A 57,671-nucleotide genomic window follows, 5' to 3' on the forward strand; every position below is an offset into this window, starting at 1 on the left:
ACGATGAGGTGATTACACAGGCTCCTAAAATTACAGACCTAGAGATTGGAAGTAACAATAACAAAACCGCTTATCCTGGCAATGACCTGCATGTGGAAGCTACTATTGAGGCCCCAGGAAATATTGCTGAGGTAAAACTGGAAATTAATCCTGTAAACGGTAACGGATGGAAACTAAGCACCACCTATACCGATGGTTTAAAAGGTTTAAAAAATGCAGCATTCCATAAACATATTGATGTGCCGGCTACAGCAGCCGTTGGGAATTACAAAGTAACCCTTACCGTTACAGACCAAGTAGGTAAAATCACTAAAATAGAATCAGATTTAAAAGTTGTAGTTGACCCTACTCTACCTTCAGTAGCTAACTTAGAAGTGGAATACGAAGGCAATGATGAAATTCATTTAGATGCTACCGTAAATGCTCCTGGCAAAATTGCCAAAGTAGTGGTTGAAGTACATGGAGGCACTTACCACAAAGAGTTTGAATTCACCGATGTAGCCATGGTTGGACAAACTACCTATAAATTCCACAAACACGTGCACATTACCGGAGCTCCAAATGGCCATTACCACATTCATGTAAAGGTTATTGATCAAGCTGGCAAATCTATTGAGGTGGAGGACCATTTTGATAAGAAATAAAACAGTTATCAGTTGGCAGTTAACAATTGGTTAAGCAACTTACCAATTCCCTCTCTTTTTCAAGGAGAGGGCTAGGGAGAGGTTTTTAATGAACCCTCTCTGCCCTTTGGGCATCTCTCCCTTTTAGGGAGAGAAAAGTACTTAGGAAAGACTGTGCAAATAAGCAATTAACCGATTAAACAAATCGACAGTTAACCAAACTGTTTAAAGATCCTTCGCTTCGCTCTGGATGACAGGGATGGGATGCTGCTTCCCAGAGAATAGGCACAGGCAGGATGACAAGTAGGCCTAACACTAACTACTAACATCAAAATACTAAATACTAAATACTAAATACTAACTACTAACTACTAATATCTAAATACTAATCAATAATGAACAAATTGAAACTAAGCGGCCTTTCTGTACTGGTATTATTAACAGTTATAAGTGGTTGTAAAAAAGACAAAGAGGAAGTAGATACCATTTATCCAACAATCTCCATTGATGCGGCTAATGCTTTCCCAAAGCAGTGTAGTGTCATTAAAAGAGGTGAAAAATTCACTTTCAGGGCTGACCTGTCAGATAATTTGGCATTAGGTTCAGTGAGTGTAGATATACATCATAATTTTGATCATCACAGCCACAGCACCGAGGTATTGGCCTGTAATATGGATGCCAAAAAAACACCCGTCAATCCCCTACTGTACATCAAAGATTTCCCAATCCCTAGCGGACAGAAAACCTATCAAATTGTACAGGAAATAGACGTGCCCGCTAACATTGACCCGGGCGATTACCATTTCTTGATCAGGTTAACCGACCAATCGGGATGGCAAACCATTAAAGGTTTAAGCATTAAAATACAATAAGACATATGAAACCAATTAAGACCTTATTCATCATCCTCTCCGTAACCTTTATGAGCAGTGGATGTAAGAAAGACCACTCTCATGAAGAGAATGAACCGGAAAAACCCTTTGTAATCACCGAACATTATATTGCGGGGACCCTCGCCCAAAAAACAGGAAGCAAGTACAGCAGCGTATTTTTTATCCAATTGTTAAAAGACAACCAAGCTTTATTTATCAATTCATCTGCTAACAATTTATCAGGTACCTATACCCTTACCGATACGGAACTGATTTTTGAAGTAACTGGCGGCAATGCCCGTATCGCTAAGTTTACGCTAGATAAGAATAAGAAAGTTACTTCTGCCTATTACAAAGCACTTACTATGGAGTATGAAGCCACAGGTGAACTTTTGCCAATTAAAACAACGAATGAATTGTCGAGAAAAACCTTTAAAGGTGATGAATACAAAATGGGTGAAACGGTTAACAGAACTGGATTAAGCTACAGTTTTGGAGCTACTGCCTATGGTTCAGGTACTGACCTTGCCAGTATCGATAAAAACACGAATACTTATACCCTCATTGGTGGTAGTGGATTTAAATACATTAATGGCAGCAATGTAGAACTTGGCTTTCTTTCCAATAAGAAACTAACTGTTTTTAGGGTAAGTGGCCTCTATTACTACGGCAAGTATGATCAACAGTAAATTGAAAGATAGTTTTGTTTAGGTTAGTGACAAATGCTCCAGTGGATGCTGGGGCTTTGTTCTACATTATTACTATTTAAAAAACCTCGCAGGTTTTAGAAACCTGCGAGGTTTAGCATTTATAGATATATTGGGCAAGATGTAACTGACTGATAGTTGTTTAAATATTTTTATTGCATAGCTGACCCTGAAATAAATTCAGGGTGACGCTAAATCAATGCTCCTTCATGCTGACCACGGAGTAGCTGCGAAGCAAATTTAGTTCAGCATCAGTTTTATAGATTAATTACTGGTCGAATTCAGGTTCGTAGGTTTTAGAAACCTACGAGGTTTAATTACTCAAGCTAATATTTTGCCAATGCTATGAATGTATCAATTTACTACTGTCTAAATCTAGAAATAGCACTGCTTGCGGATGGTTTCTTAATATCGTAGCGGGGTTTTCTGTACTTATTGGCCTGTTTAAAGTATTTGCTACAGCATTAGCCTTTGTTGGCCCCGGTACAACGCAATTAATGTAACGAGCACTCAGCAAGGCAGGGATAGTTAATGTAAGTGCTTGTTTGGGCACTTGGTTTAAATTGGCAAAGCAACCGTCGTTTACCTGTTGTTGCCTGCAAACTTCATCTAATATTACCACTTTAACCGTGTGTTTATCTTCAAAATCAGCTACTGGCGGGTCGTTAAAAGCCAAATGACCATTTTCGCCAATACCCATGCAAACAATGTCTACTGGGTGCTGTTGCAATAATGCAGTATATCGTGCACATTCAGCTGCAATATCTTCGGCATTGCCATTAAGGTAATTTACCGACTTAAAGTTGAATTTATCAAACAAACGCTCTTTCAAGAAGTTCCCAAAACCTTGCGGTGCATCAGCAGCTAGACCAATATATTCGTCCATATGAAAAGCATTAATACGTTGCCAATCTAAATTTTCATATCGTAGGGCTTCTAAAAATTCGTTTTGTGAAGGTGCGGCGGCAAATACCACGTTAACTTCATCTTTTGTGCTCAACAGTTTGTTCAATTCCTTGGCAAATTTTTCTGCGGCGGCGGCTCCCATTTCTCTACGGGTATTGTATATCCTTATGTCTAGCTTATTTTCTTTATCGATGTTCATGGTTGTTTGTATTGAATTATAAATGCAACGGTCAGTTAACTGAAGGCAAGTTCTCCAAAAAAGTCTTTCCTATGGAAATCTGGCTGTTCGGCCTCAATCATATTCCATGTTAGGAAGTGCGGTTGTGGCAAACCATCACCACATTTATAAAAATTACCTTTTGCTTTGAGGTGGCTAAATGACCTCAGTTGGTGCTCCAAAAATATTTCCCTAGGGATTACCAACATGATTTCCCAATCGAAACCACCATCGCTATTTAACGTGCTATTGGCATTGATCTTTGAAGAAAAACTAAGCTGCTTAATGACTTCTATGGGGAACAACTTTCTATCGTTGCGACCACTGCCATAACCTATTTTGGTAAAACCCAAACAATTGAACTCTAGGTTGTAATAGCCTTGCTCATCAAAAGCAATAAAGAGCTCCACGCAACTGTCGTTATGGATATTTCCATTGTTAACTTCGTTGGCAGCAAGGTATTTTTCGGCAACTATGTATTTCAATAAAATGGCTTGTCCGTTGTGTGCCATGGCAAATTTGGCCTGTACATTGGCCTGATAGACTGGCCAAGGATTACAATCTATAGGCACGGCAGGCAAACGGTCCATCAACTGGTTAAGTTTGTCTACTTTTTGGGTGTCTTTTGTTTCTAAAAAAGGGATCTCTAATCTTCTCACTCTAATTTCCTTTGTATCGGCTTTAATTTTTTACTTCCTCTTTGGTATACACCACATTTCCTTTTACAATAGTGGTTTGGATATTAATATCTTCATCGAAAATGACGATATCGGCATCTTTTCCTTTTACCAACTCTCCTTTTCTATCTTGTATATTTAAGATTTTTGCTGGGGTTGCACTGGCCATTTTTACGGCATCAAGTAAAGGAACTTCGGCCAGTTGAACCATGTTCCTTACTAAACGATCTGCGGTGGCCACACTGCCCGCAAATGCCGTACGATCTGGCAACTTGGCTACGCCATCTTCAATAATGACTTCGAGGCCATCTTTTAAACTGCCTAATATGCTTTTACCTTCTGGCATACCGGCTCCCCGCATGGCATCGGTAATGAGTGCGGTATGGTTGGTGCCCTTAATTTTATAAATCAGTTTTAACAGCGGTGCTGGTAGATGCACACCATCAACAATGATTTCTACAGTCATATCGTCCAGTAAATAGGCACTTTCTATAGCTCCCGCATAGCGGAAGGCATTACGCCTTGATACACCCGACATACAGGAGTAGAAATGTGTAGCATGTGTAAAACCTACTTCATAAGCTTTCACCACCTCTTCATAAACGGCGTCGGTATGGGCAATGGCAGCTAAAACGTCGTTTTGCTGCAGGGTCCGACCAAACTCCAAAGTACCGGGCAGTTCAGGTGCGGCACTCCAACGTTTAATATGTTTAGAGGCGGCCAGTATTTCCTGATACTCGGTAGGATCAGGGTTTCTGATGTAGCGCGGATCTTGAGCACCTTTTTGCGACATGGCGAAATAAGGCCCCTCGATATGGATACCTACAAAATCTGCTCCTTTGGTATTTACGGCCAACGCTTGCTCATAAATGTGGAGTGTGGCAAGCAAGTCTTCTTTTTCGCAGCTCAGCGTAGTAGGCATTAAAGCAGTAGTGCCGTATTTAGCGTGCGTGCTGGCAATAGTTAAAAAGGCATCTAATGTATTGTCCATAAAATCATGGCCGCCACCACCATGTACATGCATATCGATAAAGCCGGGAGCAACGTAATTGCCCTTGGCATTGATTTCCAATGCCCCCTCCACTGCTATATTTTGAGCACTGATCTCCGCTATCTTTCCGTTGGCAATAATCATTGTTCCCTCCTTCAGTAAACCAAAGGGGGTAATGATATTGGCATTGTATATTTTGATGTAATTGTTCATGAAAACTTATTATTTGTGGTCCAGTTTTTAATTTTGTGACCATAGAAAGCATAAAAAATGAGGTACACATAACACGGTATCAATACCCAGTAAGCTTCTCTTAGTCCATGCTGATCTGCCCAATAGCCATAAAGAAGCGGCATAATTGCATTGCCGCAAAGGCCCATGATGAGCAAGGAAGCTCCAGTTTTGATGAATCGACCAAGGTTATCGAGCGCTAACGGCCAAACACCCGCCCATATCATGGAATTAGCGAAACCTAACAATACAATGAACCAAACAGAAATATCAGTTTGATGACCAAATAAGGTGATTTGCTTAGAAAACAGCAGAATACAACAACTTAAGGTAAGCCCTAGCAGCGTACAAATTTTAAGAGCATTTAACTGAGTTAATATTTTGGGAATAAATGTAATGCCCAACAAGTAACCTATAATGGTTGCCGTTAAAGTGTAGGATGGAAAGGTTTTGGCCTCCATAAAATCCATTCCGTGATGGGTGGCATAGTTCACAATACTATCAACCGCAATTACTTGTGAACCTACATGGAAAAAGATGGCAAATGCCCCTAATACCAAATAAGGGAAATCTAGTATGCTGTTCTTACCTACATTGGTATTTGAAACTTCTTCTGATTCGCTGTCGGTATCTATTTCGGGCAATGGCGAGAAACGCACGAAAAACCCCAAGAGCAATAGCAACCCGGCTACCACGCCATAAGGCATCACTACCCTTTGGATGAGTGCGTCCAAAGCCTCGGCTTTTTCCAGGCCCTGCATTTGTTCAATTTGCTTGAACAGCGCACTGTCGGTTGGACGTAACACTACCGCTGAGAACAGCAAAGGCGCAATGATGCCCGCTAACTTATTGCAAATGCCCATGATGCTGAAACGTTGGGCGGCCCTTTCTTTCGCTCCCAAAATAGTAATGTACGGATTGGCTGCGGTTTGCAAAATGGCTAATCCTATACCTAAAGTAAATAAGCCTGTAAGAAAAATGCCGTAGGTTCTGGTTAAGCCCGCAGGTACAAATAATAAGGCACCGATACACATGGCCCAAAAACCAAACATCATCCCCTTTTTGAAGCCTACTTTTTTAAGTAAGTAGCCTGCCGGTAGCGACATGACCAAATAGGCAATGTAAAAGGCAAAGGCTACTAAATAAGATTGGAAATGGTTAAGCTCACAGGCTATTTTAAAGAATGGGATGAGGATGGCATTGATCCACGTTACAAAACCAAAGATAAAGAACAATAGTCCTATAATGGCGATAGATACGGCACTATCCCTTTTGGATAAACTGCTTACCTGTACTGCTTTATTTTGCTCCATCGTTGTTTACTTTATCTATTTTTGAAATTGCACTACCCCTACCTGCCTGATTAAATGTTCTAAAAATGAGCTGATTGTTTGCATTTACAGGCATCGTATACAGTGGGCTATTGAGGGTAGGTATAGAGCCATCTGTCGTGTATCTGATGGTAAAACCTGGCAATTGTACATTGGCCGACACCTTACCACCTTCTACTTTTAAACCTGGTGCAGGAATACGGTAACTAAAGCCGCCTGCATAATGGTTCAAGCGCTTTAATTCTCTTTTGCCTAATTGGTTGTAAAAGCTGTAAAGTGATTGTTCATATTGTGTTTTGGCTTTGCTTTCGTCGGTTTCTTCTGCCCAATCTGGACTTTTTGACCAAGCTCTCTCCGCCAAAGCCAATAATCTTGGTAGGAGCAAGTATTCTAAATGGTCTTTGTTTTTGATGGTTTCAGACCATATTTGTCCTTGTAAACCAACAGTGTTATTTTTACCAACAGCGGTAAGCTTTTGCGCTTCGTTCAGCACCTTTTCACTCAGTTGCCTACCCAAGTAGTTTTTCTGTTGGTTTTTGAGATAGTTATAAGGAATAAAGCTAAAAGGTTTGTCGAGTTCGGTAAAACCACCCCAATAAAAACCTGGCTCTTCAAATTTCTTATAGTAAGCCATGTCAAAATAGAAAGTACTTACAAAAGAAATCACAACTTTATAATTGCCATTGGCCAAGCGATAAGCCAAATCCTCATTGCCTAGCAAGTTGTTCCATACGTTTACATGTACATTTTGATTGGCAAATTTATCGTTCACCAACCATTTGGATTTCCCGTTTTCTACGGCTTTCTTCAAGCCTACTTCTTCCCATCCAGACAGGTACAAACCTTTCTTTTTCAACATGGCATTTACCTTGCCGAAGTAGTAATCCCAAAGGTCTGCAGTGGTTTTAATATTATGATCGCTTTGCCTTAGGGCATTAAACGCAGGTGATTTCTCCCAAACGCCTTTAGGTACTTCATCGCCACCAAAATGGATGGTTTCTAAAGGGGCATTGGCCTCTTTATACATGGTGATGATGTCGTCGGTTACGGCTTCTAAAAAGTTATACACTGATGGCATGGCCACATCTATCACATTATCGTTCCATTTTTGTACAGAGCGATATACAGATTGATCTTCAAGATGATGGAGCAGATACTGTTCTGCCGCGGCCTTATTTCCTTTTTTCAACAAGTTTCTGTAGCGATAATCCATAGCTTTAATGGCGGCTCTGGCATGACCCGGTGTTTCTATTTCAGGAATTACCCGAATGTGCCTAGCTGTAGCATAACGCAAAATTTCCTTAAAGTCTTCTTTGCTATAGTAGCCGCTTCCTGGCAACTTGTCTCTATAAGGTCCAGATCCATAGGCGGGTTGCAAGTGGCTTCCTTCAGCATCGAGATGCGCACGTTTAGCCCCCACGCCAGTGAGTTCAGGCAACGATGGTATCTCTAAGCGCCAACCTTCATCATCATTAAGGTGAAAGTGCAGGGTGTTGATTTTGTATAGTGCAAATACATCCAAAAGCTTTAATATTTGCGCCTTTGGCTGAAAGTTTCTGGCTACGTCTAGCATAAATCCACGATAGCCAAAACGAGGGTTATCCTTCACCTCTACCCCAGCTAAAACAATTGTTTTAATCTTGTCGGTTGCAAATGCGGCTGGATCAATCATCGTTTTTAGGGACTGGATACCATAAAAAACACCCGAATTACTTCCTGCTTTGATGATCGCCCCTTTTTCATTAATGCTTAACGAATAAGCTTCATTTGGCAAAGCATCTTTTAATAAACTGATAGTTGGTTTAATGGCTGATGATAATTTACTTGCATTTATTTTCTTTCCAAACAACTTAGAGAGGTCATTTGCTAATAAATTGGCTTCGTTTTCAAAACCTACTTCATAGCCAATGGTTAGGTTCGAGCTTAAAGTTAATGACTCGTTATTTTCTATATAGCTTACCGGTGTAGGAAATACTTTAGTTAGTTTATTTTCATTGATATCAACAATGTGTTGATTAGCCTGAAAAATCATTTCAGGTGTTGTTTCCTTGTCGCCACCAACTCTATAAAACTTTTTTTGATCGGGGGGAGCTACGAAAGCTACTGGTTTAAAGGGTACAATCTCCTTATTGTTATCCCAAACCAGATAGAAGCCCTGAGGCGAATCAGAAGTATTCACCATCCAGGAGTTGGAAAGCATTTCATATGTTAAGCTTTCTCCTGGTTTAAGCCCTTCAAAGTCCTTTCCAGGAGTAAAACAAGATAAGTCGCCGTTGAGATGGGTAACATCAAACGGCTGATTAGCAGTTTTTGGCGTGATTACCCTAATAAAATTGAAATATAACTTCCATCCTGCTTTTGGCAAAGCCGTTTTACCTACGTTCTTGATTTCTAATACAGATAGACCCTGTTCATCTTTCAGGTAGTTATTCTCTAGCGGCTGCCAAGTAATAGCCAAATCTAAATCTTGCGCTTTTTTTACTTGTCCAAACACAATGGTACTAGCCAAGCTAAGCAATATGGTATATAGGAACTTCATCTTAATTATTCGTTTTACTTCTAGACAATCGTTGGATCAGGAGCTTAATTTTTGCATTTCTCAATTGGTTTTCTTGATCTAGCTCTGCATCGTACAAAGCATATTTATTCAGAGCGATAAATCTTTTATCGAGCTGGGCAGTGTCTAATTGTTTTAGTTGTTTAATGATTTCGGGCACCCTACTTTCCTTAAAGTCTACGCTATTCACTTCAATCTCTAAAGCCATGTAAGTAAGGTATTGCACTCTTATATCAGCCATTAAGCGATAGTGCTCAAATTCTTCTTTATTCTTTAAAGGTTTTAGCTCATCAAATTGCTTTGCTGCAAGTTTAGCACTGTCGAGTAGTTGATTGATACTTACATTTTTATTGCTTACCACCCCTTGGTTAACTTCATAGGGAGCTTTGGTTAGCGCCTCCCAAAAGGTCTTGCTTTGTGCTTCATTAAATCCGTAAGTTTTAAGGCTGTAATTTTTGGCAAATTGGGCAATGTTTAACGGTTCCTTAGTCTTTAAAGCTTCGAAATAAGCATCGATGAGCATGTTAAAGCCAGTAATTGGATATACTCGTCTAATGGCATAAAGATCAACGATATCTCTTGTCGTTTCAAACACAGGCGAATATAATCCTGAGGTAGACCACGAGGTCATCACCATTCCTTTGTAGCCAAAGTTTCTGGCTGTTGGGATAAAATCTTTAATGTTTTTAAAGTGCTTTTCCCATTGCGTTAGGAAATAATTATCTGGATGGCTTCTGATGGATGGCGAACCCCATATCTCAAAACCGCTTTCTAATAACTTGCTATGGTCTCCGAACATATTGGTATCCCAGCCATAATTCCAATCAATAAAAATGGTTTGCTTAGGTAAAAGCTTTAATGCATCTGGATATTTAATGGCAATATCAGCCCATAGCACGGGTCTTTTACCCAAACTTACCACTAAATCACAAAGCAATTTGATATAGTCGCCATATAAACGGCCTTTGCCTAATTCCTGGGCTTTCTTTTTTGACTTCTCTGAATGTCCAAGCAAATAAGTTTCATCACCCCCAATGTGGATGTAATTTGAGCTGTGCGTAGAAATCAAATCGGTGTACAAATCTTTAAACAGCGCCTTGTTTAAATCTTCCTGTAGGGGATCTACCTGCGAATAGTCTTTTTGGTCTTCTCTTTGATTTTTGTATCGGTAATTGCGTAGGATATATTCTACGTGGCCAAAACTCTGTTGTAATGGGATCACATCAATATGGATGGTTTTGCAGTAATTCACAAAATCAATCACTTCTTCTCTGGTATAGGCAAACCTATTGGCAATCATCGGATGATTTTTGAATGGGTAAGTAGCTTCCCACTCCATTACCAGGGTATTAACGCCATTTTCGCTCAACTTCTTGGCAAAAGCTTTTAAAGCGGGCATTTTCATCACCTGTATCCTAAGGTCTAAATGAAAACCTTTCACCGAAAAGTCATTGTTTTTAGGATTAGCTTGTGCTAAAACCAAACTTGCGAAGAGCATGAGAATGATACTGAGAATATGTCCTTTTTTCACCTGAATACTATTTAATAAATTTGAAACTTTTGGTTTGACTTCCCATCACAATACGGGCAACGTACAGTCCTGTAGGAATATTGGCTAGGTTATAATTGTAATTGTTAAGCTGCTTTTGATAACGGATTTTTTGGTTCAATACTTTCTTTCCCGAAAGGTCGGTAATGAGCACATTTCCATCTCCTTCAACATTGGCTATAGCGGAAATATGAATGGCATCACCTGTTTTAGAGAATTGGATGTCACTGTTTAAATCAAATTTAAGCAAAGCAACTTTTTCAAATACCCTACTTTCGCCATTTTTATCTACTTGTTTAATTTGGTAATAGTTGTCGCCTACTGCTGGATTAAAATCTGTGTAGGTGTAATCATTTAGTGCCGCAGATGTTGCTGTGCCTGCAACTTTAGCAATGGTTTCAAAACCGTTAGTACTGGCCGTTTTCCTCAATACTTCGAAATAATCGTTGTCTTGCTCTGAGGAAGTTTGCCATTTGAGGAAAGCACTATTGGTCTTTTTGGTAGCTGTAAAATCTACAAAATTGACAGGCAATGTACTTGTAGGAATAAACTTCATATCGAAATTGCCAAATCTGGCAGTAGCCAGGGCTCCACTTGTACTTCTCACTCCTTGCATCAATATACTATTTAATTCTTGGCCTAGAGCTAACTCGCCAGTGCGTGGAAAGTTGATTAACGATGAAGCACCTGTAATTCTTGAACCGTTTACCCAAATATTAAAAGTACCCGATGGTAATGTATAGGTAGTAGCCCCTCTTACATATTCTCGTGCATTAGTATGGTTGTTGACGTACACTTCAATATCGTAATCGCCGCCGTTTTTACTAAACGTAGAAGAATTGATAGTTATGGCTGAACCATCAGTGCCACGGTAAGAGAAAGTAATGGTTGTTGCCGTCATATCCCATCTCAAATAGTTGAAAATACCAGGAAAACTTCCTCCCTGTAAAATGGCCCCATTATTAAAGATATTATTTCCTTCAGTAGCGCCAGCGCTATTGCCAAAAGCATAAGTAATGGCGCCGGTGGTTGCAGTGGTATTGTCAAAAGACATTTTGAAGAATGTACTGGTGACCTCACTCAGCCCTTGAATATTATATAATGATAATTTGTTGGGAGCAGATGTAGAATTACTCGCAGTTAACGTTACAGATGCCGGTGAACTATTAACGGTAAAACCACCTGAGGAGCTTGCCCCAGTATACACCCTAGCGTAACCACTTGTTGGATAAGCTAAAAATCCCGGAGTGGTGCTTGTAGCAACCGACGATTTTGCGGTTCCCGTTGCATTGTAAGTACTGCCACTATTTCCAGTACCGCTGCCAAAGTCATAGTTAAATGGCGGGTTGCCTTCGCCTTGCCATACGCCCTGTGCATCAACTTTAAAAAGTTGCGCTAGTAGTAAAATGACAATAAATGAAAATCTCTTTTTCATAACTGTAACCCTATTTAGCAGCGCTCATTTGAATATTACCTAAACTGAGCGTAAGCGCATTAGGCACCGAACCTTTGCTATGATAGCCTTGAAACAAGAAACTATTTAAAGGTGCTTCTGGTGCCAATTCGCCACTTGCAGGAATACCTGCACCACTTTCGGTAGTGATCAACTTACCGTCAACCCAAATGTTTAAAGTGGCCGGCGCCAAGTCATAAGCTTTACCTAGTTTGGTATATTTCTGCGCTGTTGCGCCATTGTTGATGTACAATTCTACTTGGTGCTCACCAGTTTTGGTGAAACTATTGGCATTGATTAGTTTATATCCATAAGCACCATTGTTTAAGGTACGATAGGAAAAGAAAACAGCTTTATTAGTACTAAATTCCCAACGTAACCCTGCAAATACACCCGTTGCATCTGCTCCAGTAAGAGAGGACGTATTCTTAAAAATATTATTGCCCCTTGCATTACCTACACCAAAAACCACGGCACCATTAGTTGGGTCATTGTCACTTTTAAAGGAAATATTAAAAAACAGGCTGGATACGGGACTGGCTTTGGAAATATCGTATACTGCAAACTTATTCGCACTGGCATTATTTGAGGCTTCCAATACTAATTTAGCAGCTGCATCTTTGCCTTCTATTTTAACGGCGCCACCAGCATTGGCACCTGTAGTTACAGCAGCAAATCCAGAAGATGGATAGGCTAAAAATCCGGGGGTTGCAGTAGACGAAACAGAGGTTTTAGGCGATTCTCCGCTACTAAATTTTTCTTCTGCGCTGCCTGTACCTTTTCCTAAATTGTAGCTCCAAATAGTGCCTTTATTGTCAAAAGCACCTGCTTCGCCCCAAGTTTTATTTTGTGCGTGGGCCATTCCTATAAGCATGGCCAATGCTGTGGTAATGTGTAGTCTTTTCTTCATTGTTGATTAGTTTTTGGTTGGTTGTTTATTTTTGTTGATAAGCGCCTGGCGTGAACTTGCTTAAGTTTAGTGTGGTACCAAAAAAGTCCTTTGCACCTAAATCTGGCAACCAGTAATTGCCTTCCATTTCGCTTTTAGCGATTGCTTTATTCAAAATTGGGCTAGTTGTTTTCAGTTTAAAACCAGTGGTTGCCGCAAAGCCTTTACCATAGCTTAACGGATTTACCAATTGTGGGTCAGTAAAAATTCCTTTGTCATCTTTTACATAAAATTTCTCGTAACCGAAGTACACATTATTATTGAAAACAGCGGTTTGACCACTTGATTTAACTACCAGTTCTCCTTGTCCTTCGTGATAGAAGATATTATTGTAGAATTTGGAAGTAGTTAAAGCTTCATCGGCAATTACTACAGCTTCGTGCGCTTTGTTGAGCACTACGGTATTGTTATGGGCGATGGCGGTTCCTCTCACATGGTTTGCCCAAACCGGAAAATCGAATACGTGTAGACCTTTAATACCGTCGTTTACACTCACGTTGTGCCTAATAATGGCATCTTCGGAAGTACTGGTAATAAGCACAAAACCGCCTTCGTTATCATGGGAATAATTATATTGGATCACAGTACGGTAGGCATCTTCATCGGCATCAAATGCCTGTCCATCTTTACCGCCTCTCGTGTTATACACTTCGTTGTACTGGAAAATGGTTTCATCTGTACTACGGCACCATAAGGCCACTCCATACCTTACTAGTTCTTCGTCGGCGTTGTGTGTTTCCCAAACTTCGTTATGTTCAACTAAAGCTTTGTAAGTATATCTCACAATTACCCCATCACCTGCACAATGATGGATTTTGTTTCTTCTGATGACCAAATTAGTGATAGGTCTTTTGCCTTTAACAGCTTTTTTGCCATCCGTTAAATTGGTGAAGATACCTAAGCGCACTACGTTAGCAATTTCGCAATCTTCAATCAGGAGGTCATCGAACTTACTTTCGGCAGTACCAATAATGCCAATTCCACCTGTATTCTTTCCTTTCATTTCGAAAGAATAATCGCCCATCACATCATGAATATAAAGGTTTTTAAGGTGGATATGCTTTCTCGAAGCACCATTATCTTTCACCAATATGCCCAATCTGCTTCCTATGGTGGTGGCATTGTTGGTAATTTCCAAATGGTTAACTTCCCAATAGTCTACATCTTCCAACTTTAATACTTCCGATACTTTTCCTTCACCTTCTAACAATGCTTTTTTTGTGCCGCTATAAATGGAAACTACAATTGGATTGGCAGCATCGCCAGAACCCTTAGGCGTCAACTGTCCTGCCCAACGGTCACCGGCTTTAAAAAGCAACGAATCGCCGGCCATAAATTGATAGCCATTTACTTTTTGTAGCGATTTCCATGCTTTAGCTGGTGTTTTTCCATTATTGCTATCGTCACCATTTTTAGCATCTACATAAAAAGTACTTCCCTTTCTAGGATTTGCTACTTCCGACACGTTTGCTTTCTTACATGCAAACGCAGAAAACTGTATACCAAGAAATAAGAGCGTAAATGTTTTGACCTTCATTTTATTGGATGTTTACAGTGATTTTAAGTGGTGTATTATAGAAACCACCATTGTTATCTTTAGCTTCTACGATGATTTCATCAGCATTTCCGGTACCTGAATACAAATACTTGATGGAGCCGTTTACTAAATCAGTTTGTGAAAAGCTTGCATTTACTGGCAACGGAATACCGTACTTCACTAAATAACCATTGGCAGGTATTTTATTGATGATGTAGCTGATGTTCTTATCATCGGCCCCGTTCATTTTTAACTGCGTGGTGGTCAGTTTGGCAAAGCCGTCTTTTGCAGATACATTAAGTGGTGCTGCATTGCCAAATGTTAAAATGGTTGCCGGTGGACTAGAAATACTTAAATAGGCTTTATATTTCCCTGAATCGAATTCTCTAGGATAAACTTTCACAAAGTTATCGTTGTTGTGGTTCATCAAAATGTTGAGGAAAGTTTTGTTGCTACCATAAAGTTGACTTACCAAAGAGGTTACATCCATAGTGACCCATCCTGTTTGCCCAGCAGCTAACGACACATTGGCTAAACTCACGCGGTCGTAGGTAGGTGCAGTTGTCCAAGTTACGGTCGTTTCGTCAAAATTGGTATCAGCGCCAGCGTAGGCCGTTAATGAAGACGCTAAGCCAGTGAAATATACATAGAAATTGATTTTAGCTAATCCAATCTTGTTCCCAAAACTAGGCGTAGTCAAAGGGAATTGAAACAACCCCATTCTATCCACAGAAACATCTTTACCGTTCGAATTTTTCATATCAATGCTGGTAGCATTATTGAAGTTTTTATTTCTGTTGGCCGTACCGTTCTGGATAAAAAGATCCTTGGTTACATTAATAATGTCGGTTTGCGCACCCACTGAGCCCGAAGGAGCATCAGGCACAGCATCTCTCAATTTGTAAAAGGTAAACTGATCGGTCACATGTGCAATTCCATTCTTAAATTCCAGGTTCTGGCTTCTAATGGTTGCCGGAGGAGAGGTTAAGTCAGTAGAATTATTAGCGGTCAATACATATTCGTTTGAACTAGTGGCACTTCTGGTATAATAGATAGAGCTTCCGTTAATGGTTTCAAACTTTTTGGTTTCGCCAATGGCCAAATCAAACGAACGCAACTTTCCTTTAAAAATCTGATCAGAAAGAATGTTTCGCAATACGATGCTTGGCACGTCGTTAAGGTTCGTATAACCTAAACTGCTCACCATATTGTTCACTGCCTGGTTGGTTAAAAACAATACGGTATAGTTTTCTGGCTGGTTTAAAAACTCCGCTAGTCCAGCTTTCTTTACCGCTTCAGCATAAAGGTTTAAATTAGTAAGGTCTGAGCTATGATCTATATTAAGAAAATCAGCAAAGGTCATTCCCTTTAAGTTGGTGCCTGCATCTACCGCTTCCGGCTGTTCGTTTTTAAGGAACTCAAACTTGCCACAACTTAAACTAGTGCAAGCTAAAGCAATAGCTAAAGATTTAATGATGATTAATTTTTTATTCATAACAAGTTGATTATTTATTGATAGTATGAATTTTGTTTCAACAATGGGTTTAATCTGATTTCGTTCAAGAAAATTGGCCATACATAGTTGTCTACGTTATTTAAACCATTAATAGGCTGCATTACGCTGATGGCCTTACCGGTTCTCACTAAGTCGAACCAGCGCTTACCTTCAAAACAAAGTTCTTTTGAACGTTCGTTTAAAATGATATCCTCTACTTGGCTTTTGTTCAAGTTGTTATAATCGCTAGGTTGCAAAGCGGTTTCTCCTGCCCTCACCTTCATTTGGTTGACAATGGCAATAGCATCTGCAGGTCTGTTTAGCTGGTTTAAAGCCTCTGCACGTAGCAATAGGATGTCAGAAAGACGGTACATGATGATGTTCTTATCATCCATAGTGCTTCTCACAAAGTTGGTTTTATCAAAAAACTTGGTGATATCCCTACGTTCGTTATAGCTGATGGTAGCTCTTTTATCGCTAGGTGAAAACTTAGTCATTAAAGGCACGCTGACCTGAAATGCTGGTTGGAAACCTATATCGCCATATACCTGGATGTAGAAAGACCTGGCGCCACGTTCTGCAAAATTGAAATCAATTTCAAAAATACTTTCTGTAGAAAAACCATGGGTGAACTGTCGGGCATAGGTTGTATTTTCCAATGCCGTAGCATCTGTTAACGATGTCAACGAGTAATTGGAAGTATTGCTAATGATCCGTTGAGACGCAGTTAATGCTTTCTCGTATTGATGACGCCACATGTATAAATCTGTATAAATTGCATTCACGGCACCAGCGGTCAACAGAGCTTTTGTAGTTTGCGACGGCGAATAACTGGTAGGCAATAAAGCTGCCGCGCTATCCAAATCCAATTCTATACGGTTATAAACTTTAGCAGTATCTGATCTTTCTACGTAGTAATTTTCGGTCGCATCTTTTAATGGCTGGGTCACAACAGGCAGTTCACCCCAAATTCTGGTCATGTTAAAATAACAAAGTGCCCTTAGTGCGTAGGCTTGGCCTAAAGCTTGGTTATAGTCGGTTGTTTTATTTGCGTAAAGGCCTTTTTGACTCATTAACCTCACATTTTTAATAATAAGGTTGGTTTGGTTCACCACCGCATACAACTGGCTCCAGTTGGTGATCCTTAAACTCGGGTTTACATTATTGGTAAGTAAGTTTAACGACTCGGTATTTAATGAGGTTAAGTTTTGAGCTACATTATCTGCCCTAGCTTCGCCATAAAAAACTCCTTCTGGCCCCATGGCAGCCTGCAATAAGGTGTAAGCACCATTTAATGCGGCAGTGGCCTGTGATGTTTCTTTCCAAAAATTTGCGTCTGCATATTCTGTAATGGGATTAAGCTCCAAAGCCTTTTTACAAGCGCTAAGTCCCAAAATCAGCAATAGCATATATGTAAATAGTGTTTTTTGATTCTTCATAGCACTATAAATTAATGTTTAGAGAAAAGTTATAAGATCTTGTTCTTGGGAATGCGCCGCGATCTACTCCACCAGCAAGTGAGTTGGTAGACGAGCTCACCTCAGGATCATAACCAGAGTATGAACCCAATGTAAACAGGTTGGAAATGCTAAAACCGACACTTGCACCCGACACTCTCACTTTTGATAATAAGTTTTTAGGCAATTTGTAGCTCAAAGCAATATTTTGCAATCTGATAAACGAAGCATCTTCTACAAAATGATCTGAAACGGCATAATTTAACATTGGATCGGTTTTTACCAATCGAGGAATATCGGTCACATCTCCTTGCGTTCTCCATCTTCTCAACTGGTCTGTTGAAAAATTCTGATCTATTGGCGAAGAATCAAGACTTCTTTTTAGTTCGTTAAAAACATCTGCACCAAAGCTGTAAGTAAATAAGAAGCTAAGACTGAAATTCTTATAGCTGAATTCGTTGAACAAACCACCTGTAAAATCAGGATTAGGATCGCCAATGATCTGTAAGTCGTCGTCGTTGATAATGCCATCGCCATTAAGGTCTTGCCAAATCATATCGCCACCTTTATACACCTTGCCATTTGCAGATCCTTGTCGGTAAGGAATCACAACGCCTGTATTTTCATCTCTTTTGTAAACATTATCCTCGTCCCTCGCATACACACCTAATTTTTTCAATCCGTAGAAAACGCCCACTGGTTGGCCTACCCTAGCCATATTAAATAAATTTGGTCGATAATCTTGTCCATCTGGCAATGAAAGGATTTTGTTGCGATTGTATGCGAAAGTAAAAGTAGAAGACCATTTAAATGGTGCTACAATGTTCACACTGGTCAACGTAGCTTCGAATCCTTTGTTCTGTAACGAACCAAAATTACCTGGTACGGTAGTTACGCCCGTAGTTCCTGGAACAGTTACATCAAACAATAGGTCTTTCGTTTTTTTCAAATAAACATCGCCCACAAAATTCAATCTGTTTTTAAAGAAAGAGAGTTCCAAACCTAAATTGCTATGTTGTGTTGATTCCCATTTTAAAGATGGATTTGGAATACCTGATAAAATCACTGCATTTTGACCTAAGTAAGAACCATTATTGATATAGCCACCTTGCCCTGCGTAGTTACCAATAGATTGATTTCCGGTAACCCCAAAACTGGCACGTAACTTACCTTCGTCCAAGAACTGGAATTTCTTGAAATAAGGCTCTTCACTAAATCTCCAACCTGCCGAGACTGCTGGAAAGTAACCAAACCTGTTATCAGAACCAAAACGCGATGAACCATCTCTTCTAATTAACGCAGAAAACAAGTATTTGCCTTTATAATCGTAATTGGCTCTTGCAAAGAAAGAAAGTAGCGCATTTTGCGAGATATTCTGCACATAGGTAGATAATACCGAAGCTGCACCCACGTTGGTCAATTGTGCATCGGGTAATCCTCTACCTACTAAGTCAAGGTTATCTCTGTTAAACTTCTGATAGGATTGTCCTAATAAGAAGTTAAAAGTATGGTCGTTTTTTAAGGTTAATTTATAGGTTAAGGTATTCTCATTAATGAAGGAAGATGCCTTAGTAGTCTGTAAATAAGAACTACTTAGTTGACCTTGTGGAAGCAAACTTGTTGGAGTGAAATTAGATAGATCGCTATTTTCATAATCAAAACCCAGATTGGTGCTAAATCTTAGATTTTTAGCTATCCAAACCTTAAACTCTTGGTTACCGAACATTCTGAAACGCTTGATCCTGTTGGCTGCCAATTGCGCAATAGCCAAAGGGTTTGGTTTACTGCCTTCAAATAGTGGAATCAATTGTCCAGAAATTGGATCGTAAGGGTTGTAAACAGGCATGGTACTCAGTGCCTGAAACACCACACTTTGTCCACTTAAACCAGTTAAAATTCTGGTATAATCTGTATTGGATAGGTTAAAAGATGAGCTTCCCGAAATGGTTTTGTTAAAGGTATAGTAAACCTTTGCAGTTGCTGTAGCTTGCTCGTAATCAGTTTCTTTAACAATTGGATTGAGGTTCTTGTAACCAGCACTTAAATAATAATTGATGGAGTTATCTGACGAACCACCGCTTACACTTACATCATACTTTTGTTGAAGTGCTTGTCTGTACATGATTTCATGCCAATCTATCGACTTAGAATAATAAGGGTGCAACGAGTCGATTACCGACGGCTTGGTGGTCATTTGACCCGTACTGTTATAAATGGCATCGATATAAGCACTACGCCATTGGGGAGCATTTAATACCCCTACCGTTCTGGTTAATTCTGCTAAACTGGTATTGGCCGAAAATCTCAAAGTAGGTTTCCTGGAGTTCTTACCAGACTTTGTAGTAATTAAAATTACCCCGTTTGAGGCCCTGGAACCGTAAATAGAAGCCGTACCATCTTTTAGGAAATCGATGGATTCGATGTCGGCCGGATTAATATCCGCCAAAGGACTGAAGGTAGAACCATCGTCATTTAAGCCGCCGGCGTAAGTTTCGGTGTTGATCGGCACACCGTCAACAATATATAAAGGTTGACTGCTACCGTTTACCGATGAAGCACCTCTAATTCTAACTGTAGCACCTGCGCCTGGTTCTCCGGAATTTGAAGTGATCTGCAAACCTGCAATTTTACCCTGCAAACTGGTGTTGATATCTCCTAAGGGATGGGTTTCTAACTGATCGGCAGATACAGAGCCTACCGCACCAGTTACCTCTTTCTTTTTCTGGGTACCGTAACCTACGGTAATATTTACCTCGTTAAGGCTCACTGTTTCGGGCTGTAAGGCTATTTGTAAGTTATCACGGCCTTTTACCGCTACTGATTGGGCCTTGAAACCAATTGACTTGACTAAAAGTATTGGATTATTGCCACTTACAGGTATTTTAAATTTACCTTCCTTGTCGGTAATCACCGTTTTACCAGTACTCACAGATGAGATGGTGATTCCTGGTAAGGCATCGCCAGTGGTTTCGTGCTTTACAGTACCAGAGATGGTCTTGGTACCGTTTACCTGAGCAAACGCAACATTTTGCATTGCGAAAATCAGGAACACGGCAAAGAGCAACTGTTGATAGAATTTTATTCGCATATTCTTTTTAAATAGTTTTATAATAGACATTAGGTTGTTAGGGTTAAAGGTAAACTAAACGGACTAGGGCACATTGTAGTTATAGACTGAAAACGTCGAAAAAGCTTCAACAGCCAAAGAAATTTTTTCGTTAACGTACACGAAAAATGAAAATAAAATATTTGAACGGTTTTTAACATCATCAATTCATTAAAAAAGCTTTGAAGATGGCATGCCCCGGCATCTACTGGTATCTTCTTACAGAAATCTAGACTTTTATCTTTCATCAGTTCAGCTTCGCATTGCAGATCAATCATAGAAAAGCACTCATCATTACCCCTATCGGGAACGATTATTACAAATCCAAGAATATCATCAATCGGCGGTTAATATTCATCTTTAAATTATACAATTAGGCACTGCCTGTTGTACATACAAAATTGGGAGTACAGTTATATCTGGTTAACGGTAACGTACACGAAAATAGTAATTATTATTCTACTTCCAAATTTTTGCTAATTTTTTTGATTCAAATAAGGTAGGAAAATGGTGAATATTAGTTGCTGTAGTATTGAAAATTCTCTCTGGTAATGATATCTATTGGCATAAATTGCTCTTTTTCGATATTGGCATTTAGCACTAGGTGATCATACAAGCTCATTACCCCTTTGTAGCCTTGTTCCTGTGGTTTTTGACAAATTAAAAAGTCGATGGTTTTGTTTTTGAGATAGTGAATGTTGTCTTCAAGGAAATCGTAACCAATCAATTTAATGCCCTCTATCTTATTTTCATCGAAATATCTGGCTACGGTGGCCACCCTTGAATTGGTTACAAAAACAACGTCGTAACGATCTTTCTTTAACTGATCTGCAAGCTTCTGTTTGATATGTGGATAATCGGTTTGCTGGATATCTATTTTTGTAAGCTCATTGCTATGGCCATTTTGCTCAAAGTAATTCCTAAAACCTTCCTCTTTTCGTAACAAGTGGTGATGTAAATCTATTTCTTTAGAAATATTTACAATCAATGTTTTTTTAGTACTAGGTGAAAGGTAATTCACAATATGTGCCGACAAATAACCGCTCTGATATAGATTCGGTCCAATGTAACACAAGTTGTTAAACCCAGGAATATCAGAGTTGATGAACACCAAAGGGATTTTTTGATGATTACATTGCTCAATAAAAGCAGTACTTTCTTCCTCGAACATTGGCGCCATTAATACGCCGTCAAATTCTCCACTAGCTATTTTAGAAGCACTGGTTTTAAAACTTTCCTTATTGTTTTGGTCGAAAAAAAAAGTGATCACTTCAATTCCAAAATCCTTAATTTCATTGGCGGCTTGTTTAATCCCCTGCAAAGGCGCTTCCCAATAAGTAGTTTCTTCCGATACTTGAGGAATTAGGGTGGCAAATCTCAGTTTTTTCTTAGAGGCAAGTCGTCTAGCAAAGATATTGGGCTGGTAATTCAGTTCTTCAATGATCTTCAGGATTTTGGCTTTGGTTTTTTCGGAAACACCTACCCTATTGTTCAATACTCTATCTACGGTTCCAATAGAAACATTGGCCAATCGGGCAATTTCTTTAACGCCTACAGTTCCTGAATTCTTCTTTTCCATTGTAACAAAACTAATAAAAGTTTATTTGAAGTATCTAGAATCTATCAAATTTCAGGAAAGTACTTAAATGTAAAGAGGAAGGGCTTACGAAGTTTTGAGCGCCTCGTAAGCCTTATTCACCATACTCTAATGATAGATGGGCTTTAAAATCCTCTTACTATTATTTAACCACTATTGATTGCCCAACGTAAGGTAACGCTGATACAATTTCTCATAAACTGACGCCTTCTCTGCCTGTGGCAAATACTCGGCATCGTAACCGGAGCTCATGGCTTGTTGTGCTTCGGCAATATTTTGGTGTACGCCACCTATTACGGCTGCAAACATGGCCGAACCTAAGGCACAAGCCTGCTCACTGGTTGCTACTTTAATGGGTACATTTAAGATGTTGGCGAGGGTTTGCATTACATAAGCTGATTTCTTAGAGATACCTCCCAAAGCAATGACTTGGTTAATGGCAACGCCCTGTGCTATGAAACGGTCCATAATGGCCTTAGAACCAAAAGCTGTGGCTTCAACCAATGCTTTAAAGATGTGTGGTGCACTGGTTCCAAGCGTAATGCCAGCAATTACTCCTTTTTTGGTCAAGTCAACATCGGGCGTTCTACGACCGTTGATCCAATCCAGTGCAATCAAGTCATTTTCTGTGACTGGAATTTGTGCTGCCTTTTCGGCTAGTTTAGGCAAAATAGCATCGCTTGCAGCCTTTAGTTGGTCTTTGCTAAGGGTATCAGCTAAAATTTCCTTCATTGGAAATTCTAATATTTGCCTAAACCAGCTATATACATCGCCAAAAGCAGATTGCCCGGCTTCCATTCCCAACATATCAGGGAGGATAGAACCATCTACCTGTCCGCAAATTCCGTTCACTAATCCGGTAAACTCCTGGTTAGGAACCACTACCATATCGCAGGTAGAAGTACCCATTACCTTAACCAAACTATAAGCTTCAATTCCTGTTCCTACAGCACCTAAATGTGCATCGATAGCGCCTACACCTACCTTTACACTTTGGGGCAAACCTAATTTGAGTGCCCATTCAGCAGATAAATGACCTATCACTTCGTCGGTAGTATAGGTATCACTATACAGCCTATCTCTAAGTGCAGCCAGATCCGGATGTAAGGTTCCTAAAAACTCTTTACTGGGCAAACCGTTAAATTCTTTATGCCACATGGCTTTATGTCCGGCGGCACAACGGCTACGTTTTACGGTGAGCACATTGTTATTGCCAGTTAAAAAAGCAGGCATCCAATCGCAATGCTCCATCCACGAAAAGGCTTTTTGAGCCACTTTGCCACCTTTTTTGGTGATATGTAATATTTTAGACCAAAACCATTCGGAAGAATACAGTCCACCGGAATATTTAGTATAATCAATGTTCCACTTTTTAGCTAGCTCATTAATATCATCCGCTTCTTTTAGAGCCGTATGGTCTTTCCAAAGCACAAACATGGCATCTGGGTCTTCTTCAAAACCGGGCAATAAGGCTAAAGGCGTACCCCTTTCATCTACTGCCCCGGGTGTTGAACCCGTGGTGTCAATGGTAATGGCCACAACATTGGCGGCTATCAAGGGCCCTACTTGTACTACAACATCCTTAATACTTTCTTCCATCCCTTCAATATAATCAAGGGGATGCTGCCTAAATTGCGATTGTTCCGGATTGCAATACTTGCCTTCTGCCCATCTTTTGTATAGGCTTACGGAACAAGCTATCTCGGCGCCATTTTCGGCATCAACCAATAAAGCTCGCACCGAGTCCGTTCCGTAATCTAAGCCAATGACATATTTTTTGTCCATCCTTAATTAAATTTGGTGCCGTTTACGTCTACCTTTCCACAGAAATGCGTTTTAATACCCAGTTCTTCTAAAGCCGCAGCTTTAATTCTGCATGCTTTGTGTGCCGCAGCCTCATTTGTAGCATAAACCACTTGGATATGGTTGGCTTTGTGACGGGCCATCATTTGGTCGCGGGTTACTCCATCCAAAGTGGCATGCATCATTGGCCACTGGTAGTTGGTTTCATTCCATCTTCTTTCTGTCTCTTGTTTTGGTAATTCAACCGCTTTTCCAACGCCTAAATCACAATGTAATTCGTTATTGATGACATAAATACGACTCCAAACCAAATTACCTGGTTTGGCCACTCCTCTTAATGAACCACCACCAAATTTAAAGAACATAGCGGGCTGACGGATACTGTCTGATCCTGCATAACCTCCAATATGGTGTGCTGGTGGCGCAGCACCCGAAATTTCAAATACCCAAACAAATTCATCCACCTTGTCGCTTTTAAAATCTTCACCCCAGCGTAGGTCATGCAGGGTATTTTCTCCTGGCATACCTAGTTTTTGCCATAATCTATAGGTTAGCAAACCATCTATTCCGGCACATTCGTCAACCTCATTAAAATGTGGTAACGCTTCGCCGGCGTATAATTCTTTTCCATTTTCATCAAAAACCGGCGGACGGTCTTGGTTGTTCAATAAGCCTTCTACCAAATCGCTAGCAGGAACCAGGTCCTTTAAACCTTGTTGGTATTGGATACCGATGGTGTCGCAACCAAATTCATCTGCCAAACGTAAGGCGGCAATGTACATTTTGCATTGAGTAAGGGTTTGGGCTTTGGTCAATTCAGTAGCATCATCAGTTCCCCAGTCAAATTTCATCCCCTTATTTAGTAACCAGCTCAATACATTTTCTGCATCGCTATCACTTACTGTAAGCATTTTCGCGTAAAGGGTCGATTGGCTTAATCGTTCTTTGAAAATTCCAGTAGCATGCAAAAGATCATCAGGTACAATGGCATTGAACATACCCATACAGCCTTCATCAAAAACGCCCATAATGGCTTTGTCTTCTTTTAATTTTGCAGCAAAGTCACGTCCAAGCTTTTCGTCTTCGGCAGGAATTTTAACTGAAGCAAATGATTTCACATGTGTTTCTGGATGTTGAATCTCGCCATTTGTCAGCCAGCTTTTAATTCCATTTAGAAAAAACTCATCATCAAAATTAACGCTCCATAAACTGCTATACTTTACATTCGCCTTGGTTAAAGAACCGTTTAAATTAAGCAGACCTACCAAACCTGGCCATTGTCCACTAAAGTTGGCCAAAGTTAAAATTGGCCCTCGATGCGTGGTTAACCCTGCTAATACGTGATGACTATACTGCCAAACACTTTCGGCTACAATTAGCGGTGCATCCTTATCAATGTTTTTGAATACCTCAATGCCCATACGTTGCGAATCGATAAAACCATGTTTTTTTTCAGGATCGTAGGCATGTGCCCTTTTAATGCTATAACCAAATTTCTCAAGAACGGCGGCTAGCGCCTTTTCCATTTGGTCTTGTGTTGCCCAGCAATTTTGATTAGCTGCAATTCTTAAATCGCCACTGGCTACTAAAAATATCTCTTTATTCATTTGCTAATAATGTTTTGGTTGCTATTTAAAAAGGCCAGATAGTGTGATTGTGGCTTTGGTTTATTTAATGCCGACAATGGGATACCCCTTTCAACTCTATATTTGGCCGTAACAATGTTACTTTACAAAGATGCCCTTTGGGGCAAAGTATTTCTTGCGGATTATTAGCTATTTATTGTAGGATATTATCATAATAACTATTCAATTTGGCAATATTCGAAATTATTTAGCTATAATTAAGGAATAATTACAACCAGATATAAGCGAGTACCATGAAACCACACTTTCATAAAGTGCCTGTTAGCCTTCAAAATTCTTTTAGCATTAGGCACGATATTCAGGAAAATTTTGGCAAGATATGGCATTACCATCCAGAGCTGGAACTACATTATGTGATCAGAGGTGAAGGAGTAAGATTTATCGGCAATAACATCAGCAACTTTTCCTCAGGAGAGATTATTCTTTTGGGCGATAATTTGCCACATACCTGGCGTTGTAGTGATGAATATTTCCAAAGTAATCCCAGTCACGAGGTAGAGGCCATTGTTATTCATTTTCTGCCCGATTGCCTTGGAAAGGATATTCTGAACCTACCAGAAGCCTATCTGATTCCTAAGCTTTTTGAAAAAGCTAAAAAGGGTATGCTACTGAAAGGCGAGCATAGAGATAAACTAGCACAATTGATGTTGCAAGCAAAGGATGCGCAAAATTTAGACAGATTGATTGTACTCTTATCTATTTTGAAAACCCTAGCCGAGGCTGATGACTATACTGTGCTTAATCCAGGCAATGTACAATACCAATCTGACGAATCGGATGTGATCAGGTTGAATAAGGTTTATAATTATACACTCACCAACTTTAAAAAAGAAATTAGCTTGCAGGAGGTGGCTTCGATCAGTAATTTAAGCGTCACTTCTTTTTGCCGCTATTTTAAGCAGATGACTAAAAAGACCTATTATGATTTTTTAATTGAAATTAGGGTAAGTCACGCCTGCAGGTTGCTTATTGAAGATAAGCATCCCACCAATATGATCTGCTACCAATGTGGATTCAACAACGTGTCCAATTTTTATCGGCATTTTAAGAAGGTTGCGGGTATAACACCGTTGGAATACAAGAGAAAGTATTTGGCCGAATAAGTTATATATATAGTCAGCTAATCAATCGGCGAATTTTTCTTACAAATTCATTGATATCAAATGGCTTTGCAATGAAATCGTCGGCTCTATAGTAACCATTCATATCAGACATGGCTTTATTGGCCGACATCATCAATACAGGCACATGTTTTAGCTCGCCTCTGGTTTTCACATCATGGCATAAATCAATCCCATTTCCATCGGGCAGCATAATGTCCATCACCATTACATCTGCATCGGCATTTGGCAATTGTTGTTTAAATGAGGTTGCGTTGGGAAATAAGGATACGTCATATCCCTCATCATTAAGCAAGAAAGAAATCACATCTCCAATATCAGGGTCATCTTCAATTACCCAAACTTTCTTTTTCATTAAGTTTCATTTTGTGTTGTGTAAGCAACAAAAGTAACAGCCAATTGTTCATTCAAAAGCAGTATTTTTCAAATCAAAAATGTACTTTTTGTTATTAACCAGGTGTTTAATTTCCAAAACAGGTATTGTTTCCGATAAGCCTTCGAGTAATTGAGATAATCAGCTACAATCTCAAACCTTTACCCGAAGCAATTTGTTGTAGAATTACTGTAGATTTAATTGCTTTATTTGAGGCGAAAAATTCTCAATCACTTGCAATAATCCCCTTAAAGCCTGTGGATAAAAAAAAGCGTTTGATTAGCCCTAAAGGCAGTAATTTAGTAACCCTATGAGCAACCTCACTCACAACTTATTCGAATATCTGTACGTTCTTGAAAGCGATGACCTGTATTTGGCCGAAATTAAAAGGAACGATCTAGGCGAGTATGCGGCCATTGGCGAAAAGTTTCAATGGCTAAGGGTAGAAAAGAATAGTTGGGAAATTTCAAAACTTACTTTCCGTTCTATGGACTCATCTGAAGAAATAGAAGAAAGGTATTTTGAAGAAGGTTTCTTAAAATTCAATCTAGAAAACGGCACTTATATCGAAAAATACAATTCGGCTCAACACACACTCCTTAATATTAGCGGACAAGAAGTACCCGTTGAACTAGACGAGCATATCAAAACGCTACTTTTGGGAAATGTACTTAGCGCTTAACTTTTAGCTGATCAATTTTATGTTTTGTGGATAGCGTTGTGCAAAGGTCATTACCAACTGCATCATATAATGATTTCCTTTAACACGGGTTAAACAATCTTTAATCCCAGCCATATCAAACAACTGTTCTCCTGGTGATAAATAGCCCATACCATAAAATTCACCATTTTCTATCCAAATACAACTTCGCTCATTAGGCTCCCTACCGGTATCCAACAACATAAAACTAGGCTGCTGCTCGCCAATGCTATCTAACAATTTCTCTATGGCAGCATTATGGGTTTCTAAATCAGGTAGGGCTTGCTGGCTTTTAAAAATACTTCCTTTACCATATCTGCAAAAACGTTGGTCAATATCGAAAGCCTTGCTTTGCGAGGCTAAAAAATTAAGCCCATCTACTTCTCTATCAAAAACCTTAGCACATTTTAGTTGTTTGGGTAATCGACCAACTGCTAAATGACTATAACCACTCACGGATATATAATGGTACAAACCAAATTTAGGTTCGGCGCTCTTCAATGCGCTATTATATATTGGCCATAAACGCTGTATTTCTGAACATTCTAACAATAAAGCCATGAGTTCGGAACCACAGCGCTCAAAAGAAATCCCATGAATTTCCTTTAAGAAATGTTGTCGCCTTGCACTTTCATTATGACCTACAAAATGTGAAGCCACTCTTTTTTTAAGGTTAACGGCTTTTCCAACGTAAATGACCTTACCTTCTTGATTGTGGAAATAATAAACGCCAGGTTGCTGAGGTAGTGCCTGAAAATCGCCTAAAGGCACATGCGCTGGCAAACGCTGCTCTGGTGATGCACGTCGCAACATCCCCTTTATCAATTGCTGTTCATCTTTAGCCAATAGCAGTGAAAATAACTGGGCAGTTGCTTCGGCATCACCAAGAGCTCTATGACGGTCGGTAATGGCAATACCTATATTAGCACATAGCTTACCCAAGCTATAGGAACTAAAGCCGGGCAACAATTTTCGGGAAAGCCTAACGGTACAAAGCTTGGGTACGTCCCACACAAATCCATAATTTGCCAATTGTGTTTTTATGAATGAATAATCGAAATTTACATTATGTGCAATAAATACCTTCGCATTAAGCCATTCAAATATTTGAGGAGCTAGTTCTTCAAAAGTAGGCGCCTGTTCCACCATCTCGTTACTAATTCCCGTTAATGCCGTAATGTGTAAGGGAATATCCATTTCTGGATTAACCAAACTGCTCCAACGGTCGGTTACCTTTGTACCATCATGACATATAATGGCAATTTCAGTAATTCTACTGTTGGATACGCTTCCACCCGTAGTTTCAATATCTACAATGGTATAAGTAGGTTGATTTAACGATGCAGCACTTTTAGTTCCTTTTGGCATACTGCAAATTTTACTAATTTTATTAGCAAACACAAATTATATGTTGCAGAAATCATTACTTATGCTTTTTTTCCATAGATAAGGATACGTTTAAATGCATAGATTGCAGGTAGTTTAGTAAATTTTGCAGCTATTCTTATTTTAAACTCGTTAATTAATGCCTGTTTTTCTTCACCTTGTAAACGATCTAGATATGGAATTAGAGAAGTGCCCGAAATAAATTGATAAAGCGCTTCATGGTCTTCAGCAATAATGGGATATACTTTTTGAAAAATCTGGATATTAGATAGCCCATGATCAAAGAGGATTTGGGCATAATGGTCCATAGTTAATACTGGAGAGTCTCTATTCCAGTTTTTCAAATAGGAAACATAAGGCTCTTCCCTTACCAAATCAGACAAAATCTGGTTTAGGATATTTTCCTTTTGCACCGGCATTTGTATAGCCAATTGTCCACCTGAATTGAGCAAGCCTATCAATTGTGGGAATAAAGCTTCATGGTCATCTACCCATTGCAAGGCTGCATTGCTAAAAACAAGGTCCCATCGTTTAGCCAATTTCGCTTCGTCCTCAATACTACCTAGCTTAAAATGTAAGTCTTCATTTTCGAACCTTTTTGACTTTTCCAACATTTCTGTAGAAGCATCAACACCTACAAAGCTTGAACCTTCAAACTTTTGGCTTAATATAGCCGTTTGCTCTCCTGTGCCACAGCCTAAGTCGATGGCTTTTAAGTTTTGTGCGGGCGCTATCAGGTTGGCTAAATCATAAAATGGTTGATATCGAACATCTTTAAAGCTATCGTAAAGTTCAGGGTTCCAGGCCATAGTTTTCAATATTGAGTTTTTAACGATACAAATTTGCTAAATTTAATATATAATGGTCATCATCAAAACCCTCTTAATCGTGGCAAGGTTGCACCATTTTAAGACAAATTTTATTTCCGCCGTTGGCTTCTATGCTCATTTTGTGTAAAAAAGTAGATAATTTTCACCATTATAAATAGGAATATAGTGATAATTTAAAATATTCGATTTAATTTAACAGTCAATTAATCAGACACATACTTATTTTTTTAGGTTTTTTGCACAACATTTGCCCTACATCAATGGATTAAGGGGAGACAACATGGACATCAACTATCTAATCGAAAGCGGCCTATTGGAACAATATGCCAAACACCAATTGGACTGCAAACAAACAGTTGAAATTGAGGAACTATTACAAACTAGCCTTGAACTTGGAGAGGCTTTGGAAAAAATCTATATCCGATTGGAAGATAATAATGCTGGAAAAGCGGAAGACAATTAAGTGCAAAACCCAATTCTTTGTCGAACAGATAATGCTTTTATAAAAGTTCTTTTAAAAGTACTGATAGAGAAAATGCGCTAGCCAGTTCGTTTTTTATTGGTATTTCCCTAACACTTTTGAGCATTTAAACTAATTTCCGCTCACATCTTTCACACATCTGAAACCCAAATTGTTAGAAGCACTTGAGGTTTCGCCCTTGCCCCTGCTACCGGCTTTGTAACGGTTACAATATTCATCGCTGCATAAAAATGAACCGCCACGTTGTACGTGTTTTTCCAATCCAGGCTCATAGGGATCATAACTATCTGTAGGACCTTTAGGATTATCCTTGGGACTATTTTGGTAATAATCTGGGCGGTAATAATCACTACACCATTCCCAAACATTGCCTTCCATATCGTATAATCCAAAAGCATTGGCCGGATAGGATTTTACAGGTGCCAGGCCTATAAATCCATCGTCCTTACTATCCGCATCGGGAAACCTCCCCTGAAAGATATTAGCAACCCATTTACCTTCAGGCTTCAATTCACCGCCCCAATAATAAGGCTGTGCTTCTGCACCTGCTCTCGCAGCATATTCCCATTCTGCTTCTGTTGGCAATCTTTTACCCGCCCATTTGGCATATGCTTGGGCATCGTTATAGCTTATGTGTACTGCTGGTTTATTCGGTTCAATTCTTCGCCCATCACCAAATGGATTTTTCCAACTGGCGCCAGCAATGTATTTCCACCAATTAAGGGGATTGTCCAATGGAACTTTATGGTCTGGCGGACTAAAAACGGACGAGCCAGAAACCAGTTTCTCAAGGGGAACATTGGGATAATCTTTTGGATCGAGTTTTTTTTCGGCATCGGTAATATATCCTGTAGCTTTTACAAATGCCTCAAATTGCTCATTGGTCACTTCGTGTTCATCCATCCAAAAGCTGTTCACCTTAACCTGATGTACAGGCAATGCGTCCCCAAAGCTCTCATCTATAGCTCCCATGGCAAACTCATTGCCCTCGATCAAGACCATTCCATCTGCCGAACGTTGGATGGAATGGTGTGTTTTTTTCTTTTCAGCACTTTTATCTTTTGCTTCAAAATTACATGCCGACATTAAGACAATAGCACTGACCAGTAATCCATATTTGTAAGACATACTTTTCATATTTATGAGTTTAAAAATAGCCGAAAAATCTTGTAAAGATGATAATCCATTCCAAAAAGGCCATGCCTAAGGCTGCAGGTTTCCCCCGAATTTACCTCAACCCTATTGGCATGGTCAGTGTCTTCATCATTTAAATCACTTATTTTTTATAATAGTGTTTAATTTCCGCATATCGTTTAAGCGCTTCCAAATAATAGTAATCGGCATAAGCAAGCGGCGTATCTATTTCAGAGTTGAAAAGAAACGCTCCAACACTATGCTTCAATATAAAAAAGTTGTTTTCTCCTGGTTTAGCTAAATATTGGTCTCCTGAAAGTGATTTCAATATATCTTCTGCGTAATCCAAGTACTTTTTACCATCTTTTACCTGAGTGCTAAGTTCGATTAGAGCAGAAGCTATCACAGCAGCGGCCGAGGCATCACGGGGTGCTCGTTCACTTTTTACGTTGTGCACATCATAGTCCCAAACAGGTACCTTGTCTGCTGGAGTATTTGGATGGTTCATTATGTAGGCAGCAATTTTCTCAGCCTGAGCTAAAAATTTTTGATTTTTAGTGTTTTGATAACACATAGTGTACCCATACAATCCCCAAGCTTGACCACGTGCCCAAGCAGATTCATTAGTCAACCCTTGATGCGTTCCTTTTTGGAGAACAGCTCCTGTTTTTGGATCATAGTCTACCACATGATAAGAGCTATTATCCGCTCTAAAATGATTTTTGATGGTGGTAAGGGCATGGGTACTGGCTATATTTGTGTATTTAGGCTGGCGAAATTGTTGTGCAGCCCAGTACAAATACTCTAGGTTCATCATGTTATCGATAATTACCGGATACTTCCACTCTCCAAAATCCCAAGAACGGATAACACCAGTTACGGGACTAAAACGAGCACTTAAGTTTACAGCTCCTTGTTCAAGAACAGGCAGGTAGCCCTTATCTTTTGTAATACGATAGGCGTTACCATAAGAGCAATAGATCATAAAGCCCAAATCGTGAGTGTGGGTAAGATAACGAAGAGAATCGAGACCCAAAGTAAAACGTTTAGCGTCTTTGGCCAGCTTATCCTCACCAGTAAGTTCATAGCCGTACCATAAAGATCCTGGAAAAAAACCAGTGATCCAATCTTTATAATCTGCTAAGCGTGTAGATCCATCCGTATTTGTAGATCTAGGATTGAACCCCGGTTGATAGGCATCAGCCGCTGCCTTCAATTGTTGAGAAGCAACCTTTACTGATTTTTCCAGCCATTGAGGAGCTCCGGTAATGGGTTTGGGTTGCGCTTGCATTACAACGCTTGGAAAAAGAAAAGCGAATAAACAGATTGAAAATCGTAAAGTCATAATAGAAATATTAGGGCTTGTATATTTTTTGTTTTTGATGAATATTATATCACAAAAGTAGCCCTACACCAAATCTGACTGTTTAGGTTTTCGCTATAAATGTTTTGATTTTTGAAAATTCCATCTCACTGTCTACATCGATAATTAAATCCAATACTTTTAATGACTAGCAGTAAAAATATTGTTTTAAACTAGCTAGAGCGCTTGAGCAGCCCTATTCCGACGAACACCTTTTAGCATTCCAGAGAATTTCACAATTATCAAAAATCAATATTTTATTAGCAATAATTGAAAGTCATTGCTACACCCGTCAGCTAAATTTGACCTAAACTAACAACCTATATAAACTTTCTTTAACGAACGAGGTATGAAAAAACTATTACTACTATTGTTGATCACTGTAGGATGTACGGTCTTGTTAAAGGCCCAAAATCCAAACCTTATTAAAGGTACAGTTGTAGATGACACTTCCTTACCCATGGTAGGTGTAACCATTACCGTAAAGGGCACTAATAAAACTACAGTTAGCGACAACAACGGTCACTTTACCATTAATGCCAATCGCAACGGCGTATTGGTGTTTCAATTTATGGGCTTCCGTAAACTTGAACTTGCTTTAGATGGCAAAACAGAAATTAAAGCCACTATGCAAACGGATGATAAAATCCTTAACGAAATCGTGGTTGTAGGTTATGGTACCCAAAAGCGTAAAGACCTTACTGGCGCTATAGCATCTGTAAGCGGAGCCGAAATAGCAAAGGTTCCTGTTCAAAACGTTGCCCAGGCCTTACAAGGACGTCTTGCTGGCGTTCAGGTGACCATGTCTGACGGGTCTCCAGGAGCTAACCCATCTATTAAAATCCGCGGTGGAACTTCAATTACCCAAAGCAACGAACCGCTATACGTAGTTGATGGTGTACCGCAAACAGACGGCCTTGCTTTTCTAGATCCAATGGACATAGAAAGTATAGATATTCTAAAAGATGCTTCTTCAACTGCAATTTATGGTGCGAGAGGTGCCAATGGTGTGGTATTGGTTACCACAAAACAAATCAAAAGCGGAAAAGTAGCCATTAACTATGAAGGTTATGTTGGTGCAAAAAAGATAACGAATGAAATTCCAGTGATGAATGCCTACCAATATTTGCTGTTAGACTATGAGCGCTCACTTGGGAATGCCGCTTTAGAAACAAGTTTTGCAAACAGATACGGAGCTTTTGATCAGCTACAAGCCAATTATGGCAATAGACCAGGCAAAAATTGGCAAAAGGAAGTTTTTGGAAGCACCGTATATAATCAATACCACAAAGTTAGCTTAAACGGCGGCGGTGCAGAGACTAAATTCAACCTATTTTTCGCCAATAATAGCGATGAAGGAATCATGATCAATAGCGCCTCAAAAAAGAATATTGGAAAACTAACCTTAAACCAAAAAGTTGGTCAAAACCTTACGGTTAACACCATTGTCAATGTATCAAATCAAAAAATAACCGGGCTTCCCCCTACCGAAGGTGGTAATGCAAGACTTGCCGTATTGCAAACCTTACTGCAATATAGACCAGTAAACTCGCTCAATGCCGATGACGACCAGCTTTTGGACCTACAAACAGACCCATTTGAGGATTCAGGCTCACCAGCTTTCCAAAGTCCTATTGTGAGTGCACAAACCAGGTTGAGAAACCGTATCATCAATACGCTAAATGCGAATACAAGCGTACAATATAAATTGAGCAAAAGATTAACTTATCGTGGCTTAGTTAATTATACACTTAAAGACAATAAATATAAGGAGTTTAATGAAGCCAGGTCTATTGTAGCCATACGTAGTGGAGGACCATTCGGCAGCATCAGCGATGCCAAAGATATCCGATTTAACTACAACAACACCCTTACTTACAGTCAAAACTTTGCTAAAGAACACAAATTAGATTTAACGGCTGGGCAAGAATACATCTACAATTACAGTGAAAATTTCCGTGCCAGTGCATCTAATTTCCCTGCAGTAAATAACGGATGGGATAATCTTTCATTAGGTACCGTAGTAGGTGTGCCAAGCTCTTATGCCGAAGACGATAAGTTGCTTTCATTCTTCGGAAGATTAAATTATTCTTATGGAGATAAATATTTATTAACCGCTACCCTACGTGCCGATGGATCCTCAAAATTTGGCATAAACAATCAGTGGGGCTATTTCCCATCAGTGGCCTTGGCTTGGCGTTTAATCAATGAAGATTTCATGAAAAAAGCGCCTGTATTTTCCGACCTTAAATTACGTGTAAGTTATGGACAATCAGGAAATAATCGTATTCCAAACTACACCGCATTAGGTAACTATACTACTGGATTGTATCCAATCAACAATACCAATGTACTGTCTGCCTTCCAGAATAACCTTCCAAATCCATTTCTGCAATGGGAAGCTAACGAATCGGTCAACGTGGGCTTAGATATGGGTTTCCTAAAACAACGTATCACCCTAACTACCGAATGGTATGATAATCGTTCAAAAAACCTATTATTTGATGTTCGCATACCCGGTAGCACAGGATTTTCAAGTCAGTTTCAAAACATTGGAAAAACATCTAGTAAAGGTTTAGAATTCACATTAAATACGGTTAACATTACCGGTAATGGATTTAACTGGAGCACTAACTTTAATATTGCCTTTAATAAAACCAAGGTTTTGGAGCTCAGCGAAGGCGAAACTTTTAAAATTGTACCTAGTTACACCACCATCAACGATTTTATATTACAGGTTGGAAAGCCAGTGGGCACCATGTATGGATACCTCACTGACGGCTTATATCAGGTAGGCGATTTTGATTTCAATTCAACAACCAATACCTATACCTTGAAAAGCGGTGTGTTAAGAGATAATCGTACCGTACAACCTGGTTACCAAAAATTCAAAGACATTAGCGGCCCTAATGGCGTTCCAGATGGGGTAATTAGCGATGCCGACCGTACCATCATTGGAAATGCAAACCCTAAATATACAGGTGGTATTGGCAACTCTTTCAGCTATAAAGGAATTGATTTGAGCGTGTTTTTGAACTTCTCCGTAGGTGGAGATATTTATAATGCCAATGTACTTAATAATTCGGCTTTAAGCAACCAATATAAAAATAGCTTACAGCGTTTTGCCAATAGATGGACAACCATTAACGCGGCAGGTGCACGTGTAACCGACCCAACAGAATTGGCGGCCTTAAACGAAGGGAAAACGGTACCATCATATGTAGGAATTGTCTCTGACAGACCATATAACACCCTTATCGAGGATGGTTCCTTTCTACGTATCAACAATGTAAGTTTGGGCTATACTTTTCCAAAAGAACTGATACAAAAAATAAAGCTTAGCAATGCCCGCATTTACTTTACAGCTTACAATCTTCATGTTTTCACGAAGTACTCTGGTTACGACCCAGAAGTAAGTACAGTAAATAATGCCATTACACCAGGTGTAGATTTCAGTGCCTATCCAAGAGCAAAATCTTTTGTCTTTGGACTTAATTTAACATTGTAGCCTTAAACGATTCACAACCCAAATTGGATAAAAACCATAAAAAACTATTTTTATGAAACAGAAAATATTTACACACCGAGTTTTAATATTTTTATCGGTGATCTCTTTTTCCATTTGTTCTTGCAAAAAAGCATTGGAAACAACCCCTTATTCTTTTTTTGGCAGCGAGAATTTTTATTCGAGTACCGCAGAAGCAGAAATGGCCACACTAGGCGTTTATTCTTCTGCATCTACGTGGGCTGCTTACGGTTGGTACATTCCGCAAGTATTAGATAATGATAGTGATATCAGCCAAATTTCTGGCAACTCGGCCGATAGCTGGCGAGTAATCCCACATTATACCGGCATCCCAGAAACCGATATCTATTCATCAACATGGAACGTGTTATACCAAGGTATTGACCGTGCAAATGTGGTGATTGAGAGGATCCCTAAAATGACTTTGTATACCAATGGTACTGCCCAAGAAAAAGCAAAGTTAGACCAGTATTTAGGCGAAGCCAAATTTCTGCGTGGCTTCTATTATTCGGAATTGGTTCGTATGTGGGGCGATGTACCATTTAAAACAAAGAGTTCGGCCGTAGGTGATGATATCAAAAACCCATTGGTAGACCGATATAAGATATACGAACAAATTACCAAAGATATGTTGGAAGCAGCCGAAGCATTGCCCCCTACCTCGCCAACAAGCGAACGTGCTACTAAATGGGCAGCCAAAGCATTATTGGCCAGAATATCGCTATTTGCAGGCGGTTATTCTTTACGTGCCGATGGTCAAATGAAACGTCCCGACAACTATAAAGAATATTATGCAGTAGCCCGCCAGCAGATCAACGACATTATGGCTACCAACCCTTACAAACTGAACGCCAGCTATCCTCAAGTATTTATTAATCAATGTAAACATCTACTTGAGCCTACTGAAAGCATTTTTGAAATCGCATTTTTCTCGCTCACTGGTGGCGGAGGCGAGACACCAAACAGCTCTCGTATAGGTTTTTGGAATGCCCCTACTACTGCAGCGGGCGTTTATGCCTCAACAAATTTAAGGCAAGCTACTATAAGACCTTTTTATGAGCTATTTCAAGATGGAGATTTTAGAAAAGATTTTGCAGTAGCAAGGTACAGCATCAATGCGACAGGCAGCCGTCAATACCTAACTACCGGTACCGGAGACCAAAATTGGGCACCTGGAAAATGGAGTAGAGAATACCAAACAAATAGCCCAACAGAAAACGTAAATACCAACATCAACTATGTTGTAATGCGCTACTCCGACTTGCTGTTAATGCGTGCAGAGGTAGAAAATGAATTAAATGAAGGTCCGAATAGCACGGCACTAGATGCCATTAACCAGGTAAGAAGACGTGCTTATGGATTAAATATGACAGGTAATAGCATTGCCTTAACTGTTACCAACGGTGGAGCGGGCTACACAGCCAATCCAACTATAGAAATTACAGGTGGTGGTGGAAATTATGCCTCAGCGGTAGTAGCCACCAGAACCTCAAATAGAATTGCTACACTTACTTTAAACAATGGTGGTTATGGCTATACTTCGGCCCCAACTGTAACCATAACAGGCGGTAATGGCTCTGGAGCAGTAATTACAGCAAGTTTGGTGACCAAGCCAAGCACCAGTGCGGTAGATATACCTACGGGATTAAACAAACAGCAATTTTTCGACATTCTGGTAGATGAACGTGCAAAAGAACTTTGCTTTGAAGGCATGCGTAGGGCCGATCTAATTCGCTGGAATCTATTGGGAACAAAGATTGCCGAGACGCTGGTTAAAGTAAGAGCCATCAGAGCAACTTACCCATACCTTGCCGGAACCAATTTCGTAGTTGGAAAGCACGAACTTTTTCCATTCCCACAAAATGAAATGGATGTAAATACGGCCATAAAAAGACAAAATCCAGGATGGCGTTGATATAAGTAAAGTAAATCTAGGAGGTTATTTACCAAATAGTGTTAACTCTGGTACTAAACGATGATACAAAATGACAAGATATATCTATAAAACATTTACATGTATATTTATAGCCACAGGCCTATTTGCTCAAAAGCCAAATACCGCTGTAACAACACTACCAAATGCGGTGATTGAAGAGTGGCGAATAACAGCGCAACCCAACAATGTAACGGTAAAAACAAATCCTCCTAGTTTACTTTGGGCATCGGAAAAAAAGAATAGCGGCAGAAACGTACGATACAAAATTTATCTGAGCCAAGACGCTGCTTTCCCTAAAAACAAAACCATAGAAAGTAAGCCACAGCAATACTGCTTTTTCAACCCGCACCAAAAAATGGCTGTAGGTAAATGGTATTGGAAATATGAGATCATTGCAAGTACAAAAATAGAAACAAGGGGCGTTTACTCCTTTTTAATCGACCCCTCGGCAAACAACTTTGAAACGCCTAGCTTTGACCAGTTTCTGAGCAATATTACCAAGCAGCACCCAAGGGTGATGAACCAAGGAAGGGATATGGAGCAAATTAGAAAAGATGCACCTTCGCATCCTTTGTATAAAAGCATCATCGCATCAGGAGAAAAAGCGCTAAAAATGTCTGTATATACTGGTAGTGTAATAGGCAAAACGCCAGCAGAGGAAAGAGCCTTGAATATCAAAGCAGGAAAAGAACTTGATATTTATCAAAATCTGCTCGAAGCCTATGTTTTATCGGGTAACAAAGAGATGTTGGAGAAAATAAGGGAAAGGATGAACATATTGCTCACCTGGCCTACCGACGATCTTTTAGGTTCTAAGGTAATGATTGCACTGGCAAAAGGATACGATGTACTTTACGCCAATCTTTCTAAAAAAGAGAAAGATGACCTATTAAAAGTAATAGCCAAACAGCTACAGCATGGCCTTAATGATTGGCCTGGCCTAATTGAAGCCAGACATGTAGAAAATCACTTTTGGCAAATGGAACTTGCCGGAAATTTTATTGCGGCGCTTGCCACCGCACATGAGTTGCCCGAAAGCCATGCCATGCTTGAATATACCTACGAACTCTTTTTGGGTCGTTTTCCTAACCTAGCTACACAAGAAGGCGGCTGGTCTGAAGGTATTGGCTATTTTGGCGTGAACAAATTGGCCATGGTAGATATGGCCATATTAATGAAAAAAATAGGCAAAGTCAATGTATTTAACATGCCTTGGTATAAAAATCTGGCCGACTATTTTCTTTATTTCGCTCCAGTTGATGGCAGGATTTCTGGCTTCGGCGATATGCACGACCGCGTGTACTACGGCAATGTAGGTCATGAAATGATGTTGACCGTTGGAGAAGAAAACCGTGATGCCAAAGCCCTATATCGTTTATCGGCCCTACTACAATCGAAAAAACAAGGACAAGAAAGAGAAGAAGAACAACCCCCCAGTAAGTCTTTACAAAAGGTAGAACCATGGTATCAAATTGTAAATAATATACGCTTTGATGCAAGTAAAGTAGCTGCGCCTCAAAATGTACCTCAAGCTAGACTATTTGAGGGTGTAGGCGAAACCGCCATGCATACCAACGTGCTCAACAGCGCTGATAATACAGCGGTATATTTTAGATCCTCTCCTTTTGGCGCCAAAGGCCATATGCACGCCAACCAAAACAGCTTCAATATTTCCCGCAAAGGCGAGCCGGTGTTTTATTCTACAGGTTACTATACTTCTTTTGCCGATCCACATTCCTTAAGTTCCTACCGACATACCAGAGCGCACAATGGCATTTTGGTAAATGGTATGGGACAAGCTTTTGGACATGAAGGCTATGGCTGGATCAAACGTTTCATTAATGGCGAAAACATCAGTTATGTATGTGGTGATGCCACCATAGCCTACAAACCAATTTTAGATAAACAGTTTATAGATCTTTTGTCACAAAACAACATCAAACCAACACCCGAAAATGGCTATGGAGATGCCAAGCTAAAGTTATTCGAAAGGCATTTAGTGTTTTTAAGGCCAGGTACCATTATTATTTACGATGTATTAGAATCTGAACAGCCCTCGGAATGGACATTTTTACTACATACCATGGATAAGCCCGAGCTCAACAATCAAAAGCTGCTTACCTTAACTAGTGGCTCCAATTATGCCGAAGCTTTTGTAACGGGATCCACTAAACTAACGGCAACACTCACCGATCAGTTTTTTTCGCCAGCTATTGACTTTAAAAAGAAATATAAATCTGTTAAAAATCAATATCACCTATCCTATCAAACAGAAACGAAATCAAAAAACATGCGCTTTATGGCTGTACTACAATTAAACGACGCTGGTAAGCTCGTAGAAAAAGTAGTTAAAGTAAACGATGGCATATACCAAATAGGCGATATCAAAATAGAAGCGCAACTAGATGCAACAAAGCCTCCTATGCTTTTAGTGAAAAAAGGAGATGAAACACTGAATATCAAAGCTAACAACACTGTACTTGAAGAAACAATTAAAGGGAAAAAACGAGTAGTGTCCGCTGCTAATATTCCTTTATCCGAGGTATTACAGTAGTCTCAGACAAAACAACCTTCAAGAATATTTTTTAACGAAAACAGAATAAATATGAAAAAATCCGCAAAGTTCCTCTTGCCCCTATACCTCATGTTAGTAAGTTTAATGGCTTGCAACGGGGAAAAGAAGGAAACAGCTAAACGTCCCAATATCCTGATGATCATGTCGGATAACCAATCATGGAATCATGTAGGGGCTTATGGCGATAGCATTGTACGCACCCCAAATATGGACAAACTAGCTAAAGAAGGCGTACAATTTGAAAATGCTTTTTGCAGCTCACCATCTTGTACCCCAGCTCGTGCGGCCATGTTGGCGGGACAGGACACGTGGAGATTGAGAGAAGGTTCGAACCTATGGAGCATCATGCCCACGCAATATAAAATTTATACCGACCTTTTAGAATCAGATGGTTATCAAGTGGGTTTTCAAGGCAAAGGTTGGGGCCCCGGAAGCTTCGAAGCTAATGGGCGCAAACATAATCCCGCAGGTCATCCTTTCAACAGTTTCAGTGATTTCTTACAAGTAAAGAAAAACAATCAACCTTGGTGTTATTGGATCAGTAGCCACGAGCCTCATCGCCCTTACAGCGTAGGTTCTGGTACTAAGGCTGGTATCGACTCAAATCGTGTAAAGGTACCAGGTTATTTGCCAAACGTACCAGCTGTAAGAGGTGATATTGCCGATTATTATGCAGCCATAGAACAGTTTGATAGGGAACTAGGACAAGCATTAGCTGAGTTGAAAAAAAGCGGCGAGCTCGAAAACACCGTGATTGTGGTATGTAGCGATAACGGATGGCAAATGCCACGTGGATTGGCTAATCTTTACGATTTCGGCACACACGTACCGCTAATCATTTCATGGCCTGGCAAATTTAAACAAGGTTTGATCACCGACCATTTAGTTACCTTAAATGACCTTGCTCCTACTTTTCTGGAACTGGGAAAGGTAGCTATACCTAAAGAAATGACCGGCAAAAGCTTGTTGCCAATTGTGCAAAAAGATACAGAAGCACCAAATCAACGTGAATTTGTGGTTTTGGGACGCGAAAGACATGCTTTTGTTCGCCAGTATGGTTTAGGTTACCCAGGCAGAGCCATACGAACCAAAGACTTCTTATTGATAAAAAACTATGAATCCAACAGATGGCCGGCTGGAGACCCTCCTTTTTATGGCGATATAGACCCTTACATGCTTAATTGGCCTGGCGAGACCAAATATTATATCATGGAGCATAAAGATGACCCTAAGGTTAAACGTTTTTTTGATTTGGGAATGGGGAAACGTCCAGAAATAGAATTGTTTGACATCAAAAATGACCCCGATGAATTACGTAACCTTGCCAATGAACCGAAATATGCAGCCATAAAAGCTGATTTACTTAAAAAGATGGATAACTATCTGATCCAAACCCAAGATCCACGTTCAGTTGCTGGCGACACCAAGGTATGGGATACTGCTCCTTACTTTAGCGAGGTTGACAAAAAACCAAAACCTAGCAAAGAAATGCAAAAACGTTTTAAATTGGACACTGCATACGATTATCTAAAATAAATTACCATGCAGGAGAAATTTGCAATAGGGATAGATGTGGGCGGCTCTTCGCTGAAGTGCGGTGTAGTAGGCCAAAATGGTGAAATTGTACACTCATTTCTGCAAACCTTAGAAGAAATTAGCACAGAAGAAGATGTGATTACAGCAATTGCAGATGCGGTGTCGCGATGTGCAATAGCCGTAAATAATTCGGTGGAAGGAATAGGGATTGGTTTTCCCGGTATTGTAGACCAAAATGTGGTGATTGGCGGTGCCGATAATCTTCCGGGTTTTAACAACCTTCCCCTAGCCCAAATCCTCGAAGCAAAAACAGGTTATCCTGTATGGATAGACAATGATGCGAACATGATGGGCTACGGTGAATTGAAATATGGCGCCGCCAATGATAGTGAAAATATTGTATTCCTTACCGTTGGAACCGGTATTGGCGGAGCCATTCTCATTAATAGGGAAATATTTGGCGGCCACCAAAATCGCGGTGCAGAGTTAGGTCATATCATCATTAACCATGGAGGCAAACCCTGTAGCTGTGGCGCTAAAGGATGTTTTGAAGCTTATGCCTCCATATTGGCCCTAATCGAAGATTTTCGTGATGCTGGTGGAACTGTTGCCGAAGGAGATAAAATAAACGGACGGAGCATTGTTGCAAAATATCGCGAAGGCGATTCCATAGCTAAAGCTACCCTACAACAACATTTTGACTATATGGCTACCGGTATTGCCAGTTTGGTCAATGTATTCAGTCCACAAAAAGTAGTCGTGGGTGGCGGTATTAGCGAAGCTGGCAGTTTTTACATAGATGAAATCAAATCTCGTGTACTTCGTATTGCGATGCCCGCGGCCGTACAATATACCAATATCGTTGCGGCTACCTTAGGTAACAAAGCAGGCCTATTAGGCTGTGCTGCAAAAGTATTTGACCACGTAAAAAACTAAAAACCTAGACTGAAACTTTTAAATCATCAGCGTTTTATGAAATACAGGAATACATTCATCATTAATATGCTATTATTAGGCATATTAACCTTCAGTTACGCAGTTAAAGCACAGCAGCCCAATATTGTCATTATTATTTCCGATGACCATGCTTATCAAACCATTGGTGCCTATGGAAGTAAATGGGCGCCAACCAAAAACATTGACCGATTGGCTAAAGAAGGAGCAATTTTCACCAAAACTTATGTAACAAACTCCATTTGTGGGCCTAGCAGAGCAGCTATCCTTACTGGAAAATATAGCAACAAAAATGGTTTCAAGGATAATGAAAATTCCAATTTCAACTTTAATCAGGACAACTTTGCCAAAGAGTTGCAAAAGGTAGGCTACCAAACGGCTTGGATCGGTAAAATGCACTTGGGCAACAATACTCCACAAGGCTTTGACTATTATAGTATCCTACCCGATCAGGGACGCTATTACAACCCCGATTTTATACAAATGGATAATACCAAGAAGAAATTTCAGGGATATGTAACGGATATTATTTCGGAGGAAGCTGAAAAATGGATGAAAAAGCGTGACGATTCGAAACCATTTTGCTTGGTTATTGGCCATAAAGCTACCCACCGCACTTGGATGCCAGCTTTGGAAGACCTTGGTCGATATGACAGCATAAAATTTGAGTTGCCGAACAATTTTTACGACGACTACAAAACCCGTAAAGCCGCTGCCGTACAAGATATGAGCATTGAAAAAACAATGACCCTACGCAATGATTTGAAGATGTACGATGGTCAACCGCTGAACCATTCGGGTGATATTAGTGACATGACCGAAGATCAGCGAAAACAGTGGCATGCCTATTACGACAAAATAAAAATGCAGTTCGAAAAGGAAAAACCAACTGGTCGTGCGCTTACCGAATGGAAATACCAACGCTACATGAAAGACTATTTGTCTACAGCGGCCTCACTTGACCGTAACATTGGCAAAACATTGGAGTATTTGGATAAAAGCGGACTGGCAAAAAACACCATCGTCATCTACCTTTCAGATCAAGGATTTTATATGGGCGAACATGGTTGGTTTGATAAACGATGGATGTATGAGCAGTCCTTTCGTACACCAATGCTCATGCGCTATCCAGGAGTAGTAAAACCTAGTACCAGTATTGATCAACCTCTTCTAAATATCGATATCGCTCCTACGCTTTTACAAGCAGCTGGCGCAGTGGTACCAACTGAAATGCAAGGGCTTTCTTTCCTCCCTTTATTAAAAAAACAACGATATACTGCCCGTGATGCCATCTATTATCATTACTACGAAAATGGTGAACATGCCGTATCTCCACATTTCGGAATTAAAACCAATAGATATAAACTGATACGATTTTACAAAAGAGTGGAGAGTTGGGAATTGTTTGACCTTCAAAACGACCCTGATGAACTACACAACATTTACGACAGTAAGACTGCTGCACCTATTGTAAAAGAAATGAAGGCAAAACTAAATGCTTCAATTAAGCAGTACCAAGATACAGAAGCAGAAAAAATCCTAAACACAGCAATAAAAAATTAAAGATTCATGAGACAGAGAAGTAGCTTTTTGGTGGGTGTTATACTAATTATTTGGTTTGTAATTTCATTTGTAACCAATATACTGGGCCCGTTGATGCCCATCATTATCGAAACTTATCAACTAAGCCTCACCATGGCAGCTTTCCTACCCTTTTCCTTCTTTCTGGCCTATGGTGTAATGTCAATACCCGCTGGGGTGATGATAGAAAAGCTGGGCGAAAAAAAATCAATGCTGATTGCTTTTTCACTCAATCTCATAGGAACATTACTTTTTGCCTTTAACCCACAATACAGCATGGCCCTTGCTTCGCTGTTCATTATTGGTATTGGCATGGCCATGTTACAGGTAATCATCAACCCACTGATGCGCACTGCCGGTGGTGAAGAAAATTTTGCTTTTTACTCCGTAATGGGGCAACTGGTTTTTGGATTGGCTTCATTTGTAAGTCCTTTTGTGTACGCTTACCTCATGAAAGCACTGGGTGGACAATCGCCCAACAATCCCCTGCTCGGCGCATTAAATTCCCTAGTAAAAAATGGATTGCAATGGACAGCCCTGTATTGGCTATTTGGCTTTATCTTTCTGTTCATGCTTGTATTGCTCAGTCTAATAAAAATACCACGTGTAGAATTAAAAGACGATGAAAAAGCCGGCACAGCCTCAGCATATATAGAACTGCTAAAACAAGGCAGGGTATGGTTCTTTTTTTTGGGCATTGTAGCCTATGTAGGTACAGAACAATCATTGGCCAATTGGATGTCTGAATTTTTAAAACGCTACCATGGTGCTAACCCAGATACTGTTGGCATTAATGCGGTAGCATGGTTTTGGGGATTGATGACCATAGGTTGCCTATTGGGGCTTGTTGTTTTAAAATTATGGGATTCGAAATTAGTATTAAAACTAGCCGCCGCTCTATCTGCCATTGCCCTTACCATAGCCTTATTCGGTAGTCAACACATTGCCCTTTACGCATTCTCCGTATCAGGATTCACTATTTCTGTGATGTTTTCTGTGGTGTTCTCATTAGCGCTCAATTCTTTAAGTAAACATCACGGTGCATTTTCGGGTATCCTTTGTTCAGGCATTTTTGGTGGGGCACTGGTTCCGTTTGTGGTAGGATTTATTGGAGATCTAATCGGCTTACGTTACGGATTAATGTTCCTTTACATTACACTAGGATATATTTTTTTACTGGCTTTATATGCTCGTCCATTGGTAAATAATAAAACGGTAAAGCTTAAGGATGTATTTAAAAGAGGTTAAGAAACTGTTTAAATTTCGGTCGAGCTTTTTACTTGTCAGTCTGAGCTTGTCGAAGACTACTTATTAGATGATGTTTCGACAACTTGTCCCGAATAATCGGGAAGCTCAACATGACACCTGTGTTTTATGAAAAAGAAATTTAAACAGTTTCTAAATAGCTTCAATTTAATTATAAGCTATCCCATTATTTTTCAAAAAAGTTTGATGTATATTCACCCTTGTTGAAGATTTGTATACAAAAGATTGATCAGGAAAATTTATATATGTTGTTCGTTGATATTGTTCCTTTGCAGCAATGTCGCTTTCGGTCAGGGAGATGCCAGAAATTTCAGGAGCATTTCGGTTGACAAAGGCCTATCACAAAGCACGGTATATACAGTTGCACAAGACCCACTAGGTTTTATTTGGATGGGTACACAAGATGGTCTAAATCGTTACGACGGCAAAGGCTTTACCGTATTTCGTCCTTCAAAATCAGACCCTAACAGCATCCAATCTTACAATATTCGTTGTCTGGTTACAGACAAAAAAGGAAGATTATGGATAGGTGGCAATGAAGGTGTAAGTTTGTACGACTACCATACCAATCGGTTTACAAATTATCGGCTGAAAGCTAAACCCGGAGAATGGTTCATCAGTTCAATTATCGAAACCAAAGACGGCACCATATGGGCAGCGGGAACTACGGGAGAATTATTTAAATTAGAACCAACGGACAATCAGTTTCGTCGCCTAAAACTTTCCTCTCCGGGATACCGTATTTCGGAAATTTATAGCCTCTGTGTTTGGGAAAATCAACTATTATTGGGCACCGGAAAAGGCATGTGGGCACTCAATAGCTCAAACAGCTCTATTAAGCCAATTAAAACGGGCATGGACCAGTTCAGAATCCTTGTTATATTTCCCGATGGCAACGACTTTTGGATAGGTTCTCAAGGGGGCGGTGCAAGCAAACTTAACGCCAAGGATTTAAGTTTTGTTAATTATAACAATAGAAACGGAATACCTGGTTTAATTAGTGATGAAGTACGAAGTATAGGAAAAGATGCGGGGGGAAATATTTGGATGGGTACGTTCAAGGGCCTTTCTATATTAAATACTAAGCAACAGTTTGAAAACTATTATCACCAACCATATGTACCTACAACCATCAGCCAAAATTCTATTCGATGCATTTATAGAGATCATCAAATGGGCATGTGGTTGGGCACTTTCTATGGAGGTGTAAATTATTACCATAAAAACGAAATTAGCTTTAACCTCCTAGGGCAAGGAACTATCAAAACTGCCCTTAATGATAACGTAGTTAACGTAATCAAACAGGATGGTTATGGTAATTTCTGGATTGGCACCAATGATAAGGGCTTAAACTATTGGAACCCTTCCAAACGTTCTATCTCCTACTTCACGGTAGACGATCAGTTAAGCTCAAATAACATCAAATCCATCGCTTTTGCCAATAACGGCAATGTGCTATTAGGTACTCACAACGCGGGTTTAAATGTACTCGACCCGCGAACGAAGAAAGTAACGGTCTACAAAAATATTGCTGGCAATTCCTCTACCATATCAGACAATATGGTTTATGCCCTGCTTAAAGATCATGCTGGACGTATTTGGGTGGGAACAAGATCTGGAGGATTAAATTTATTTGACGATGTCAACAAAGGGTTTAAAACCATCAAAGTTGATAGACAGGGCAAGAGTTTCACTTCAAACGAAATCACTTACCTTCTCGAAGACAGTAGGCATCGCATTTGGGTAGGAACGTCAAATGGGGTAAATATTTTCTACCCAGACAACATGACTATCGAGCAGCTTTCTCCGGCTTTGCTAAGTAGCGAGATCGTCAACTTTATTGCCGAAGATAAAGAAAAACGAATCTGGGTTGGAACCAGGGATGGGCTAAATCTTTTTGACGAAAACAATAAGACGTTCGTTACCTACGAAAAACGCAACAATTTGCCAAAAGGAAATATCAATGCCATTTTAAACGATGCCAAGGGGGATCTATGGATCACTACCAATACCAGTTTAATCAAATACAACCCAACTTCTGGAAAACGTCAGGTTTTCGATTCAAATGATGGTCTGCAAAATCGTCAATTTACCCTATCTGCTTCCTGTGTAGCTGCCAATGGCATGATGCTGTTCGGGGGAATTGATGGCGTAACCTATTTTTATCCCGAAGAACTCAATCAGAATTCCCTAAAATTAAAAGTGACCCTTACCGGTTTGGAATTGTTCAACAATACCGTCACTCCAAAAGATAGTACAGGAATTCTTAACGAGCATATCGACCAAACTTCTTCCCTACAGTTCAACCACGAGCAAAAGCAGTTTTCTATTTTATTTAATACGTTCAATTATATTTCCACGAATAGAACAACCTATTTTTATAAACTACAAGGTTTCGATAAGGATTGGCAAGAGACAAGAGGCACTTCAAAAGCTACATACACTAACTTACAGCCGGGAAATTATACATTTTATGTAAAAGCCGTAGGTCCTTTGGGTGAGCTTAGCCCTGTTCGTACGCTATCTATCAAAATAAATCCCATATGGTATAAAAGCTATTGGTTCTATTTTATACTTGTAGTGGTGATCATAGCCGCCACCATATTTTTATATCGGGTACTTACCGAACGTTTACGTGCATTACACCAATTAAAGGTAGAACGCATCCAACAGGAAAAAATAAAATACATCAACCAGCTTAAAACGGATTTCTTTACCAATGTTTCTCACGAGTTACGGACACCACTTACGCTCATTATGGCCCCACTCGAAGAACTTTCAACAGCTCCGGTAGACAGCAATAGACTTCAAGAGCTTTGCAAATTGATGCTCATGAGCACCAAACGCCTTTATCAATTGGTCAATCAACTTTTTGAGTTTCGCAAGGTAGAAATGGGTACAAGGAAATTAAGAGTCGACAAAACTGATTTGGTAGCCTTTACAGAAGATGTATATGTTTCATTTAAGCCATTGGCCGAAAAAAATGAGGTTAAATATCTTTTTGAAAGCCAAATTGATAAATTGGATGTCTTTTTTGACAAGGATGCATTGGCAAATATCCTTTACAACCTACTTTCAAACGCCTTTAAATATACCCCGCCTAACCATAGCATTACCATTCGCTTGTATGTAGCCAACGAAAATGTGGTATTGGAAATTGAAGACACTGGCATTGGAATGGAGAAAAAACATCTGGAAAGAATTTTCGACCGTTTTTATCAAATTGATGGGCAGCAAACCAATTTGGGATCTGGTGTTGGCCTCGCCTTTACGAAAAATCTAGTGGAACTGCACCATGGGCAAATTGAAGTAAAAAGTGAGCTCGGAAAAGGATCAATTTTCAGAACTTCCCTACCTATCAACGACAGTGCATATGCCGATGATGAACGTGTAGAAGCAGCCATGTGGCATAATGACAAACCCCAGCTCAATATTCCTGTAGAACAGCCTGCTTTTAACAACACGGCAGACAATTCAAAAGAAGGCCAAAAAACAATCATGCTTGTTGACGATAATCATGATATCATTGATTATCTAAAAAACTATTTTGGCACAAAATATAACCTCCTACTGGCCAACAGTGGTCTGCAAGCCATTGAACTTCTAGAAAACCATCAGCCTGACCTGATCATCAGCGATGTGATGATGCCAGAAATGGATGGACTTAGTTTCTGTAAGCACATCAAACAACATATAGAAACCAGTCATATCCCTGTTATCCTATTGACAGCCAAAAACGAAAGGGCCCAGCAAATGGAAGGGTTTGATCATGGCGCTGATGATTACCTAACCAAACCATTTTCTATTTCGTTATTAGAAGCTAAAATTACGGCGGTTTTAAGATTAAGGCAAAACATTAAAGACTACTACGCAAGTTCAAAAAAGGTTGAACCAGAGAAGATTGCTGGCAATCCACTTGATCAGGAGTTTTTAACAAAAGCCATTAAAATTATTGAAGACAATTTAAACGAATACGACTTCTCAGTTAATAAACTAAGCCAAGAACTCAATATGAGTCGTGCAAATGTTTACCTAAAAATCAAAGCACTTACAGGCGAGTCAATCTCATTATTCATTAAACGTATAAAGTTCAAAAAAGTGGTGAGCTTACTTGAAACAAGAAGATACACCATATCCGAAATTTCCTATATGTGCGGTTTCAATAGTCCCTCGTATTTTTCAACTGCGTTTAAGCAATTCTTTGGATGTATGCCAACAGAATATCTTGAGCGAAAAGAGGAGTTATAGCTTATTTTCAAATACAATTTAGCTAAAAAGATAGTCTGAATTAAAGTAAGGATAAAGATTTTAAGTAAAAGCCATTCCTTGAAAAAATCAAAGCTCGATCTACATCCTTAACAGAATCATTAACAAGCATTTTGCATTTTTCACCTTAAATATTCCCTAAAAAAACGAAGCAAATCTAAAATCAATGTATCATGTCACGTTCATATTTTTTGCGTGTCTATTATAATAGTTTTTTATCAAATTGAAATACGTTGAAAATACATTTTTACACCCCGGAAAATGATATATTAAAACAGTTCATAGAAGGTTATTATTTCCTTAATGATAATGGAAATGAGGCAGATACGAGCTATATGACTTTCCCAAACAACTACTGCATTGTTTCTGTAAACCTTAATTCTACAATCAAACTCGATAAAAATGAAATATTGATCCAACCATCTTATGATTATAAAATCAATTCAAGTTTCGCCTATCATTATATAAACCCAATAAAAGTAAATTATGAAAGTCCCTTCCAAGAGATTACCATTTACTTCAAACCGCTCGGGATTAATTATTTTGTAGACAATCTGGAAGCCATGTTCTCTCAAAAAAAGATGACAGAATTTATACCCCAATTTTCAGATTTTAAGGATGAAATGAACAAAATTTTTCACATTGATGAAAGACCGTTGCAAATAATAGCCCTTGAAAATTACTGGTTATCAAAATTGACAACGAAAGACCTAACATTCATGAAAGCTATTTTATTAGACATTGAGTCCAACATCAAAATAGCCAACATTGCCAAAAAACATCACATTTCCAGAAAGCACTTAAACAATTTAGTTCGGAAGTACTTAGGAAAGTCTCCAGTAGAGTACAGAAAAATATTCCGGTTCAGAAACGCAATAATTAAATATCAAACATCAAAAAGCCTGACTGAACTGTCGTACGAGAATCTTTTTTTCGATCAAGCTCACCTTATTAAGGATTTTAAATCTTTCACTAAAATCAATCCAAATCTTTTCTTTAAAAATGTAAATACGGCCAATAAAAATGTTTGGCTTTTTACTTAGTTGGTAACATTTTTACAATTTCGATAATTTTTTCTAAGGTTACTTTGTTCGGAGATTTACCTCTTATGGTAAGTATTGGTTTTCAAAACATTAATCTTAAAGTCAATTGATATGAAAAAAATAAAATTTGCACTAGTCATCACCTTCGCTATTCTTTTCGCCAGCCTAAAAAGCTTTTCGCAGCTATCTTCTTTTAAGATTGATTCGCTGATGAAAGAAGCAATAACTAAACTAAAAGTAGCTGGAGCTGCAATAGCTGTTGTAAAAGACGGGAAAGTGATCCATCTAAAAGGCTATGGAGTAAGCTCGGTTGATACAAAACAATTAACCAATGAATTTACAAACTTCCAGATTGCTTCTAATAGTAAAGCATTTACAACGGCTGCATTGTCCATATTGGTCGACGAAGGCAAAATTAAATGGGATGATAAGGTAAAGGATTACATTCCAGAGTTTAAAATGTACAATGAATATGTAACCGACAACTTTAATATAGTTGATTTGCTAACTCATAGAAGTGGCCTTGGGCTTGGAGCTGGTGATTTGACTTTTTTTCCGGATGGATCAGATTTTACTGCAAAAGATATAACCACGATTTTCAAGAATTTCAAACCAGTATCAGCATTTAGAACAAAATACAATTATGATAACCTACTCTATATTATTGCGGGCGAAGTTATTAAAAGAGTAAGTAAAACAAGTTTTGAAGACTTTATTCAAAAACGCATTTTCCTACCCTTACAAATGAGCAACTCATTTGTTGGCGATTCTCTAATCAATGAAATAAAAAATCTGGCAACACCACATTCAACAGCAACGGGCACTTTAAAAACAATTAATCGTTTCAATATTGGAATGATCAGCCCCGCAGGCGGTATATATTCTAATGTAAATGATATGTCAAAGTGGATGATCATGCAGCTCAACAAGGGTAAGTATGGAAATGATTTGAAGTCTTCTTTATTCTCTACAGCAAATAGTGCCAAAATGTGGACGATACAAACGGTATTACCCAACTACGTATCTGAAAGATATAATACTCATTTTAACGGATATGGTTTAGGTTGGCTCCTGAACGATGTAAAGGGGAATTTGGTGGCTATGCACACTGGGGGTTTGCCAGGCATGCTCTCACAAGTAACTTTAGTCCCTGATTTGAATTTAGGCATTGTAGTATTAACAAATACTGAAAGTGGTGGCGGAAGCCTTGCTTTCGCAATTACACGGGCAATTACGGATAGCTATTTTGGCTTGGACGATGCAAATTGGATTGATAACAGGGCAAGAAATCTTATAAAAAACGTAAGTAATGCTGATGGAGTAACGAAGAAAGTTTGGGAAAAAGTAGACTCCGTAAAGAATATCAAAATTAAAACTGAGGATTACATAGGGATGTATGAAGACAAATGGTTTGGGAAAATGGAGATTTTTATGAAGGGAAAGCAGCTTTGGATTAGAAGCTTACGTTCACCGAAATTAAATGGCCCTATGTATTTTTATGATAGGAATATCTTTGCCATAAAATGGGAATACCGAGATATGAACTGCGATGCATTTGCTACTTTTTCTTTTACAGAAAAGGAAAAAGCTCGATCTTTCAAAATGAAAGGAATTTCACCATCTATCGACTTTAGTTTTGATTTTGGTGATTTAGATCTGATTAGAATAAAATAAATTTCTTATTACACAATTGATACCATCAAGCTATCTTCAGCAATTTAAATTGCTGAAATCCGGAATTGACATAGGAGAATAACTTTTCAATACTAATTTAAAGTATTGAAAAGTATTGGATATAATAAGAGCTCAACCCCAATCCCCTATCCTGCTGATTTGTAAAATCTTAAGAAGAAATCCTTTGAGCGGGCTTAACAGCAATTAAAACGATAATCTTTAATAAAAGAAGGACTTTGAAGTATTCAAAGTCCTTTTAACTCCTTTAGCAGGTTTATTTGAGCAGTACCGAGCATGGGAAATTCTTTGAACCACTTTTAAGGTTTTTAGAAATTTCGGAAAGCTAAATGTTTATTAAACTACAGTATATCCAGATCAGAAGCAACGTAAAAGCTTGGAACCAGTGGACGAAAACCCGTCCATTTTCTCAGCTTGGCACTATCCATCGTCCCCTCAAAGGGATCATTTAATACTGTAGGTGCATTATCGAACACATCACCCACCTTGCCAACAGATTCTGCAAGTTCATATAAGGTGATGGGAGCATCATCAGCAATATTGAATATTTGACCATTTAATCCATCCAATCGCAGCAATAACATTAAACCCTGCGCTACATCTAAATGGTGTACCATGTGCATTCTATATCCTGCAGGACGTCCCCACTTTTTGAGTATCGGCATAATTTCATCAATATGTGGATCTTTGTCGCCATATACAAAACCCAAGCGCAGTATCCTTACGTCTAAATTCATGGTCAGCAATTCTTGTTCGGCAGCTATTTTACTGGCTGCATAAGCCCTTGGATCATTTATATCCACTAGGTCGTTTTCCTTTGCTGGATGACCGTAGCCCGACCCATACACATTACTGGTACTGACAAAAACAAATCGTTTTACGCCGGCACCAACAGCGGCATTGGCTAAAGCTATGGTGCCTGAATGATTGGTTTTAATAATGCCCTCGTCATCTGTAAAGGTTCTGAATAAGGCTGCTAGATGAATAATTGCATCTATACCTTCTACTGCCGCTGGCAGACTTTCTGGTTCAAACAAATCGCCAACCACATATTTGGTGCCCGGAATGGCCTGGGCTGCATTCCGTATTAATATCGTAACATCATAGCCCTTGGCTATTAGGCGGGGAACAAACCTGCTCCCTACTTTTCCTGTTGCTCCTGTAACTAAAATTTTCATACCCAAAGTTCGTTCAAAACACAGCATTGGTTAAATGATTATCAAACCAATAACTATAATTTTCAAACCTTCCGAATTGAACTAGGAGTGTTGCCAGTTAATCGCTTGAAAAAATTATTGAAATAGGCAGGATAGGAAAAACCTAATGCGTAGGCAATTTCAGAAACGCTCCAATCTGTATGTTGTAAAAGCGCTTTAGCTTCCGCGGTAATACGCATGGCAATGTGCACAGAAGTGGGCTTTCCCGTTATGGCTTTCACGGCACGGTTAAGGTAGTTTACATGCACGGCAAGTGAAGAGGCAAAATCTTGGGCTGTCCGAAGTTGTAGTACGTCTGTGGTGTGCTCAATCGGAAACTGTTTTTCAAGCATATCCAAAAACATATGCGTTATACGGCTGGCGCCATTTTTTTCGGCAGAACTGTGTTGAGGGGGCTGTATCCTTAAGGCTTCATGAGTAATAAGGGCAATGCAATTCTTGATTAATTCTACCTTATGTGCATAATCCCCTTCATAGGTTGCCACCATTTTCTGGAAAATATGATCCACAAAAGCTGCTTGGTTGCTATCTATCTGAATTACCGGGTTTTCTTCAATATTGAACAAGGGCGAGTCTCTTAATTCTCGATTGCTCATGAATGTTTCGGTAAAAATGCAAGCATAACCACTGGTTCTGTTCACCTTTCGAACAATCGATTTTGGCGCTTTTGGATTGATGAAAATTAGAAAAGCGCCCTTAATATCGCTTAGCTGACCATCTTGCTCTATGCTTATTTCTCCATGGATGAGGCCCAATTTATAATAATCACGCCTACCAGTGCGTACGGGCAATTCATTTGAGGACGATAACTTATGAACTTTAAAACCCTTCAGTTTTAACTCTTCCCAATTTAGTCCAGAAATACCTGTATCCATGATACAAAGTTAACAAAATCAAACCTATTTAAGAGTGCCTGAATCAGACAGAATAATCTGTTTGCCGCGTAAGATTCTGCATGATTCCAGTGGACTTACAAATTTTAAGGCATAAAAAAAGGAAACAACTCAATAGTGCTGTTTCCTTTTGTACCCCTTATGAGGAATACTTTGAACATTTAAATCGCTTTCTATCACTTATAGATCCTATAATTGAAGATTTGGAGAGAAAAAAATTCATATAATTTCCCTCTAAATTTAAGTCTTGCCAAAGTAGTGCATGCCTTAACAGGACTATTTTAGAACAAAAAAGTTGGCGAATGTGAAAAATAGTTTTTTTGAAATTATACCCCCTGCCCAAAGGTCAGTAAATTATGGTCTAAATCTATTTTGGCATGTATGTTTTTCACCGAGAAAATCTCAAGCCAAGCTATCAGGATATCAAGGAGACTAATCAATTGGTTGAGGCTGGCGCAGTATATTGGAGCTACCAGTACATGACCATCTCATCATTTCCAGTGTGGATTTCCCATTGATGGCAGAAGAGTGATATATTGAGTAAGTTTAAGTTAGATATCCATAAAAGTTATTTAGCATAATTATGATTAGTCAAAATTATCACTAGCCTTTTGGCCAAACCAATGATTGATACCCATCACCGCTATCTAGTTGGAGCGGTTTTCTAGCACTGGAGTCTGGCGCAATAAAAATAGCTTCCTCTTGAAGAACAAAATTGAGGAGTATTTCCGAGACCTCTATTCCTAATGCTTGCCGCATTTTGATCAGAACCTTGCCAATATCAATAATCTGGTTAAACCAAATGGTCACCTCTTCGAGTGTAATTACCAGTGATGGAGGATCGAAATGCATTAAGTGGTTCCTTAAGACCCTTAAACTTTCTATGCTATGTTGTTCGGCTTCGATATTGAATGGTCTGCCTCCAATCTGATATATCGATTTCATTTCTTTTTTTTCTGGAACAGAACCCCAACAGACCAGGCCCAAGGCCTTATTCAAATGGCTATGATTTTTTATATATTTAGCCACTTAAAACTCTTACCAAATGGAATCTTACGTAGCGTTTCTCGATATTCTAGGCTTTAAACAGATCGTTGACAACAATCAACACCAAGCCCTAGAATCTCTTTACGACACCTTTTCAGATTATATAGTCACCAAGACCACAGAACTCTCTGACAAGTACGCATTACATGAAGGATTGGGCAAGGTGCATTGCACGATTGTTTCCGATTCTATAGTCATGTGGACGGAAAACACCAATGTGAACTCGTTTATGCACCTGTCAATTTTAGTTTCCAAAATGTTGGTAGCAGGCTTTATGGCCGATATGCCCTTGCGTGGAGGAATCAGTAAGGGAGAGATCACGGTAAAGGAAACCAATTTGGGCAGGACAATATTTGGAAAGGCACTAACCGAAGCCTATACATTGGAGACCATTCAACAATGGAGCGGTTGTGTGATCAAGCCGGGCATCATCGAAGAATGTATGGCAGACTACCAGTTTAAAGATCTTTTGGAAAATGACTTCCACTGTATTCAATATGATGTGCCTACCAAGGCCGGACCCCAAAAGTTATGGTGTCTGAATTGGCCACTCATCTTGGTGAGAAATCCGGAAGATTTCAGGCCTATGTTCGAAAAACATGGCAAAACCATCTCAAGTGAACGTGAAGAACAGAAGCTCCACCATACGGTAGACTTTTACAAAACCATGATTACACTGTACAGTGACTATCAAAACTATTTCCTGAAGAATAGAAAGCAGACCGAAATTGATAAGGAAACCTATATCTCGATTTTGGAGATTTTGGGCTACACCCCTCCACAGTACGACGTCAGGCCAGGCTTTGGAAAGTTTGGCCCGAGCGTAATGCGCAAGGAAATAAAAGAGAAATTGGTGGCATTAAAAAGCAATCAACCGGAGCTTTTCAAGCAACTTATCGAGAGAATCAATCACACACGATTGGAGAACTATAAAAGCAGGTGGCTTAAGGAAGTTTTCTTTGAGGTAAAAAATATTGGAGGATAAACTACTTTATCAAATCCTGTAAAATTAAAATGTAAGGACAAAACATTAATGGCCAAGTTCGA

General features: G+C 39.4%; 41 protein-coding genes (2 of these 41 cut by a window edge). 18 read left to right on the top strand and 23 right to left on the bottom strand.

What is annotated here, in order from left to right; translation table 11 throughout:
- From ABDV71_RS11245 to ABDV71_RS11255, 3 genes are all read left to right on the top strand, one after another.
- Nucleotides 1-644, top strand: partial view of a DUF4625 domain-containing protein gene (locus ABDV71_RS11245; protein WP_343532561.1) — the 3' portion only. Its footprint begins 70 nt before the window's first position; 644 of the gene's 714 nt are visible here — the last part of the coding sequence; its start codon lies beyond the left edge, outside the window; the stop codon is at nt 642-644.
- A 374-nt stretch (nt 645-1,018) separates the two neighbouring features.
- Nucleotides 1,019-1,495, top strand: a complete 477-nt coding sequence (locus ABDV71_RS11250; RefSeq protein ID WP_343532563.1) for a DUF4625 domain-containing protein — start codon at nt 1,019-1,021, stop codon at nt 1,493-1,495.
- Between the two features lie 5 nt (nt 1,496-1,500).
- Nucleotides 1,501-2,184: a hypothetical protein gene (locus ABDV71_RS11255; RefSeq protein WP_343532565.1), complete on the top strand. Its 684-nt coding sequence runs from the start codon at nt 1,501-1,503 to the stop codon at nt 2,182-2,184.
- Nucleotides 2,185-2,545: 361 nt separating this feature from the next.
- Here the strand turns inward: ABDV71_RS11255 and ABDV71_RS11260 are convergent, their stop codons facing one another.
- The 15 genes from ABDV71_RS11260 to ABDV71_RS11330 all read right to left on the bottom strand — a co-directional run bounded on the left by ABDV71_RS11260 (nt 2,546) and on the right by ABDV71_RS11330 (nt 25,665).
- On the bottom strand, nt 2,546-3,307 hold the full coding sequence (locus ABDV71_RS11260; RefSeq protein ID WP_343532567.1) for a glucosamine-6-phosphate deaminase: 762 nt from the start codon (nt 3,305-3,307) through the stop codon (nt 2,546-2,548).
- 35 nt (nt 3,308-3,342) lie between these two features.
- Nucleotides 3,343-3,984, bottom strand: a complete 642-nt coding sequence (locus ABDV71_RS11265) for a carbohydrate-binding family 9-like protein (RefSeq protein ID WP_343532569.1) — start codon at nt 3,982-3,984, stop codon at nt 3,343-3,345.
- Nucleotides 3,985-4,006: 22 nt separating this feature from the next.
- Nucleotides 4,007-5,206, bottom strand: coding sequence for an N-acetylglucosamine-6-phosphate deacetylase (gene nagA, locus ABDV71_RS11270; protein WP_343532571.1), 1,200 nt, complete (start codon nt 5,204-5,206; stop codon nt 4,007-4,009).
- Nucleotides 5,203-6,537: a sugar MFS transporter gene (locus tag ABDV71_RS11275; protein ID WP_343532573.1), complete on the bottom strand. Its 1,335-nt coding sequence runs from the start codon at nt 6,535-6,537 to the stop codon at nt 5,203-5,205. The genes nagA and ABDV71_RS11275 overlap by 4 nt, the downstream gene beginning before the upstream one ends.
- Nucleotides 6,524-9,094: a family 20 glycosylhydrolase gene (locus tag ABDV71_RS11280; RefSeq protein WP_343532575.1), complete on the bottom strand. Its 2,571-nt coding sequence runs from the start codon at nt 9,092-9,094 to the stop codon at nt 6,524-6,526. Before ABDV71_RS11280 ends, ABDV71_RS11275 begins: the two co-directional genes overlap by 14 nt.
- A 1-nt stretch (nt 9,095) precedes the next feature.
- Nucleotides 9,096-10,643: a family 20 glycosylhydrolase gene (locus ABDV71_RS11285; RefSeq protein ID WP_343532577.1), complete on the bottom strand. Its 1,548-nt coding sequence runs from the start codon at nt 10,641-10,643 to the stop codon at nt 9,096-9,098.
- Nucleotides 10,644-10,650: 7 nt separating this feature from the next.
- On the bottom strand, nt 10,651-12,096 hold the full coding sequence (locus ABDV71_RS11290; RefSeq protein WP_343532579.1) for a T9SS type A sorting domain-containing protein: 1,446 nt from the start codon (nt 12,094-12,096) through the stop codon (nt 10,651-10,653).
- 10 nt (nt 12,097-12,106) lie between these two features.
- Nucleotides 12,107-13,024 carry a hypothetical protein gene (locus tag ABDV71_RS11295; protein WP_343532581.1) on the bottom strand — a complete coding sequence of 306 codons (918 nt, stop codon included), beginning with the start codon at nt 13,022-13,024 and terminating at the stop codon, nt 12,107-12,109.
- Nucleotides 13,025-13,049: 25 nt separating this feature from the next.
- Nucleotides 13,050-14,600 carry a right-handed parallel beta-helix repeat-containing protein gene (locus tag ABDV71_RS11300; RefSeq protein ID WP_343532583.1) on the bottom strand — a complete coding sequence of 517 codons (1,551 nt, stop codon included), beginning with the start codon at nt 14,598-14,600 and terminating at the stop codon, nt 13,050-13,052.
- A gap of 1 nt (nt 14,601) precedes the next feature.
- Complete coding sequence (locus ABDV71_RS11305) at nt 14,602-16,095, bottom strand: DNRLRE domain-containing protein (protein ID WP_343532585.1); 1,494 nt, start codon at nt 16,093-16,095, stop codon at nt 14,602-14,604.
- A gap of 14 nt (nt 16,096-16,109) precedes the next feature.
- A complete protein-coding gene (locus tag ABDV71_RS11310) occupies nt 16,110-17,534 on the bottom strand; it encodes a RagB/SusD family nutrient uptake outer membrane protein (RefSeq protein WP_343532587.1) in 1,425 nt (474 codons plus the stop codon).
- A 4-nt stretch (nt 17,535-17,538) separates the two neighbouring features.
- Nucleotides 17,539-20,670 (bottom strand): TonB-dependent receptor, encoded by a 3,132-nt coding sequence (locus ABDV71_RS11315; protein WP_343532588.1) that lies wholly within the window; start codon nt 20,668-20,670, stop codon nt 17,539-17,541.
- Nucleotides 20,671-21,175: 505 nt separating this feature from the next.
- Entirely contained in the window at nt 21,176-22,237 is a 1,062-nt protein-coding gene (locus tag ABDV71_RS11320; RefSeq protein ID WP_343532589.1) for a LacI family DNA-binding transcriptional regulator, read from the bottom strand.
- 171 nt (nt 22,238-22,408) lie between these two features.
- Nucleotides 22,409-24,040: a ribulokinase gene (locus ABDV71_RS11325; protein ID WP_343532590.1), complete on the bottom strand. Its 1,632-nt coding sequence runs from the start codon at nt 24,038-24,040 to the stop codon at nt 22,409-22,411.
- A 2-nt stretch (nt 24,041-24,042) separates the two neighbouring features.
- Nucleotides 24,043-25,665 (bottom strand): fucose isomerase, encoded by a 1,623-nt coding sequence (locus ABDV71_RS11330; protein ID WP_343532591.1) that lies wholly within the window; start codon nt 25,663-25,665, stop codon nt 24,043-24,045.
- Between the two features lie 272 nt (nt 25,666-25,937).
- Between ABDV71_RS11330 and ABDV71_RS11335 the strand changes: the two genes are divergently transcribed.
- The gene (locus tag ABDV71_RS11335; protein ID WP_343532592.1) at nt 25,938-26,807 is read left to right on the top strand and encodes an AraC family transcriptional regulator; all 870 of its coding nucleotides are present in this window, start codon (nt 25,938-25,940) and stop codon (nt 26,805-26,807) included.
- 13 nt (nt 26,808-26,820) lie between these two features.
- Here the strand turns inward: ABDV71_RS11335 and ABDV71_RS11340 are convergent, their stop codons facing one another.
- On the bottom strand, nt 26,821-27,180 hold the full coding sequence (locus ABDV71_RS11340; protein WP_343532593.1) for a response regulator transcription factor: 360 nt from the start codon (nt 27,178-27,180) through the stop codon (nt 26,821-26,823).
- Between the two features lie 328 nt (nt 27,181-27,508).
- Between ABDV71_RS11340 and ABDV71_RS11345 the strand changes: the two genes are divergently transcribed.
- Nucleotides 27,509-27,880: a hypothetical protein gene (locus ABDV71_RS11345; RefSeq protein ID WP_343532594.1), complete on the top strand. Its 372-nt coding sequence runs from the start codon at nt 27,509-27,511 to the stop codon at nt 27,878-27,880.
- A 3-nt stretch (nt 27,881-27,883) separates the two neighbouring features.
- Here ABDV71_RS11345 and ABDV71_RS11350 read toward each other — a convergent pair whose 3' ends face one another.
- A complete protein-coding gene (locus ABDV71_RS11350; protein WP_343532595.1) occupies nt 27,884-29,266 on the bottom strand; it encodes an exonuclease domain-containing protein in 1,383 nt (460 codons plus the stop codon).
- A gap of 59 nt (nt 29,267-29,325) precedes the next feature.
- Nucleotides 29,326-30,093 (bottom strand): methyltransferase domain-containing protein, encoded by a 768-nt coding sequence (locus ABDV71_RS11355; RefSeq protein WP_343532597.1) that lies wholly within the window; start codon nt 30,091-30,093, stop codon nt 29,326-29,328.
- 268 nt (nt 30,094-30,361) lie between these two features.
- Between ABDV71_RS11355 and ABDV71_RS11360 the strand changes: the two genes are divergently transcribed.
- A complete protein-coding gene (locus ABDV71_RS11360; protein WP_343532599.1) occupies nt 30,362-30,577 on the top strand; it encodes a hypothetical protein in 216 nt (71 codons plus the stop codon).
- Between the two features lie 129 nt (nt 30,578-30,706).
- Here the strand turns inward: ABDV71_RS11360 and ABDV71_RS11365 are convergent, their stop codons facing one another.
- Both ABDV71_RS11365 and ABDV71_RS11370 read right to left on the bottom strand, forming a co-directional pair.
- A complete protein-coding gene (locus tag ABDV71_RS11365; RefSeq protein WP_343532600.1) occupies nt 30,707-31,732 on the bottom strand; it encodes a formylglycine-generating enzyme family protein in 1,026 nt (341 codons plus the stop codon).
- A gap of 139 nt (nt 31,733-31,871) precedes the next feature.
- A complete protein-coding gene (locus ABDV71_RS11370; RefSeq protein ID WP_343532601.1) occupies nt 31,872-33,020 on the bottom strand; it encodes a glycoside hydrolase family 88 protein in 1,149 nt (382 codons plus the stop codon).
- 421 nt (nt 33,021-33,441) lie between these two features.
- On the opposite strand from ABDV71_RS11370, the gene ABDV71_RS11375 reads away from it, so the two are divergent.
- From ABDV71_RS11375 to ABDV71_RS11420, 10 genes are all read left to right on the top strand, one after another.
- Complete coding sequence (locus ABDV71_RS11375) at nt 33,442-36,600, top strand: TonB-dependent receptor (protein ID WP_343532603.1); 3,159 nt, start codon at nt 33,442-33,444, stop codon at nt 36,598-36,600.
- Nucleotides 36,601-36,652: 52 nt separating this feature from the next.
- The gene (locus ABDV71_RS11380) at nt 36,653-38,533 is read left to right on the top strand and encodes a RagB/SusD family nutrient uptake outer membrane protein (RefSeq protein WP_343532605.1); all 1,881 of its coding nucleotides are present in this window, start codon (nt 36,653-36,655) and stop codon (nt 38,531-38,533) included.
- Between the two features lie 70 nt (nt 38,534-38,603).
- The gene (locus ABDV71_RS11385) at nt 38,604-41,108 is read left to right on the top strand and encodes a DUF4962 domain-containing protein (RefSeq protein ID WP_343532606.1); all 2,505 of its coding nucleotides are present in this window, start codon (nt 38,604-38,606) and stop codon (nt 41,106-41,108) included.
- Between the two features lie 51 nt (nt 41,109-41,159).
- On the top strand, nt 41,160-42,665 hold the full coding sequence (locus tag ABDV71_RS11390; protein ID WP_343532608.1) for a sulfatase: 1,506 nt from the start codon (nt 41,160-41,162) through the stop codon (nt 42,663-42,665).
- 6 nt (nt 42,666-42,671) lie between these two features.
- Nucleotides 42,672-43,601: an ROK family protein gene (locus tag ABDV71_RS11395; RefSeq protein WP_343532610.1), complete on the top strand. Its 930-nt coding sequence runs from the start codon at nt 42,672-42,674 to the stop codon at nt 43,599-43,601.
- A 36-nt stretch (nt 43,602-43,637) separates the two neighbouring features.
- Complete coding sequence (locus tag ABDV71_RS11400) at nt 43,638-45,182, top strand: sulfatase (protein ID WP_343532612.1); 1,545 nt, start codon at nt 43,638-43,640, stop codon at nt 45,180-45,182.
- Between the two features lie 6 nt (nt 45,183-45,188).
- Nucleotides 45,189-46,448 carry an MFS transporter gene (locus ABDV71_RS11405; protein ID WP_343532614.1) on the top strand — a complete coding sequence of 420 codons (1,260 nt, stop codon included), beginning with the start codon at nt 45,189-45,191 and terminating at the stop codon, nt 46,446-46,448.
- Nucleotides 46,449-46,721: 273 nt separating this feature from the next.
- Entirely contained in the window at nt 46,722-50,714 is a 3,993-nt protein-coding gene (locus tag ABDV71_RS11410; protein ID WP_343532616.1) for a two-component regulator propeller domain-containing protein, read from the top strand.
- A gap of 251 nt (nt 50,715-50,965) precedes the next feature.
- Nucleotides 50,966-51,775: a helix-turn-helix domain-containing protein gene (locus ABDV71_RS11415; RefSeq protein WP_343532618.1), complete on the top strand. Its 810-nt coding sequence runs from the start codon at nt 50,966-50,968 to the stop codon at nt 51,773-51,775.
- A 111-nt stretch (nt 51,776-51,886) separates the two neighbouring features.
- A complete protein-coding gene (locus tag ABDV71_RS11420) occupies nt 51,887-53,449 on the top strand; it encodes a serine hydrolase (RefSeq protein ID WP_343532620.1) in 1,563 nt (520 codons plus the stop codon).
- 359 nt (nt 53,450-53,808) lie between these two features.
- Here the strand turns inward: ABDV71_RS11420 and ABDV71_RS11425 are convergent, their stop codons facing one another.
- The 3 genes from ABDV71_RS11425 to ABDV71_RS11435 all read right to left on the bottom strand — a co-directional run bounded on the left by ABDV71_RS11425 (nt 53,809) and on the right by ABDV71_RS11435 (nt 56,522).
- Nucleotides 53,809-54,645, bottom strand: coding sequence for an NAD(P)-dependent oxidoreductase (locus ABDV71_RS11425; RefSeq protein WP_343532622.1), 837 nt, complete (start codon nt 54,643-54,645; stop codon nt 53,809-53,811).
- 62 nt (nt 54,646-54,707) lie between these two features.
- Nucleotides 54,708-55,559, bottom strand: a complete 852-nt coding sequence (locus ABDV71_RS11430; protein ID WP_343532624.1) for an AraC family transcriptional regulator — start codon at nt 55,557-55,559, stop codon at nt 54,708-54,710.
- 621 nt (nt 55,560-56,180) lie between these two features.
- Nucleotides 56,181-56,522, bottom strand: a complete 342-nt coding sequence (locus tag ABDV71_RS11435; RefSeq protein ID WP_343532626.1) for a hypothetical protein — start codon at nt 56,520-56,522, stop codon at nt 56,181-56,183.
- A gap of 100 nt (nt 56,523-56,622) precedes the next feature.
- Between ABDV71_RS11435 and ABDV71_RS11440 the strand changes: the two genes are divergently transcribed.
- Nucleotides 56,623-57,609 carry a hypothetical protein gene (locus ABDV71_RS11440; RefSeq protein WP_343532628.1) on the top strand — a complete coding sequence of 329 codons (987 nt, stop codon included), beginning with the start codon at nt 56,623-56,625 and terminating at the stop codon, nt 57,607-57,609.
- Between the two features lie 48 nt (nt 57,610-57,657).
- Nucleotides 57,658-57,671 carry the 5' end (the start) of a hypothetical protein gene (locus ABDV71_RS11445; RefSeq protein ID WP_343532630.1) on the top strand. Its footprint extends 121 nt past the window's final position, so only the first 14 of its 135 coding nucleotides appear in the window; it begins with the start codon at nt 57,658-57,660; its stop codon lies beyond the right edge, outside the window.

Source organism: Pedobacter sp. (assembly GCF_039594775.1).
Taxonomy (GTDB): domain Bacteria; phylum Bacteroidota; class Bacteroidia; order Sphingobacteriales; family Sphingobacteriaceae; genus Pedobacter.

What these genes read in the sequence shown, in the direction of transcription:
- ABDV71_RS11400 (WP_343532612.1), top strand. Translation starts at nt 43,638, where the DNA reads ATGAAATACAGGAATACATTCATCATTAATATGCTATTATTAGGCATA.
- ABDV71_RS11345 (WP_343532594.1), top strand. Translation starts at nt 27,509, where the DNA reads ATGAGCAACCTCACTCACAACTTATTCGAATATCTGTACGTTCTTGAA.
- ABDV71_RS11290 (WP_343532579.1), bottom strand. Translation starts at nt 12,096, where the DNA reads ATGAAAAAGAGATTTTCATTTATTGTCATTTTACTACTAGCGCAACTT.
- ABDV71_RS11275 (WP_343532573.1), bottom strand. Translation starts at nt 6,537, where the DNA reads ATGGAGCAAAATAAAGCAGTACAGGTAAGCAGTTTATCCAAAAGGGAT.
- ABDV71_RS11340 (WP_343532593.1), bottom strand. Translation starts at nt 27,180, where the DNA reads ATGAAAAAGAAAGTTTGGGTAATTGAAGATGACCCTGATATTGGAGAT.
- ABDV71_RS11315 (WP_343532588.1), bottom strand. Translation starts at nt 20,670, where the DNA reads ATGTCTATTATAAAACTATTTAAAAAGAATATGCGAATAAAATTCTAT.
- ABDV71_RS11350 (WP_343532595.1), bottom strand. Translation starts at nt 29,266, where the DNA reads ATGCCAAAAGGAACTAAAAGTGCTGCATCGTTAAATCAACCTACTTAT.
- ABDV71_RS11250 (WP_343532563.1), top strand. Translation starts at nt 1,019, where the DNA reads ATGAACAAATTGAAACTAAGCGGCCTTTCTGTACTGGTATTATTAACA.
- ABDV71_RS11305 (WP_343532585.1), bottom strand. Translation starts at nt 16,095, where the DNA reads ATGAATAAAAAATTAATCATCATTAAATCTTTAGCTATTGCTTTAGCT.
- nagA (WP_343532571.1), bottom strand. Translation starts at nt 5,206, where the DNA reads ATGAACAATTACATCAAAATATACAATGCCAATATCATTACCCCCTTT.
- ABDV71_RS11280 (WP_343532575.1), bottom strand. Translation starts at nt 9,094, where the DNA reads ATGAAGTTCCTATATACCATATTGCTTAGCTTGGCTAGTACCATTGTG.
- ABDV71_RS11355 (WP_343532597.1), bottom strand. Translation starts at nt 30,093, where the DNA reads ATGGCCTGGAACCCTGAACTTTACGATAGCTTTAAAGATGTTCGATAT.
- ABDV71_RS11385 (WP_343532606.1), top strand. Translation starts at nt 38,604, where the DNA reads ATGACAAGATATATCTATAAAACATTTACATGTATATTTATAGCCACA.
- ABDV71_RS11405 (WP_343532614.1), top strand. Translation starts at nt 45,189, where the DNA reads ATGAGACAGAGAAGTAGCTTTTTGGTGGGTGTTATACTAATTATTTGG.
- ABDV71_RS11370 (WP_343532601.1), bottom strand. Translation starts at nt 33,020, where the DNA reads ATGCAAGCGCAACCCAAACCCATTACCGGAGCTCCTCAATGGCTGGAA.
- ABDV71_RS11325 (WP_343532590.1), bottom strand. Translation starts at nt 24,040, where the DNA reads ATGGACAAAAAATATGTCATTGGCTTAGATTACGGAACGGACTCGGTG.
- ABDV71_RS11380 (WP_343532605.1), top strand. Translation starts at nt 36,653, where the DNA reads ATGAAACAGAAAATATTTACACACCGAGTTTTAATATTTTTATCGGTG.
- ABDV71_RS11320 (WP_343532589.1), bottom strand. Translation starts at nt 22,237, where the DNA reads ATGGAAAAGAAGAATTCAGGAACTGTAGGCGTTAAAGAAATTGCCCGA.
- ABDV71_RS11375 (WP_343532603.1), top strand. Translation starts at nt 33,442, where the DNA reads ATGAAAAAACTATTACTACTATTGTTGATCACTGTAGGATGTACGGTC.
- ABDV71_RS11310 (WP_343532587.1), bottom strand. Translation starts at nt 17,534, where the DNA reads ATGAAGAATCAAAAAACACTATTTACATATATGCTATTGCTGATTTTG.
- ABDV71_RS11440 (WP_343532628.1), top strand. Translation starts at nt 56,623, where the DNA reads ATGGAATCTTACGTAGCGTTTCTCGATATTCTAGGCTTTAAACAGATC.
- ABDV71_RS11255 (WP_343532565.1), top strand. Translation starts at nt 1,501, where the DNA reads ATGAAACCAATTAAGACCTTATTCATCATCCTCTCCGTAACCTTTATG.
- ABDV71_RS11425 (WP_343532622.1), bottom strand. Translation starts at nt 54,645, where the DNA reads ATGAAAATTTTAGTTACAGGAGCAACAGGAAAAGTAGGGAGCAGGTTT.
- ABDV71_RS11330 (WP_343532591.1), bottom strand. Translation starts at nt 25,665, where the DNA reads ATGAATAAAGAGATATTTTTAGTAGCCAGTGGCGATTTAAGAATTGCA.
- ABDV71_RS11260 (WP_343532567.1), bottom strand. Translation starts at nt 3,307, where the DNA reads ATGAACATCGATAAAGAAAATAAGCTAGACATAAGGATATACAATACC.
- ABDV71_RS11395 (WP_343532610.1), top strand. Translation starts at nt 42,672, where the DNA reads ATGCAGGAGAAATTTGCAATAGGGATAGATGTGGGCGGCTCTTCGCTG.
- ABDV71_RS11430 (WP_343532624.1), bottom strand. Translation starts at nt 55,559, where the DNA reads ATGGATACAGGTATTTCTGGACTAAATTGGGAAGAGTTAAAACTGAAG.
- ABDV71_RS11390 (WP_343532608.1), top strand. Translation starts at nt 41,160, where the DNA reads ATGAAAAAATCCGCAAAGTTCCTCTTGCCCCTATACCTCATGTTAGTA.
- ABDV71_RS11295 (WP_343532581.1), bottom strand. Translation starts at nt 13,024, where the DNA reads ATGAAGAAAAGACTACACATTACCACAGCATTGGCCATGCTTATAGGA.
- ABDV71_RS11365 (WP_343532600.1), bottom strand. Translation starts at nt 31,732, where the DNA reads ATGAAAAGTATGTCTTACAAATATGGATTACTGGTCAGTGCTATTGTC.
- ABDV71_RS11300 (WP_343532583.1), bottom strand. Translation starts at nt 14,600, where the DNA reads ATGAAGGTCAAAACATTTACGCTCTTATTTCTTGGTATACAGTTTTCT.
- ABDV71_RS11420 (WP_343532620.1), top strand. Translation starts at nt 51,887, where the DNA reads ATGAAAAAAATAAAATTTGCACTAGTCATCACCTTCGCTATTCTTTTC.
- ABDV71_RS11435 (WP_343532626.1), bottom strand. Translation starts at nt 56,522, where the DNA reads ATGAAATCGATATATCAGATTGGAGGCAGACCATTCAATATCGAAGCC.
- ABDV71_RS11335 (WP_343532592.1), top strand. Translation starts at nt 25,938, where the DNA reads ATGAAACCACACTTTCATAAAGTGCCTGTTAGCCTTCAAAATTCTTTT.